The organism is Bacillus sp. JJ1122 (genome assembly GCF_036964885.1).
GTDB lineage: Bacteria > Bacillota > Bacilli > Bacillales > Cytobacillaceae > Mesobacillus.
In genome coordinates this window covers 1-57,671 of the sequence record NZ_JBALQL010000016.1, presented here as the reverse complement: position 1 = coordinate 57,671, position 57,671 = coordinate 1, and the positions used below count along the sequence as shown (strand labels likewise).

Sequence of the window (57,671 nt, the reverse complement as noted above, 5' to 3'; positions counted from 1 at the left end):
CTTCTCTTTGGATCCTTTGTCTCCGGACGCTGGCTTGCTTGTGCCTTCATCAGAGCTGCACGCAGCAAGCATGAGCGATGCAGATAAAGTCAATGCCGTAATAATCGAAACCTTTTTCTTGTGTTTCACAAAAATTCCCCCTCATTAATGGTATTTAATCAAACTTTCGTGCTCCCTCATGAACAGTGACACTGCACCTAAGACCCCTGCATTGTCACCCAGTTGGGACGTCTTCAGCTGGACTGAACTAGGAAGGTATTGGTTCACGATTTCCTGCAGCTTCGGCAGGATGAATTCCGATGATTTTAAAACACCACCTCCTAAAATGACAACCTCTGGATTTAGCAAACTAGCAGCATTTACGATACCATAGGCCAAATGCTCGATTGCTTCTTCTAACACCTTAAGCGCAAGCGGGTCGCCGGTCTTCGCCAGCTTGAAGGCCATTTCCCCAGGCAGTTCTGAGGTAATTGCCTGCTGATGCAACGGGTGATCCGGCTCCTGCTGGATGCATTTCGTCAGCCTGTCTCCAATTGACTTTCCTCCAGCAACGCTTTCAAGATAGCCATATCGATGAAAAATCGGCCGGAATTCATTTTTCATATCATTTTTGTCTGTCACCATATAGCCCATTTCACCGGCAGCGCTTGATGCGCCGCGGTATAATTGATTGTTGATGATAATCCCGCTTCCAATTCCCGTTCCGACGGCGATGAACAGGACGTTTTGGTTGTCTTTCGCATTTCCGAGCCATTGCTCTCCAAGTGCCGCGACATTGACATCATTGTCGACATGGACCGGGAATGGAATGTAACGCTGTGCTTCGGTCAGGAAAGGATAGCGGACCCAGTTCAAGCTTGGAGCTTCCATGACCATTCCGCTCTTCGTTTCTGTGATCCCTGGCACCCCTGCGCCCATGCCTAAAATCTTTCCGGAATCAAGGCCTTCCTTTTTGATCATGCATTCAATCTCTTTCGCAATCTGCTTCAGCAAACCTGTCTCAAGATGTTGGCAGGTGCTGAAACTGCTGCTCGCCGCGATGTTTCCATTCAAATCGCAGATCACCGTCTTTACCTTTGTTCCGCCTATGTCCGTTCCAATGATGTACGCTGCTTTTTCATTGAAGCACAGCTGGATCGGCCTTCTCCCGCCCTGTGAAGTCGACTCGCCAATCCCTTTTTCAAAAATCCATTTTTCCTGGATCAATTCATCGACCAACAAAGAGACTGTCGGCTTGCTAATATTCATTTTCACCGCTATTTCTGCTCTCGAGATCGGTGAATTTTCCTGAATGCATTGAAGCACTCGCTTCTTGTTGAGCGTTTTTACTTGCATGGTCGTTCCACTTACATTCATAACATCACGGCCTTAATCTTTTTGGTTAGTAAGTTTTACTAATTAACTAAAAATATATAATAATTTGTAATCGTTTACAACTACTAAGTTCAGAAAATTTAAAAACTAATTATTATTAGGTATATTGGCTGTTTTTAGTATTTATGCAGGTGTAGATATTAAATTAGTAAGTAAAATATCCAGTTAGTGCCATTTTACCACGTGGAATAGTATAAAAATACCATTTTTAATTTTCTGACAACTTATTAATTTACAATATTATCTAACTGTGATTATCTGTAACTAGGGGTTATGTCTGTCGTTAGTTAGACAGATTAACTAACCGAACAAATACATAAAGAGGAAGGAGTGCGAGATATTTTTTACTGAAAACCAAAAATGAAAGGGGTTACAAACATGCGCAAGTATTTGATTGGTTTGCTTTCTTTCCTGCTGATCGTGTCGATGGTGCCTTTAAGCGGATCAGCTGTGGAGACCCAGAAACACGATGTTGAACTTTGGAATGCCGTTAAGCCTCTTGAAACGACTGTTACCTTTTTGAATACCGGTGCCCATCCGGATGATGAACGAAGCGACTTTTTAGCTTACCTTTCCAGAGGGCTTGGCGTTACGACAGCCAGCTTGATCGCGAACCGCGGTGAAGGCGGACAGAACGAAATCGGCAATGAGCTCGGCAACGCGCTTGGGATCATCCGCTCACGTGAAATGATCGAAGCCGCAAAAATAACCGGCGTTACTGCCTATCACTTAAGCGAAACCACCTCCGACGAAATTTATGATTTTGGATTCTCCAAAAGCCCTGAAGAAACATTGGCAAAATGGGGAGAAGACGAGACATATGAACGCTTGATCCGTTTTATCCGAACGTACCAGCCGGATATCGTCATGCCTTCTTTCAAGAATGACCCATCACAGCACGGCCACCACCGCACCATGGCCATCCTCACTGAACGCGCCTTTGAAGATGCAGCAGATCCGACTATCTATCCTGAACAGTTAAAAGAAGGATTATCTGTCTGGAAAATGAAGAAGTTCTACTTCCCTGCTACATCAAAAGAGACAGCAACCACATCGATTGAAATCGGCATGTACGATCCGATTTATGAAATGAGCTACCCTCAGCTTGGCGAACAATCCCGCTATATGCACAAAAGCCAGGGAATGGGAAGTGATATCCCAGTTGCCCCTCGCCAGGCGAATCTTGAATTAGCGCACACTACCGTAGACACACATGGCAGCGATGACCTATTTGCAGGCGTACCATATGACCTTGCAGAATGGGCACAGGTACTGCCGAAGAAAGAACTGAAAGTACAATACACGAAGCTGCAGGATCAGCTTGATTCCATCGTTGCTTCCTATCCTGACCGCAATGCGGTTTTCACACAAACACAAAAGGCATTAAAGGATGTCCGCCATCTACAAAAGAAAACTGAAACCGCTAAGCTTGATAAGGAGCTAAAATTAGACCTGCTTCATAAGCTGGGACTGAAGGAACAGCAGTTGCAGACAGCAAGCTTTGTTTCTTCGAGCCTTGATGTAAAAGCAGAAGCTGCATCGAACATCCTGACAAAAGGCCAGGAGACAACTGTTACCGTCACTCTTAAGAACAATGGCAGCCAGGAATTGGAGCATACCCAGGTTTCTTTGACCGCTCCAAAAGGCTGGAAGATTACTGCGAACAAAAAGGAAAAAGCCCTCTCACCAGGTGAGACTGCCCAGCTTACTTTTAATGTAAAGGTTCCTGAAAATGCCGAATTCTATCATGCGTACAAGGAACCGGCTTTGCAGGCAGTCGTTTCTTATAAGAATAAAGGAACGGCAACGGTCCAAACTCAGAAACTGGAAGGAACCATCGCTGTCCTACCGGATGCAGCGGTCAAGCTGAATCCTGAGGATATCATCGTGAATACCGCCAATGTGCAAAAAGAAATTCCGGTAAAGGCTAAAGTCAAAAACTATTACAATGGCAAAACGAAGGCGTCCGTTTCCTTAAAAGTGCCTGCAGGCTGGAAAGTCGAGCCGCAATCAGCAGCTGTTGATTTTGCAAGCCAGCTCGAGGAAAAAGAAGTCGCCTTCACCCTTTCACCGCCAGCAAACATTCAATCAGGGGATTTCAATATTGATGCAGAAGTTTCTGTAAACGGGAAAACATTCAGCTCAACGATCCAGGAAATCAGCTACGACCATATCGGCACCTTCTATTATCAATATCCAGCACAGGTCCATGGCGTCGCCTTCGAACTATTGAAGAACGATAACTTAAAAGTCGGCTATATCGACAGCGGATTTGATATGGTAGCGGACTACCTAACAAATGCAGGGTTAAACATCACCAAGCTGACAGAAAATGATATCACGACAGGCGACTTGAGCCAATACGACACAATCGTTGTCGGCATTCGCGCCTACCTATCAAGAGCCGATTTGCTAAAAAACAATGCACGCCTGCTTAAATATGTGGAAGACGGCGGGCACTTAGTCGTCCAGTACCACAAGCCAAGCGGCGACAACTGGAACAAAGACACATCCGCACCATACCCATTAACGATCGGTAACGTCTCCATCAAATGGCGCGTAACCGATGAAAACGCCAAAGTAAACGTCCTGAAACCAGAGTCCCCTCTCTTCAACTATCCAAACAAAATCACAGACAGCGACTGGGACAACTGGGTACAGGAAAGAGGACTATACTACCCAATGGCATGGGCACCAGAATACGAAACATTCGTCAGCATGGCCGATCCCGGCGAGGCCCCATTCGATGGCGGTATTCTGATGGCAAAGTATGGTAAGGGAACATATCTTTATACGAACCTTGTATTTTATCGACAGATTCAGAGTCAGGTACCTGGTGGGTATAGGATCTTCACCAATCTAATCAGCTACGGTTCAGAAAACGAATAAATAAAAAAGTGCCTGGTTTCCACTGCATTAAGCAATGGAAGCAAGGCACTTTTTTTGAAGAAACACGGGGACCGTCACTGTTCCTCAAAGTAATAATCCTACGAAGCGTGACACCATAAACCTCCACGCTTCCCACTTATATATTTTTATCCCTGTTTTAATACATAGTCTTTATAATGATATATCTTACTGTATTTAAACAATTCATTTTCAATTTGTATATTATTTTCTGGAATATCAAAAAACCTCTTTAAAAAAGCAAATAAGTGTTCTTCTTTAATAGGTAATTTTTCTTCTAATTCAAATAATGAAAATGAGTAATTATTCAAAAGAAAATATTGTAAGTTTTCATGAAAAAGTTGCAATAATTCCTTTGCCCATACTGTATTCTTAACAATCAAGGGAGATTCACCTTCATTTAATACTAGAGCTTCTAAAACAGCCATTTTTGAATAAATTGAAGGCATAATATCTATTGAAGTGTTGTAACTTGGATCTTCTATAAAAAACTCTATAGGAGCCATAGAATCGTTGTTGAAGAATACATTGATTCCTAAGCCATTGAATCTACTATTCTTTACTTGTCTATCAGGACTTCTATATGTATGATTAATACTTGATTTTACTTCTGCTAGACCTATGACATTTAAGAATTTATCAATTATGATAAAGTCAGGAGACGGTGCCCTATTAGATGTCCCAACTTTTAAGATTCCATGTTCTTGTACATTATCAATCTGAGCCAACAATAACCTTACTAAACCTTCTCCATATCCCCCTGATATTTTCCCTTTTTTTTCTGGTAAAATTCTGCTAACCAATCTTTTGTTTGTAAAGAGTACTCCATTTTCCACAACTAGGGGATGCTGATTTAGTATATTTATATAGGGATGAACTTCTCCAGTAGCCATAATTTCATTAAGCAACCCAAAGTAATCACTTAATAGAAAAACTAAGTTATTATGTATCTCTAGATATCTACTTCTATCATAACTCGTAGCCCTTAACCTAAAGTACGTCCTGTTTGCAAGTTTATATGCATCATTAAGATAACTATTAATATCAAGATGTGTTAAGTTAGAATTTAATGAACTAAGATTCTTCTTAACCATTTGATGTAATTTGCTACCCGCTGTAAATGTTTGATGTGATATTGCTGATGCAATAGTAAAATCCATAGTTTTTGCAGGGCTGCTCAGACTAGACATATAAATCTTCTCACCTCATCTTAATTATTTCGAAAGGACGCGAAACTCGGAGACGGTTCTTCTGCTTGACAAAATAACATAGTAATATTCAATATTTTTTTGGTATCCTCCTATTCTACTTTAGTTTAGCAGTCACATATGTATTGAAAAAAATTGAAAAGAGCTCAGTTTCTAGTTCACTTTATTTCGAGTACAGAATGGGACATTAGAACCGTCTGTTTCGGATCTTTTTCTCTCTTCAAGTTTGTCAATTCCACCAGAGTTATTTAATAACTAAATGTAATAAGCCATAAGAAAAAAAAGCTTAATGACGAATCCCCGCAAAACTTCTCGTCTTTTATTTCGACTCCCGAACGTGACACTAGAACCTTCCCGGTGTCTGCGCTATTTGGAACGCAAGAACCGTCCCCATGTTCCACCCATTTCCCATTAAATACTGTTCATTTCCAACATTAACTTTTGAATAGCTTCTTGATCGTCATTTTTGATAGCTTCTTCTAGTTGCTCGTTTAATAGTTGCAGCTGGTTGTTTTGTTGTTTGTTTTGCATTTCTTGATTGAACTTTGCTTTGTCTGCTTGCAGGATGGTGTATATTTGTTGTTCTTTGGCCAGGATGGCTGCTCGTTCTGCTTCTTCCTGCTTTATTGTTGCGTCCAGTTCTTCTGCTGCTTGTTTTAATGTTTCTTTGATGATTTGTTCAGCTTGTTCCCATTCTTCTTTTGAGGACATGATTTTCACTCCTATTAGTCAATATAACTCTTTATAGGCTGAAGGCCCTCCAGCTTTACATCCTGCAATTTGTTATCCAGTCCATCTAGCGGGTTCTTGTTATAGACATTCATCATTAAATTGGATGCAAGCGTCACAAGCTGCATATTATTTTCCTGCAGTCCCTTTTCAAGTACTTTATCTGCAGAGCTATACAATCGTTCACGTTCTGCGAAACTATTTTCCATGAATTTCTCAAACTTGTCTCTCTCCAGCTCAATCTTGGCGGTGATGGCATTGAGGCAAGAAATCAGACGTTGCCTTTCGGTTTCTTCCACTTCTTTTGCCTTCAAGTAACTTGTCGCCGAATTAATCGTTTCTGTTACAACTGATGCGATATCCAATGGGCTAAAAACATTTTTTACACTCATTATGACTTCCCCTTTTCATTTGAAGTTTCCACTATATTTGTCGGACTAATTGCTCTAACTGTTTAGTCAGTTCCTGATACTGAGTCGTGATGACTGCCTCATCTTGAAGAAACTGTGTAGTAAGTGTTTTTTCCAGCATCCTGATGATTTCGATCGCTTGCTCTGCATCCTGGACGTCCGATTCATCGGTAAAATCTGAAGCTAATAATTCTTCCGTATGCTTCATTTTTTCTTTAAGAGGGCGATATAAGCGCTCAATCAGCGAACGTTCTTCATAGATGTTTTGTTCAACAAAGGCCAAGTTCGTTTTCAATACTCTTAGTCTTCCACCCTCTAATTCCAGCTTCGCCTTAATTTTCTTCGCTTCCTGCAAATAGGCATCTGCCTGTTTCACACGTGTTCTTTGCTGGATTAAATCCATGCCAATAATCCCTCCGACAAGTCCTACACCCAATGTACCGATCACCGCAGCGGCTGCAGGCATGAAGGGATTGCTATCCTCAGTATGTGAAGAATAAAAATCCTTCCTTCTTAAATGATAGTCTGTTATATATTTCTCCACCGTTGCTTCGTATTGACTTTTAATCTCTTCATACAATTTCTTTTTATAGACATAATGATCGTCAATCAACGTTTCAACACAAAGTATTTCCGTGTGGACATCATCAAACAACGCATCATACTTCCTTCGGGCCTCATACAGGATCTCTCCTGCTTCACTATTTTTTTCATAAGATGTTTTATAATCGTTGTTGCCTTTAATCACCATTTCTTTAAAGCCGTCCGTCATCAATTCGGTAAACTCTTTTCTTCCATCACTTAGGATCTGCCCTAATTCTTTTCCTGAATCGGCGAAGATTTTACCTACTTCGAAAACATTCCTAAAGAAACCCATCACACTGCCCCTTTTGGCTCAATTTTGCTTTTTCTAACTTATCTATACTCACTCCCGCCACCCCAAAGTTCACGGCCTCCAGTATGTCCCACGCTTGCATGGGTTTCCCGGTCAACTAACTGCAGGACGCCTGGCTCTTCATTGTGATGCCAAGTGTATCCTTCTGGATTATCTCCATTGGACAAAGCTTCAATGTCAGCTTCGTTCAAGCCTAGCTCTTCAGCTAATTCCGGATCTCCTTGAATATCCTCATATAACTCATAGTTTGCATATGTAAAATGGATATAATCGCTTCTCAGATACATGTCTTCCTCTATATCCACTTCATATTCACTATCGAAAACCGGGAAGGAATCCGTAACGTTTTCACCATTAGGAAGTTCAATCGTTTTGGTCTCGAATGGTATATCGTCACCTGATAAATCGGAACCTGTCTCCTCCGCATCAGCAATATCGACTCCATCTATAATATCGACAACTCCTACAGCCAATGCTCCTATGGCAACCGTTTTAGCGATGGATATGGCTCCTTTTTTAACACGGTCATGATCTCCATCGATAAAACCGCCAATGACTTCACCGCCATTATGGACCGTGTGTTTAGCAGTTTGGTAGACCCCCTTCGCAGTCCTTCCGACAGCACTTCCGATATCATTCAAGCCCTGATCACGCTGCGCGGGATTGTCATTGATGATTCCCGCAACCGTCCCAACAGCTCCATCAGCAGCTTGTCCAACTGTAGTTCCAGCGAACTCCGAGGCTTTTCTTACTCCTTTTCCGATATCCTCGATCACATCTGATCCGGTTAACTCCCCAATAACCTGGATGGGTCCTCCAACCACAATCCCAGCGGTTTTCCCTGCATATTTACCAAACGTCTTAAGAAAGCTCATGCCATGATTCCCTCCCGGATAATAAAAAAACTATGACAAAAAGCCATAGTAAGAGAATCTCTATTCTATGGAGACCTGACGATCATAGCATACCTCAGCATGCCTTAGACTCACGGCTTTGCGTCCTCCCCTTTCGAGAAGTTTGCCTTTTTCATAGTATTTGATTTGGAATTATTTACATATTAAGTATATAGGTCTTTGGAACTGGATGTAAAGGAAAAATTCAACGATTTCTTGTTAGGACTGATGTGATGCCATAACGCAGTAAACCGTCCTTTTGTATCTCATTATTCACTCTTAATGAAACGTCAGAACAGCCATCTGTATCTAAATTCCTATTTTTTCTAAAAAAATTACATAATTCGACAATATTCTTTTTCAGCAAATGGTAAATTAGTAGCACATAAGGCGAGTGAATACTAATTTAGGAGGAATGAAAAGTGTACATTGTCGATTTTGCGCGAAGGTTGTTTAGAAAGGGCAATATAGGAATTATTATTTATCTTATATTGAATACCTTGCTGGTAATAAGTTTGTTTAATGAGCTGTGGATTGGTTTGCTTATGTATGCCATATCTTTGACGCTTGCCCTTTCTCCATTTGGAGAGTGGCTGTTAAGAGTTCAACAAGGTTGTAAGCCATTATCGAGACAAGAGCATATTGAAAGATTACTCCCTCTTTTTAATGAGGTATATGCTCAAGCAAAGAAATTAGATCCTTCAATCTCCGGTAATGTGAAGTTATTCATTAGTAAGGATAACAACGCGAATGCTTTTGCTACAGGCAGAAAAACAATCTGTCTTACAAAAGGACTTTTATCTTTCAGTGATGAAGAGATTAAAGCAACCTTGGCTCATGAATTTGGTCACTTATCTAATAAGGATACTGATTTAATTCTCATTGTTTCTGTAGGTAATATGATTGTAACCGGCATGTTTGTGATTTATCGATTCTTCTTTTATATCGCTGGAATCATGATGAGTATAATAAATAGAAGCTTTGGCACCCTAGTCATTACTTTCTTTGTTGATGTCATATTAGTTGCTATGATGTGGTTATGGACAAAATTCGGAACTTTACTTGTTATGAATTCCGTAAGAAAAAATGAATATGAAGCAGATTACTTTGCTCATCAATTAGGATATAGAGATTCACTGATAAGAGTCTTAGATAAGTTTGATGAAATGGATAATTCTGAATTAAAAGGTCTATGGGCGAATCTTGTTTCAACACACCCAGATCCAGATATGAGAATCGGCAAACTTCAGCAGCATGAAGAGAAGGCAGTAAGTTGAATTAGAATATAGATAGAATATAAGGACGGTTCTCTTGTTCGATTTGGAACGTAAATGCCTAGAAAAATAGGATTTTTACTAATTTGGTTATTTACTGATCAAAAAATAATGAAACAACAAAGCCAGGTTCTCACAATATTTCATTGGAGGAACCTGGCTTTTTTTAAATTGCTATCTGCTATTCATTTATTGAATGAGACACGAAAATCGTCCCCATACTCCACTTCTTGCGTTTCAAACCGGAACACGAGAACCGTCCCCATGTTCCACTTACAATCCTACCATTTCCAAATACAAAGGAATGATAATAAGCATAATAATGACATACCTTATGTTCCAGCGTATCGAGAGTTCTAGGAGGTCCACTTTTAATAAATTGGCTAGGAGATTATTTACTGCTGTGGCTGGAGCTACTGGATTTGTGATTCCCCAGCTTGCCAAAAGGAGTACTGCGAAATATTCTGGACTGAACCCAATTAATTCAGGTTTTAGACTGGTTACACAAATGGTTACCACTACAATGGGGTGTATTCCAATTAATGCAGTAAGAAAAACAATGAAAGAAAGAAAAAATGCTGTTCCTAAATGAAAGGATCCAAATATATTTTGAATAAAGTTGATTAAGGTGTTGCTTAAGTCAGCATGGATAAAAGCGCCACTAAAAAAGCCTGCTATCAAAAACAGAACAATTTCTTTTTTCATCCGGGGAATTCCAATATACACATGCTGTTGGAATTCTTGAAAATATACGGTGCTCTTTCCTGAAAAAACACACCAAAGTAGCGGAAAGGCCAAAGAAACTAAACAGATCATCAAGACAATAGAGTATCCAGTCATAAATTCGAGAATTAAAACAGCGGCTGTTATTACGATTAGATAAGTAAACAGTTCGAATACTTTCTTTCTTGCATTAATCAGTGTCTCTTTATCCTGGTATAGTCCCTTTTCTCCTTGCTCCTCTGGAAAGCTCGCCTTTATTTGGCTGCGGTCGATCAATAAACTAACCAAAATTCCTATTATAGAAAGTCCCATTGAATAAAATACGATAGAAGACCATTTTATAGGCAGCTGGCTTAAGATAAGGGCCATTGCAGAAAAGTACGGAGACCAAAATATGGTCGTTACGAACCCCCGGTTTATCGCATTAGCTACAAGGCGTGGAGCTTTAATATTAGAAGCAGCCGTAAGTTGATTAACGATGGAAACGGACCCTATATTTAAAACGACACCCAGAATGTGAGTCAAAAAAGTGGTACCAAGATAAAAAAAGTATGGTTCGTTCATTTTTTTATTTAGAACGATTTTTAATGCTTCAACATACCCACCTGCTTTTACAGGTATCCCAAGCAATGGTACAACTAGAAAGATAGCGACAAGAGTAATATTGATCCGCAATGATTTAAGCCACTCTTGTGCCGGGACATGATGATAGGCCATTAGTGAAACAGCAGCGAGCAAAAGAAGGACACTAATGACAAGCGTGGTTCCCCTAATTCCCGGCATCACCACTACTATAACGGCCAGTGCGATAAGGCTTACCAACCTCTCTACCTCTGTAACCGGAGCCATTTGAAGGAGGATATAGCCGATGGCGAGAAAGCCAATGAGAATTCCTTGAACCTTATCCCTGCTCTTTATTGATATATGGGCTTCAGGTTGGGCAGAAACAGACGTTTGTCCTTGCACGATTACTCCTTTCCACACGCATCATCCTATTAAAGCGCGTTCCTTCATCGATATGAAATGTATTTAAATTCGTTTATACATTCTATTTAAATCCGAACTTCTTCTCTTTTAAAAATTCAGCCATATGAACCCTTCTAGGCTCTTTATATACTTCCGAAACATAATCTGTCCACGTCTGACTTCGCTTTGCTGATGTTCTATTCTCATAATATTGTTTCATCGTATTATTGTATTCCTGAATGAATCCCGGCAATTTCGCATAATCATATTCTTCTGTATGAACCACCGCATTAATTGGCAATCTAGGCTTTTGCTCATTTACTTTCTCAGGATAACCAAGACACATCCCGAATAAGGGGAAAATATGTTCTGGAATGTTTAATAGATGGCATACGTCATGTGGATTGTTTCGGATCCCGCCAATAAATACACCACCCAGTCCTAGCGACTCTGAAGCAAGAAGTACATTTTGACCAAACAATGCAGTATCGACAGTGGCAACTAAAAGAGGTTCCACTAGATTAAGGTTCATAGACTTACTTTCGAGATCATGGCTTATTTTTATTCGATTTAGATCTGCGCAAAACACCAAAAATACTGGACTATTCGCAATATGCGCCTGATTACCACACAGTTCTGCAAGACATCGCTTCTTCTCCTTTTCTCTTATTACAATGACTGAATAAGCTTGCAAGTGATTGGAAGTTGAGGCCCACTGGCTAACTTCAAAAACCCGTTTTAAAAGGTCATTAGATACATCTTTTTCAGTAAATTGTCGAACTGACCGATGTTTTTCCATAACTTCCATTAAAAAATTCATAAAAGTTGCCTCCTTATTTTCATCCTATAAATGTAAAGGAGAAAAAGCATCCGCTCTTTCTCCTTTCATGATTACTTAATGATTCCTGCAGCCTTTAAGACTTCTTTATTAAGGTCATAGTCTTTTTTCATAATCTCAGCAAAATCTTCAGGTCCTGCATAGCTTGGCTCAACCCCAAGCTTTGCGAATGTGTCGATAACCTTCTGATCTTCCAATGCCTTTTTAAAAGAATCATGCAGAACGTTTATGACATCTTTAGGTGTATCTGGCGGTGCGATCAGTCCAGTCCAAACGTCTGAAGCAACATCAACACCTTTTTCCTTTAATAAAGGAACATCTTCTAATCCCTTGGATTTAAACGATCCAGTATTCACAAGCGCGCGAATTTGACCTGACTCAATCTGAGGCATAGCTTCTACCGTTTGGATAACCGCACCTTGTACGTGGCCGCCTAACAGTGCAGCTAAGGCTGGTGCTCCTCCTTCATAAGGAACGTGTTTTAACTTAACTCCCGTTTTAGCCGAAAATGCTTCCATCGTAATATGCTGCGTTAACCCCGCACCAGTTGTTGAGTAAGTGAACTTGTCAGGATTAGCTTTAACATATTCAAACCACTCTTCGTAGGTTTTCCATGGTGCATCTTTCTGGACGACTAGAACGTTTGGTGTTGCTACTACTTGCATGATTGGTTCTACTGTATCCGGTGAGTAAGCTGTATTATCTGTATGTGGCTTAATAGTCATTGGTCCTACAGTGGTCATCCCAATTTTATAGCCATCGGGCTTGGCATTAAAAACTTCAGTTGTTCCAATAACACCCGCTCCGCCTTCTTTATTGACGACCGTTACATTGTAGCCATTCGGAAGATAATCAGAAATGACAGAGGTAAGAGCTCGAGATGCTGTATCCGTTGTTCCACCTGGCGCATAAGGAACGATGATTTCGATATCTCTTTTAGGAAAATTGGATGCAGCTTCACCATTGTTAGCAACATCGTTTTTGGAGCACCCGACTGCAAGCAAGGCCGCAAATCCGACCACGGCTAATTTCTTAAATACTAAGTTCATCAATTCTTCCCCCTTAAATAGTATCTTATTGGCAAATCAGTAAATCTTAAGCAGGAATATCTTCTTCTAAACGATCTTTGCCTTTGCTTTTTTTCCAAAGGTCCTTAACTAAAGGATAAAAAAAGCTTATCAATGCAATTCCTAAGAATATACCTGAAATTGGTCTTGTAAAAAGCACCGTAAGATCTCCGCTGGATTCGATAATTGTTCTTCGAAGATTAGACTCAATGATAGGACCAAGAATAATTCCAAGGATAAGCGGAGGCAACGGGTAATTGAATTTCTCAAGCAAGTAGCCAATAACCCCGAAAACGAGCGCCACCCATACATCAAATAGATTGTTTGACAAAGAGTAGCTGCCAATAAAACATAGAGTTACAACAATGGGAAGTAAAATATTCTTAGGGACATCGACCAGTTTACCTACAAACCGTACTGCAAATAAGCCGATTAAAAGCATAAATATATTTGCAATAATAAGAGTAATGAACAAACTATAGACTAGTGGACCGTTATTTTGAAACAATAATGGACCTGGAGTAACGCCTTGAATCATAAGCCCACCTAGAATGACGGCGGTTACCACATCACCCGGAATACCCAGAGTCAAAAGCGGGATTAACGCGCCGCCAGTTACAGCGTTGTTTGAAGTTTCACTAGCAATGACTCCTTCAGGGATGCCCGTCCCAAATTCCTTTTTTCTTTCAGGCTTAGCAAAACGCTTAGATTCGTTATAGCTTAAAAATGTAGCAATTGAGGTTCCAGTTCCCGGGATAATACCGATAAAAGTACCAATAGCAGAGGCACGAAGGAATTCTTTCCAATAAGATAACATTTCTTTTATTGAGATACGTTCACGCTGATATTTAATCTTCTCTTTAATCCCTTCTGTTGCTTTTTCCTCAATTTCCTTTATAACCTGTGAAACAGCGAAGAGACCGATTAGAGCTGGAATAAACGAAACTCCACTCGTTAAGTTCACACTCCCGAATGTAAAACGTGCAACACCACCAATAGGGTCCATCCCGACCGTTGCGATCATAAGACCTACACCCGCTACAATCATCCCTTTTACGACGTTATTTCCTGATATAGTACCGACGATACTTAAACCAAACACCGCAAGAGCAAAGAATTCCGCCGGACCAAACTTTAACCCGAATGATGCAAGCTGCGGAGCAATCAGTATCAAGACGAGACAACTGATAATGCCGCCAACGAAGGATCCGATTGTGGCATAATTAAGTGCTTTTCCTGCCTGTCCTTTCGCCGCCATGGGATAACCGTCTAGCAGAGTAGCAGCAGCTGAAGGGGTTCCCGGAGTCCGGATTAAGATCGCGGTAATGGATCCCCCATACATCCCCCCTATATATATGCCAAGAAGCATACTGATCGCGGGGACCTGCGGCAAAGTGAATGTGTAAGGAATCAATAAAGCGATTCCCATGGTTGCAGTTAAACCTGGAATTGCACTCAAAACAACTCCGAGGAAAACTCCTGCAAAGACGAGAACCAAAGTTTGGATATCAAATACTTGCGATAGTACTTGTTCCATACAACCTACCTCCCTTCATTAAATATGAACATTCAGAAGTACTTCAAAGAGCAGAAATATTGTGGCTACAGAAATAACGGATACGGAGAGCAGGAGTTTGTAGCTCTTGACTCCAAGCAATATCATAAGTGAAAAAATTAATAAGAACGTGCCAATCTTATAATCAATGTAAGAGAGACTCAGAACATATCCCGTCATTATGGCGATCATCACCAGAAATCTGCCTGCCTGAAAATCAGAGCTGCCACTTGATGTCTTCTTCGTTTTTGAAAAAAACAAGATTAAAAGCTGCAGCGCATTAAAGAAAATGATCGTGTATAAAATGATCGTCGGATAAAACCCTGGTCCTAAACCTTGTATAGAATTCGGGGTTGGTAATTGTTTCACCATATAGAGCATGAAAAAGCTTAAGATCAACATGGTTATATTAACAAGTACTTCTTTTCTCAATAAAATCACCTCCATGTTTTGTCCATTTGAACCAGTTCACAGATGATCTCCTATGTGCATTAGGATGGAACGAGATAAGCCGCTTGTCTTCCTTCCAAAACATCTAATACATTTTGTGCTGTCAGCATACCTACTTCTCGTAATGCCTCTTCTGTATATCCGGCCATATGGGGGGTCGCAATAAAGTTTGGCAGATTAAGCAAGGGTGAATCTGAAAGTGGTTCATTTTCAAAAACATCAATTGCCGCACCCCTTATTAATCCGGCCTTGAGTGTGTCATATAGCGCTTGCTCATCAATAATCCCACCACGAGCAGTATTCACAATGAAGGCACTTTCCTTCATAAGCGATAATTCTTCCTTTCCAATCATCGCCTTGGTCTCCTGGTTCAAATCTGTATGGATCGTGATAAAGTCCGATTCCTTTAATAGTTCCTGAAAGGGCACATATTTTCCTAAACCTTGCTGTTCAATCTGTTCGTCCTGGAAAAGATCATAGCAGCGGACCTTCATATTAAATCCCTGTGCACGCCTGATAACTTCCTTTCCAATCCTCCCTGTGCCAATGACACCAAGGTTTTTTTGAAATATTTCATTTCCTACAACACGTGGCCACTTCTTTTCTTTAACCTCTTGGTACGCAGATGGAATTTGACGGGCAATAGAAAGGAATAAGCCAAACACCATATCTGCGACAGCATGCCTGTTTGCCCCTGGAGCATTGGTAACGAGAATACCCTTCTTTTCTGCTTCTTTGAGATCAATATTGTCTACTCCTGCTCCATGCTTGGCAATAACCTTTAATTTCGCTGCATATTTTAATACTCCCGGAGTAATCGTTTCTACCCCTACAATTAAGGCATCTGCATCGGAAAGAGCTTTTGCGAATTTCTCTTCATTTGAAGTAATATCTTTCTGTAAAATTTCAACTTGGCAGCCTCGGGAATAGAGTAAATCGAGCGGATCCTTTGAATACAATCCAAAGGTAGGTGAAGAAGAAATCACTTTAAACAAAATGGGCACCCTCCTTGATGGGCTCTCAGCTCAAGATTTTTTCAGCTCACTTCAAAACTTTTTCAGGTATTTTAATAAAATCATTTTTTTCATAATCACTTTTATAATAGTGTTATTTAACAATGCAACTAAACCTACCCCATAAACCTTCCGCCGTTCACGTCAATTACAGCACCAGTCATATAGCGTGATTCATCAGAAGCCAGAAAAACAGCCGCATTCGCAATATCCGCTTTTTCCCCTAGCGACTTTAACGGAATCTCCGATAATGTTTGTGTCCTTTGCTCTTCTGAATTTTCCTCATAAAACAAGTGATGCATTCGTTCTCCGCTGATAATTAGTCCAGGAGCAATCACATTCACATTGATTCCAAACTCCCCGACTTCTTTGGCCAGCCTTCTCGAAAAGTTGATCACTCCTCCTTTGGCTGCAGCATAGGCTACTCCAGTTATTAAACTGGCTGTTCTTCCTCCAATCGACGACATATTAATAATTTTCCCGCCGCCGCGTTCTTTCGTGTGTTTGACAAATGCCTGGGAAGTAAGAAAAGTACCCTTTAAGTTCACATCGATCACCTTATCCCAGTGCTCTTCTTCGATTTCTTCAAGAACACGAGGGGTGTGCAGGCTTCCTCCTGCGTTATTCACCAAAACATCAATTTTGCCGAAACGATTTATAATTTGATCAAACATCCTTGTAACGTCAGCCTTTTTGGAAACATCGCCAACGACGTATGCAACTTCATAGTCCTCTTCCAATTTTAATGCTGACTCTTTCACTAGCGCTTCATTGACATCGTTCAGGATGACGATCGCCCCTTCTTTCGCTAGATGAATAGCAATCTGCAATCCTAGCCCGCCAGCCGAACCAGTTATTAAAGCTACTTTGCTATCAAGTCTTCCCATGTAATTCACCTCTTCTAAGCCGATAGAGAATAAATATTAAGCTTGATCTTATTCGCCGGCTTTCTTTTTCTGGACTATCAATGGTCATTGCCACTACCTGACACTAACTTTCTGATAGAGCTAGTTTCCCTCCATGATAGCTGCTCTTTAAACCTGTAAAAAAACAGCTCCCTCTTCCTCGAGCACATCAAAGGTTTTAACCCGAACATTATCAGGATCAAATATTGAGCATCCAGTTTTAATGTCAAATTCCCAATTATGCCATGGACACTTAAGCACTTCTCCCACTTTTTCAAGGTTGTACTCACCAGGCTCTGATGCTGTACACGTTCCGTCAAGCGATCCGTCAGAAAGAGCTGGTCCCTTATGAGGGCAAACATTTCTCAGGGCATATAATTTACCGTCCTGTGATCGAATGACAACAATGGATTTCCTTTCAACTGTAAAGGCTTTCATTTGTCCTTCTTTTAACTCATCTGATCTACAAATGGTATACTTCATAGAAAGTTCCTCCTTCCGCATATAAGTGGATAAGTTACAGCTTATATAACTCCCTGGCATTTTCGTAGAGGATTTTATGTTTCAAATCGTCTGAAATCTTCGGTGGCAATGTCCGTTTTGGGGCATCGAAGTCCCAATGCGGGTAGTCCGTTGAAAACATCAGCATTTCATCCGTTCCCATCATATCGATAATATCTAAAAAGTGCTTAGCTGATATATCATGCCATGGCTGGGTACTAAACCTCATGTTATCCCGGAAATAATCGCTAGGCATCCGTTTAACCCAAGGTGTTTCCTGTCTAAGCCCCTTATAGGCTGCATCCATTCGGTTCATCATAAATGGAACCCATTCAAAACCTCCCTCAATTAACGCAACCTTTAAATCAGGATATTTATCAAAAACTCCGTTTGTAATCAGACTGATCACTTGCGTCATATAAGCTTGTGGATGTGCTGCACGCCAGGCAACATAATACCTTAAGAATTCCCCACCCTGGAATGTAATATCTGCTGATAGATGCATGCCAATTGCAAGCCCATGGCGGCAGGCTGCTTCAAAGATTGGATGATAAAGAGGGTCACCCCATGCAAAGTTGCCTATGGACATCATTACCTGTACCATCTGAGGGTGCGGACCTACACGGTCAATTTCACGAACAGCAGCAACAGGATCAGCCGGGATGGTAATGGAGCCTAACAGACGTTTATCTTTGTTTAACCATTGTTCAATCGTATAATCGTTATAGGCAGCCGCTCTGGCTGCAGCAAACTCATACCACCCTGTTGCAACAGTGGCTTCATGGAACCAGCCGCCAAGAACGGCATGAGTAATTTCATGGTCATCCAGTAATTGCTTTTTTAATAAATCAAAGTCTGAACCTGGAGGTCTTTTATTTTCTCCAAAGGAGTCTCCTCTATATTTCGTACCGCTGCGGACTTGATGAAATGGAGTAGTCTTGATAGGCTTCCAGTTGTACTCTGTGATATAGCGCTTCCAATGATCTGACAAATAGGGTACCAAATCATCTACAGATGCTATATCATGGTGAACGTCTGTATCAATGACTTTAAACTTAGTCTCTTTTACTTCATTTTGCTGAGACAGAACTGTATCATTCATGGTCATCCTCTTCCTCCTTAATAGAAGTTTTTAATCACTCTATACCGATAGCTCCTCCACTCCGAGGTTCCTGGCTAATTCATTTAAGTTATGGAAGGTCTGCTCCTCCATTGGGACTCCCGCTTCTAAATTTTTCTTTTCCTTTAAAAATTCAATTTCACCAGGCAGATATAACTCATCCGTGCCTTCTGCCTTTTTTGAATTTTTAATATAGGCAACAAGTTGCTTGATACCGTGATGATATATTTCTAAGGGAATCAGCTTTTTGATATCAATTGTCAGCATAAAATGGGAAATCGATTGTTTCTGGTTCACATCATACATCGAAGGAATCATTTTAGAAAAATGCCCCCCGGAAAGAACACCTGTCAAAATCTCCGCCATCAGCGCCAAGCCAAAACCTTTCGGACCTCCAACAGGAGAAAGGAATCCGCCATTTATGACGTCATCAGGATTGGTGGTGGGAACACCCTTGGCATCCACTCCCCATCCTTCTGGAATTGGCATATTTTTCTCCTTTGCAAACAGGACCTTACCAAATGCAGTATTGCTCAGAGCCATATCCAATACAATTGGTTCATCTGCTGATGGAGCGGCAATCGAAATCGGATTGTTTCCAATCACCTTTTCTGCTCCCCCAATCGCAGGCATCAAAGGGGCAACATTGCTGATGACAATTCCAATTTTATCTTGCTTAGCCGCCATCAAAGAATAGTAGGCCGTGATTCCGAAATGATTGCTATTTTTCACCGCAACTAATCCAATTCCGGATTCTTCCGCCTTCTCTATCGATTTTTCCATGGCTTTATAAGCTACAACTTGACCTGCTCCATAATTCCCATCCAAAAGGGCCATTACAGGAGTCTCTTGCTCTACCGTTATATGAACCTTATTGGTGATCATCCCTTTTTGTATCCGCTCAACATAGATGGGAAGCCTTAAAAAGCCATGGCTATGTATCTCTCTTAAATCTGCTTCCAGTAAAACTTCGGTAATGATTTCTGCTTCCTCTTGAGGCACATCAACTTTCATCAACAATTGATTGGAAAAAAACCTGATTTTTTCTGGATTGATTTTCATTATGATCCCCTTTGTTAAAAGAATTTCTTTATGCTGAATGGGTCTCCTCAGTCTGAGGATTTCCCACTTTCGTTCCATCCACCACTTTGTTTGTCAATTTTCCGATCCCTTCGATTTCCAGGACTACTTCATCTTCCGGTTTTAGCGGTCCAACCCCTGATGGTGTACCCGTAATGATAATATCGCCTGGATTCAGTGTCATCACTTCAGTGACTTTCACGATAAGGGATTCAATATCGTGGATTAAGTCATCCGTATTGGAATGCTGCCGGACTTCTCCATTTACCGTTAATTTAATTTCCACATTATTTGGATTTAATTCCGTTTCAATGGCTGGACCTAGAGGCTTAAAAGTTGCAAAAGACTTGGCTCTCGTAAATTGCCCATCCTTTTTTTGGAGATTTCTATCTGAAACATCGTTGCATGCAGTGTAACCGAACACATAATCCAGGGCTTCTTCTTTTTTGACATCCTTAGCCTGTTTGCCGATCACAATCGCCAGTTCTGCTTCATAATCAATTCGATGCTCTAGATTAGGCAAGATAATTTCCTCCCCATCAGGCACGATAGCTGTTGGTGAAACCATAAACATCATTGGCTCATCAGGAATATCTTTTCCGCTTTCTTCCGCATGGAGAGCATAGTTCAATCCAATCGCGACAACCTGGCCTGGATTCACTGGAGGCAACAGCTTAACTTCCGAGAGCTGGAATTCCTCACCAGTTAACTTTGGTGACCCTTCCAAAAAATCCGAATCTAATTCTGCTACTTTTTCTCCCTCTAAAACACCAAATAAATTTTTGCCATTTTTAGAAAAGCGTACATATTTCATTATTTCTTCCTCCTTGAGTCGTATTTTCAGGTGCTATGATTTGGAATAAGACTATTGATTTTGTCATAATAGTCCCGTTGGTTGCGCCTGAGAATTTCTCTTCCGGCACGTGTTTTATGCTTAATCATGTAACTTTCTGCAAGCATAATATCTCTTTTCATTAATGCCTGGTAAATATGCTCATGCTCTTCAACAGACGCCTCAATGTGCTCGTCATTCCCTTTAAATAAGGAGGGATACCTTCTGGTGTTGGCCCATAGCTCATCAATTTTATGGATTAACAAACGATTATTACATGCAGAATAGATTTTTTTATGAAACTTAATATTTAATGCCTCATATTCGTCGTAGTCTTTTTCTCTGAATGCCATAACCGAATCATCTAAAATTTCTCTAAGTTCCTCCATATGACTTTGAGTTAATCCTTCGACTGCCAGCCTTGTTGCAAGCCCTTCCAATTCTACCCGCAGTTCAAAAATTTCCTGAATATCCTTGGATGATAGTGTACTGACAACAGCCCCAACATGTGGCTTGAACTCTATCAACTTTTCTGAATCCAATTGACTAATAGCTTCCCTAACTGGAATTTCACTGCTTTGAAACCTCACAGCAAGCCGGCTGATCACCAACTTATCTCCAAATTCATATTGGCCGCTTAGTATCTCTTCTTTTAGCGTCTGGTAGATCATTTCCTTTTTTGTGCGATACATAGATAATCGACAGCCTCTCTTTATCAGAAAATTCAAATCATATATGATATATTATATATGGTATATCATATATGATTTTCAGTCAAGAATGAATATTTTGAAAATAATACTTATTTTTAGCTCTTTTATCGTAACTGATTTATAGGGAACTATTGGGAGATATGGTGACTGAGAATCATTTTTAGCATATCATCAGGGTTTTTATTGATTATTCGGTTCAATCATTCTGATTTTAACTACATGTCGTTCTGCAGTGACGAGTGCTCATTTTCCTAACAGGAATTGCACTCCCGATCCTTCATAAAAAAGAACATAATGATACAAAATTCGATGGTTCCTACTTCCACTCTTAATCTATGAGTTTAAGCCAATTCATTAAGAAAGTTGGGAGATAAGATGCTTCCTAGCTCAGACAATAATTTTCGTCTTCTAATGTAATTTTACACAAACAAAAAGCCCACCTTTCTTTAGATTTATAGAAAGGATAGGCTCTTTACCATACAACGATATTTATTTGCTTAACTTGATGGATATGGGATAGCTCCCTTCCTATGGATCCTTGGATATCACCCCTTAACCCCCATTACATTCACGCTAGGCTATTTTTCTTCAATTGTTGCTCTCTCCAAGGTAAAAGTTTTGAATTAACCCATTCTTCGCCTCGACATTCAATATTTCTGCGGTCAGCTTCCACAAGAGCAGGATTTGTAAAACTTGAACTGGTTATCAATTCAGCTAACATGCAACCATGGTTCTTCTTTGCAGAATCAAGTTCCCGTATGAGCTTAACGTCTATTTGTTTACCTTTTATATAATGTTTAATTTGGACTGCAACTTCAGTATTATGATGACGATTGAAGATGATCAAATCTACTCCCCCATCAGCACCTTCTGATGTTTTACGGGGTTTATACCCCTTTGCTTTGTAGTAAAGATAGCATAGTTCTTCAAATTCTCTCCAAGAAATATCCTCTAATGGTAAAGTCATTATATTCTTTTCCGATCTTAGAATTTTGGAGGTGTCTGCTAAATTAGTCGGATTATTTTTAAGAGGTGGTTTTTTTATACTTTTATTGTTTTTTGATTTTTTTGGTAACCCCGTGTACATGTTTTTATACTTGTTCTCTTTTCTCCTCATGTCTGGAACAAAAGAAGATGTAATTGCACCCATAACTACTGCAAATAGCACTAGTCCAATTAGATAATAAATGCTAGTTATTTTAAATTGAAATATTACCCAGAGACCAATCAATAAAATTGGCCCTGCTACAATCGTATAAAGGTCATTTTGTCTTTGTTTTCTACTTGGTTTTGCCAAATACTTCTCCTCCTAAGTTGTCAACTAACTATAGATAATTCTACCATATTTTTGAAAACCAACTTTTTCTTTATCGATTATTTCTTTTAACTTATATTCAACCTTTTACCTACTTAAAAAATAATCCACAAAAACTATAAATACTTAGGCGTAAATATAGTGGTCATGCCCATATCTTAGGTATGGTTGAAATTCCTACAAAAAGTTACAATTAAAATAGATTAAACAAATAGGGAGAAGATCATGCTATTATTCCTAAACTTTTTAAAGAAGAAAAAGAACGAGGAACCAAAACAAGCAAGTACAACCTCATCAAAACTAAAAAGAACGAATGAACAGGTTGCTACAAGAAAAGGCGAAATAGGAGAATTTAAGATCGATATACAATTAGATCAGTTACCAAAGGATTGTCGTTACTTAAGCGATCTCCTCGTGAAAAATCCAAAAGCAAAGTCCGGGTATTCACAAATTGACCATGTAGTTTTAACTTCATATGGTATTTTTGTCATTGAAACTAAAAACTATCAAGGGACTATATATGGCGCAAAAGATCGAAAAACATGGTTGGTTAATGGAAAGTTTAAAATGATGAACCCTTTTGTGCAGAACTACGGTCATATCAGAGCACTAACATCATTTATCGATAACAAGTATCATGATTTATTTTTTTCCCTGGTATCTTTTACGAAACGTTGCACATTTAAAGTGGACTTGGATTACCGAAAAATAGCATCTAACGAAATGATAGTGTATGACATGGAGTTGTCAGAATTTATCCATCGAAAGGTCTCCGTCTTAAAAATTCAACACAAGGAGCCTCTCCTAAACGAAAATGACATCTCAACAATTTTTCATGCCTTTTCCAGGGCAAATATTACTGACCCAAAAGTTAGAGAAAAACATAATCTTGCATTAAAAACAAATATATCAGAGGAAAAAACCAGCTCTAGTTCTTCGTGTACTGTTTGCAATAAACCTGTTTCAGAAAAAGTAAAAAAGTATTGTTTATCAAACAATAAATTCAACGGTGAAATCTATTGTTATGAACATCAGAAGACTGCTCCAAAATAGCATTATCTAAAATTGCAAATTAGATAATTANNATTAATAATTCCAAATGAAAAGAATTTTTTAAAATTTTCAGCACTAATAGATTTCAAAGTTTATTAAATATATTCCTCATTAACTTTATCTCTAAAGCTTTGAATAACCTATCCATTCTGCGTTTTCAGCCATAAGCCTCTTAGAAAGAATACGAGCTATCTTCGTAATATTTAACTTAAATATACACATACGGAAGATTTCATCTCTCTTATCAAATAACTGCATAAAAAATACATTCTCTATTAACTAAAAATTTGTTAAGATAGTGAATAGTGCAAAAAACCTTTTTATTAGGAAGGAACAAGGATATGAGATCAGATAAAAAGAAAAAAAAGCCTACATGGCTTAAAGTGATAGGAATAGTGATTCTCCTATTAGTCATTGGTGTAGGAGCTTATGCATTTACGGTATATAACTCTCTAACTAGTGCTGTGGATACGATGCACCAGCCGATTGAACGTGGTAAATCGGAGAAGCGTCAAGACCCTGTTACTTTGGATAAGAAGCAGCCATTTTCCGTATTGATGATGGGTGTAGATAAACGTAAAGGTGACAGCGGCCGTTCTGACACATTAATCGTGCTTACTGTTAACCCTAATACAAAAACAACGAAAATGCTGAGCATTCCACGTGATACTAGGACTGAGATTATTGGCAAAGGGAAAGAAGACAAAATCAACCATGCCTATGCTTTTGGCGGTGTCGAAATGGCAATGGCTACGGTTGAAAATTTCCTGGATATTCCGATAGACTATTATATGCAAATCAATATGGAAAGCTTTCAGGATATTGTCAACGCTGTAGGTGGAGTCACTGTGAATAATGACCTTGATTTCACGTATGAGGGAGTCCACTTTCCAAAAGGAGAACTTGTTTTAAATGGGGAAAAGGCTCTAAAATATTCACGAATGCGCTATGAAGATCCACGCGGTGACTTCGGAAGACAATCACGTCAGCGCCAGATCATTCAAGCAGTTATTAAAGAAGGTGCAAGCTTCTCGTCTCTAACAAAATTCGATGATATTTTTAAAGCTTTAGGACAGAATGTCAAAACAAATATGACATTTGATGAAATGGTCGATATCCAGAAGAATTATAAGGACGCTGGCAAAAGCATTCAGCAAATGGAAGTCAGCGGAAGTGGCACGAAGATCGATGGAATCTACTATTATATGGTCCCTGATGAAGAGAAACAAAAGTTACAACAAGCTTTAAAAGAACACCTGGAGTTAAAATAAATTCTGTTCTTTAGCCAATCCTGTTCTATACTAGGATTGGCTTTTTTGTAGTTTAATGTCGAAAACGGTAAGTTTTACCTATAGCACTATCATTCTGAAAATTTATATAATATTGAAGAGCAAAATTACTGAAAAGTAATGACGCAAAGCTAAAGGGGCCTCTGTCCAAACCGACAAAGCCTGCCAGCTGCCATCAAAATAGATAAAGGAGATCATTTGATGACGACACATTATCAATGGTTAACACCTGAAGCCAAACAAAGGAAAAAGAAAAGAAATAAGGTCATTTTATATACCTCTTTCCTTCTACTCTCTATCCTATTAAGCGCATTCATAACAATACTTGCAAATCAAATCTAATTTCATAAATTGAAGGCACCATCCTTATTGGGTGGTGCCTTCAATTTATATTACTTATCTTCACCATAACACTGTTGCCAATCGTCTCTAAGAATGGATGATATTCTGTCTCCACCTTCATGCTTGATACCGTATTATCATCAGGGTGTATCTGAAGGGAAAAGCCTTGGACTGCATCGAGAATCTTAGATAATATCGGAAAACGGTCTCCCTCAATATTGCCGCTTTCTTGCGTGGTAAATACGGAAGAAGGCAAAACAAAAAGGCAAGAGTACGGTACAATACCAAACTCTTGCCCAGCCGGCTGCCAACTTTTTGGACTCAGTTTTAGTCCCCATTCTTCCACTTTATAGTTATTGAATAGTCTCCAACAATTTATAAGCTTCATCTTTCGTTTTCACGTTCAGTAATTGTTCCCTGAATTGATCATCCATGAGTTTGCGCGATAGCATTTGAAGGATTTTCAAGTGCGCGTCTCCTGCTGCTTTTTCTGGTACTGCGATCATGAAGATCAGTTTTGCATCGGTTCCATCTAAGCTGTTCCAGTCGACTCCATTCCGCTTAATCCCAAATGCGACAGCAGGACGAGTGACAGTATTTGATTTTCCGTGAGGAATCGCGATATTCATGCCAAGTCCAGTTGAACTTTCTCCTTCACGCTTTAAAATCGCTTGTTTATAGTCTTCCTTAGAGCTTAAAACTCCGCTTGCATCAAACTTGGCAATCATTTCATCGATCACATCGTCACGAGTGTTGCCTGTTAAGTCCGTTTCAATTAAGTCCAAATCCATGATGTCAGTAAGCTGGCGAATTTCTGTTTTCGCAGCTGCTTCCACTTTTACAGGTTCAGCGGCTTTTTCAGGTTCGGCAGTCTTTTCATTCGCAGGCACATGAGCTGCAGAAACAGTGCCAACACCAGCCGCAACAGGACCGGCATCCACATTTTTCTTCAATGCTGTTACCATAAGTGCCGTCACAATCACACCCGCGATCACGGCAACAAAGAACATTACAACGTTATCAACAGCTCCGAGGACAGCAACGATCGGACCACCATGCGCTACTCGATCGCCCACTCCAGAAAGCATGGCAACAACCGAGCCAACCATTGAACCTACAACTATACTTGGAATAACACGAAGGGGATCCTGTGCTGCAAAAGGAATCGCTCCCTCTGTAATTCCGAACAATCCCATCGTGAATGAAGCTTTTCCTGCATCTCTTTCTGTTTGTGTGAATTTGCGTTTGTTGATGAAAGTAGCTAGTCCAAGACCAATTGGCGGGATACAGATGGCAACCGCAATCGGTCCCATGATTCCATAGTTTCCTTCCGCAATCATGGCTGAACCGAATAAGAAAGCAACCTTGTTGAAAGGACCGCCCATATCCACTGCAATCATCGCTCCAAGGATCATCGCTAACACAATCGAGCTTCCGCCCTGCATTCCAGCAAGCCACGCCGTTAATCCTTCAAACACACCTGCAACTGGCTTCCCAATGACAAAAATGAATAAAAGACCAACAATCAAACTTGATAAAATCGGGATAAAGATGATCGGCATGACTGGCTGAACTGCTTTTGGCACTTTAATTTTCTTTATACCAAGAGCAACATAACCTGCAAGGAAACCGGCGATAATCCCGCCGATAAATCCAGCACCAGCGTCACTGCCATAGAAACTTCCGTTTGCCGCAATATAACCGCCGATCATACCCGGAACCAAACCTGGTCGGTCAGCAATACTTACCGCAATGAATCCTGCCAAAATCGGCACCATGAACATGAACGCTGTACCGCCAAGGCTTTCAACCTGCTTCCAGATCGAACCGTCTGGAATCTTGATTCCACCAGGCGTTTGCTCGCCACCAAGTGTCAGTGCGATCGCAATCAGCAATCCCCCAACAACAATGAACGGAACCATATAGGATACACCATTCATCAAGTGTTTGTAGATCGGATTTTCTTTTTTACGACTTGGCTTAGCTTCATTTCCTGAAGCTAAATCTGCCTTATAGATTGGTGCATCCCCGCTCTGGATTCGTTTAATCAATTCTTCCGGCTTGCGGATCCCATCCTGGACACCTGTTACGATGACTCTTTTTCCGGCAAAACGTTCTTTCGCAACCTCTTTATCAGCGGCGATGATAATTCCATCTGCTTCCGCAATATCCTGGTCCGTTAATGCATTCTCTACCCCAATCGAACCCTGGGTTTCTACTTTTATATCAACACCAAGCGCTGCGCCCGCCTTTTGAAGATTTTCAGCGGCCATATACGTATGCGCAATACCAACTGGGCAAGCTGTTACAGCTAATATTTTCCCCATACTATTTCCTCCTAGTGATCATGTTGTATTTGCTTACTCTTATAATAACGCTTACATAACAAGCCAATCTTTTAAGTTTTTACCGTAAGCTGTGGTAAAAATGACTTAATAAAAATAGCAGTGCATTCTACTAAAATGCACTGCAAAGCTCATTTCCTCTCTAATAGCGCTATAAACTCCATGTAATCCCTTGACCCTGTTAACGCGTGAACGACAAGCGGTGTCTCGCTTAAAGAAGATATCCGCCCAATAATCCCGCGGACGTTTCCCTGATCCTGTTTGGCTATCGCCAGCATAAAGATGAGCGTGACCCTTTCATTTCCCCATTCAATTGGATCTTCCATGATTGCAACAGCAAGCGCCGATTTTTCGACCATAGCAGGATTGCCATGCGGAATCGCAATCCCTCCGCCAACCGCCGTAGATGAACTCCGCTCTCGGTTAACCGCACTGTGGATGAATCCCTGGCTGACATATCCTTTTGAAAAAAGAGCATTCGCAAGCATCTCGACTACCTCATAGCGATGTTCTTTTTTTACATTAAAGAACACAAGCTCCTCCGATAAAAACGGGGTAAAGACTTCCTTCTCATTACGTTCTATCTGTTTCTGCGCCAGACCTGTGACAAATTGGCTAAGCTTTCCCTTATCCTCTTGTCCAAACAGCGGTGAAATCACGATGTGTACCGTTGGTATTTTTTCGAGGGGAATCGTTGAGATAATAAAATCAGCTGAATGCTCTTCCAAGTATCCGTTTAATTCCGCCCGTTCAATGCACGCTAAAATGTCTATATCCTGATACTGCTGCTCAATTTTCGCTTCTAATAAATTCGACATGCCAATTCCCATATGGCAAACAATGATGGCCTTTTTCTTCTGATCCCTCTTCTTCTCCAGCCTTTCAATGGATGCCTGGAAATGAAGAACAATATAGGCTGCCTCATCCTCGGGAATCTCGATTAAGCATGATTCTCTTACGGCATCAATGGCTAGCATGACCATATTGAACATATAAGGGTACATCTTCTTAATATTCGAGAGCAGCGGATTGGTAATAGGAAATCCAAACTTGATGCGATTGGTGACGGAGTGCATATGCACCGCAAGTCCATTGGCCAGCACCCCATCCTTCCCAAAGGGCATCAAAGTGAGCTTGTCCATCTTTTCAATAATGGATTGCACAAGGTTCGCAGTCTCCTCATCCATATTCATAGCCTGCTGCTTGCCCACGTCCACCCGCTTGCTGCTGACAAGATGCCATGTAAAATAAACCCGCTCTTCTTCAGGAAATGTCATGCTGAAAACGCCTTCCAGCGAAGCAAACAGGAATTTTGCATACTGATATTCCTTTCTCCGGGACGCCTCTTGCCTTTCGGAAGGTTGTACAAAAATTGCGGCATTCTGCCTGGTCCGCTTGACCATAACCAGTGCATGTACAAGCAAGCTATTTGCGGCTTCTTCTGTGTAGGCGATGGAGAAGGTTTGCTGCATCTCTTGAATCGCTTTCTGAACCACCATGATTTCATATGGTAAAAATAAATCCAACACCGCTTTTTTATCATATTGTGCAGAAGGATTGAGCTCGGACAAGTGTGCCAGAGCACTGCGTTTCTTTAATTCCTGCCCTTGAATCTCATTACCAACTCTTGGCTTCGAAACAATCTCCAGTTCATAACGCTCCAGCCATTCTGATATCGTTTCAATATCCTTTTTGATCGCAGCTTTAGGGACATAATACAAATCAGCAAAATGCTGTAAGGTCATAGGCTTTTGACTCGTTAAAAGCTGAAAAGCCATTTCAAACAGCCGTTCTTCGCTCGATTTAGATTCACCCGAAAGCAGAGCTTGCAAAACCTTGGACCGATCTTCCTCCCTGCCTTCAATCGAAATCCCCTGCCCAGGCTTACGAATAACTCTAATCTCCGGATAATCGCAAATAAACTCTTCAATCCGATCCAAATCATTCCTCACCGTTTTCTCAGCACAATCCAACTGCTCAGCTAAAACCTTTATATTCATAACCTCGTCATGAACGAGCAATACTCTCAACAACTCTTTTTGTCTATTATTCATACCATACACCTGCTCAGTAAATACATATAGGTAAGTGTACCCGTAATAAGAATGCTAATCAAATAAGTGGGCACGGGTGAACATGGGGACGCCCAACCTGCCTAAGAAAACGAAAAAAGAAGCAAAGGGTACGTCCCCCTGCTTCCTCTCTATCTCATCAGTCGCATTATTTGGCTGGCTGTGATTTCGAGCTGTTTGGTGGTGATGTCTGGCTGCATGGCTTTTTCCAGGGTTCTGCATTCTGTCTGGATGGAGAATACAGCATCGAGATACTCGTTGATTTTCACTAATTCTGTATCGATTCTTCCGGCAATGCCAATGACTTTTTTGTTGTGGAGTTTGGCGTACTTGGCTATTGTCACCGGTACCTTGCCCATCAACGATTGCTGGTCGAGGCTTCCTTCACCGGTGAATACAATGTCAGCAGCTTTGATCTTTTCTTTAAGTCCGGTTATGTCCATTACGATTTCAGCGCCAGACTTCATGGTTGCATGGAGGCAGGCGGCCATTGCGCCGCCAAGCCCGCCAGCTGCACCAGCACCTAGGATATCCTGGACATCCATACCTGTTTCCTTCGAGAATACTTCACACAAACGCTTAAGAGCTATATCCAGCTCCAAGATTTGGGCGTCATTCGCCCCTTTTTGCCTTGCAAAAATATGAGCGGCTCCACCTGGCCCATAAAACGGGTTCAACACATCGCTGGCTATCGTGAACGAGCATTCTTTCAGCTCTTTCATTGCTTGTTTGGACGACATGGAGTCTACCTGCATAAGAGGGTTTCCCTCATTGCTGATCAAATGCCCTTTTTTATCATAAAACTGCCAGCCAAGTGCCTGAAGCATCCCTGTGCCGCCATCATTTGTCGCACTTCCTCCTAAAGACAGGATAAAATGGCGATACCCCTGTTCAATGGCATCCTTGATTTGCTCGCCGACACCAAAAGTGTTAGTCCTCATCGGATTTCTTTGCTGAGCGTGAATCAGGGTAAGACCACAGCTCGCAGCACTTTCGATAAAAACATGGTCCACACCTTTAAATGGAAAGACGACATATTCAGCTAAGACGTTTTCCATTAAGGGACCGTGAACACTTACTTTCCTCTTCGTGCCGCCTCTGGAGTGCATAAGCGCTTCTACTGTTCCTTCCCCGCCATCTGCCATGGGGCAGACTTCAACTGCAGCATCCGGACAGGCATCCAACACGCCTTTTTTTATGGCTTCACCTGCCTCTATAGAAGATAACGATCCTTTGAACGAATCCACCGCAATGACTGCTTTCATAACAACACCACCTTCACCTTATTTGGTCACCCATACAAATTCATACGGTTGTAAAGTGATGTCACTATCGATTTTTTCACCAGTTAACAAATTTGTCCCCTTAACATCAGCGGCAAGTTTTGCTGGTTTTGCTTTGACATTGACTGCAAAGAATATTTCTTCACCTGTTTCTTTATTGAAGCGCTTCATGGCAAAGAAATCAGACCCAAGATCGAATACTTCCTGTTCTGCGAACGGTGAGAAAGCAGACTCTGCCTGGCGGATTTCAATCATTTTCTTCAATCCGCCAAAAATGGCTTTTCTTCGCGGGCTTTCCGTAAGTTCACGGGAAATCGTGTCAAAGTCAAATTTTTCTCTGTTAATCCGGCGATTGATCCCGGATTCCTCCACTCCTCGCTGGTCATTCTGCGACCCAAGCAGGGAATGGTAATAAATCGCAGGGACGCCTACGAAGGAAAGGAGAATGGAATGAGCAGCAAGCATTTTCTGTACCTTCAGTTCCTCTGTTACGTCTTCTCCTTTATTAACGAGAGCATCACTGTAGTTGATATTCAATTCATATACCGATTGACTGCCATCGGGATTGTTTTTATAAGAAACACGGCCGCCATTTTCGACTACCTTGTTCACTAGCAATTGCTTCTCTTCTTCTGTAAGAATACCCTCAGTCGGGCGCATGCCGATTCCATCGTGGCTGGCAAGGAAGTTGAAGTAGGTTGCATTTTCCGAAACCTTGCCAATCGTCTTCGCCCAGTCCGTCAATTTGCCTGAATCATGGGTCGTCAATGTGTAAAGGACAAGCGGCGGCAATGAAAACTGATAAACCATTTGCGCTTCGTTTGTACCATCGCCAAAATAGCTGATGTTTTCTTGATGTGGCACATTTGTCTCCGTGATAATTTGCGTTCCTGGCTTAAAGTGGTCAAGCAGCGTGCGCCACATCTGGATGATCGCATGTGTCTGCGGCAAATGCATGGAGCTTGTACCCGACTCCTTCCACAGGAAGCCGATGGCATCAAGACGGATGCTTGTTCCTCCCTTGAATGCATACGTAAGCAGGATATCAGTCATCTCGATTAATAGCGGCAAATAAGCAATATTCACGTCGACCTGGTCTTCGCTAAAAGTAGTCCAAGCCGTTTTGATCCCGTTCTTCCCTTGGTATTCATGGAATAGCGGTGATGTCCGCGGTCTCACCACCTGGCTCGCATCAAATTCAGGGTCAAACGGAATAAAATAGTTCTTATATTCAGGATGATCCTGCAGATACTGCTGGAACCATTCACTTGATTTTGAAATATGGTTGGCAACAAAATCGAACATCAGACGATAATCCTTTGATAGGTCCGCGATATTGCTCCAATCGCCAAGCTCCGGATGGATTTCCCGGTAGTCCGTTACCGAGAATCCATCATCAGAAGTATAAGGGAACATTGGCAGCAGATGCACATCGGTTACAATCCCTTTAATATACTCCTGTAAAAAACGGTGGAGCGTCTCAAGTGTAGGCGTTCCCTCTTCATAAATGCTGTCGCCATACGTAATCAAGTAGACATTCTTTTCGGAAATAGCAGCATTTTGGGGCCATTCAACACCAGACCACTTGTCCACGAGTCTGCCTGCCATCTCGATATAGCTATCCGAATACTTTTCGCCGTAAATAAATTTCAGCTGGTCTTCCATTATTCCAAGAAGAGTCTTATTCATGGTTTATTCCACCCTTCATCAGCTTGAGAGTAATATATCCTTTAGGAGGGATGACGATGGATTCCATATCTAATTCTTCTCCCTCTTTTTCATAAAGATCGGTTTCCACTGCTCTTGTAAAATAACTGCTTGTTACGGCAAACGATTCTTTGTCTCCTGAAGGATTATACAGTCTTACAAGTAGGTTTCCGTCTTCATAAGCCTTCTTGCAGGCACTGACAAAAACTCGCTCATTATCAATTTCGAACAATGAATAGGATGCAAGTGCCTTTTCAACCGGCTGCGGAAGTTCGAATCTTTCCAGTCTTTCTTCAAATGTGTTGTAGGCTTGCAGTTGGTAGGACGCGTATCGGCCACGATATTGGTCAACTTCAGCAAACAACTTTCCAGCTTCAAACGGTTCATCCACGAAGACAATTCCATAATGGAACTCCATTTTCTGCAGCATCTGTGCGTCAGGTGTCAGCACGACTTTATTATTGATGCCTGATGCACGTCCTGGACGCCATGCAAGATTATCTCGGCCTAATAGTCCAACGCTTCTGAATAGAGTCAGAGCGAATGTCCCTGATTTCTTGATGACTTCGTACTCTTTAATGCCCTTCGTAATGACTGCAAAAGTACCCTCGCCGTCAGCTACAGCCGCAAAGTTCTCAAGAGGATAATAAGGAACTGGAGCTTCCGCAAATCCTTTCTCCTTCCAATCTGAAAGATAAGCGTTCACCGTTGGTCTTTCTAACACACTGAAAGCCTGGTCGCCATATGAGGATTCTGGACTTTCCACAGGAGTATCCAGAAGCACCCGGACACGGTGGTCGCAAATTCTGTTATCGATTTCGTGAACAATCCTGAGTGTTTTCTCTCCTTTGCGCAGCTCCAATTTAGTCAGGATCTGTAACAGCATTGTTTCCGTCCCGCTCTGCCTCTCATCCAGATTCCCTAGAACGTGCGCTTCATGCATCACAGTCATGATTTCAGCCTGATCCGCCTTCTCTACACTGATCAATACAGCCTCATCCAGGATGCGCTTCACATCACCATCAAGTGGTGAAAAATCATATGAATCCCCAGCGTCTGCCATGTTTTCAAACTTCATAAAGTCTGCCAATGCTTTCCCGGACTTTTTGTTGCTCAGTTCAAGCTTGCCATCTTCCAGACGGACCAAATACAAGTCGTTTTCAATATAGGCATCTGAGCTAGCAGTCATTTCTGCACCGCCCTGCCTGCCTTCTTCTATTAATAATGCTTTATATCCCATCGCAGGAATTTTATCAGCATGAATCAATACGACATTGCGGTAGTATCCTGGCTGTTCAACTTCCTTTTCACCCTCAGCAGTGACGACAATGATTTTGCCGCCGCTGATATATTCCTGGCTTGTCAGGTCGAATGAAAGCTCTATACCATCTAAATCGGTAACAGCGAACTCCTTTTCTTTTGTAAAAAGAACACTTTCGACCATTCCTGAATAAGGCTTAGGCAATGTATTAAAAACGATATTCAAATTGTTTTTCTCAAGCTGATTGCTGATTGCCCGTGTCAGCTGTTTCTTCAGAATGTTGAGAAGGCCATCGGCAATCCGGTCTACCTTGGTGAGACGATGCATAATATCTGCGTTCGTATCATCAGAATTGCAGCCGCCAATACTATCATGTGCATGGACGTCGAATAGCTGCTTCCACATTTGATCCAGCCATTTTTCCGGATAGTTCAATCCGAGAGAAACTCCGATCATCGCCATTGGTTCAAGTATGTGGATGATCTTTTCCTCTACCTGGTCATTCAACTGCTTAATATCATAGCGCTGGGAGCGGATCGTATTATGAATACGCGATTTCTGAGGCGCAATCAGCTCACCTTCAATCACATTTTTAAAGTTCCCATTTTCCCAGGCAGCTTTCATGAAGCTTTCATAATCTGAAAGCACATATTCATGAACCGGATCCTTCTCATTCAGTTTCGCAATCGTTTCGGGAAAATGCTCCCTGACCAGCACCTGATCTCCCCCTGCTGGTAAAAGCAGATGGTCGCTGTTTTCATTTAAGTCAGCAAGCTTTCCAAGCATCGGCTGCAGGCGTTCCTCGTAGTACGCCTCATCAGCTGCAAGGAATTTTCCTGGACCGTAGCCAAAATAAAGATTATTTGCTTTAACCGTTTTTCCATCTGGCGACTTCCAGATAAAATTCAAGTCTCCAGCTAGCTGGTCTGTATAAATTCCTCTTTGCAAAATACTGCTGTCGATTCCAAATCCGGAGAAAATCGATGGAAGATATGCATTTTGCCCAAAGATATCTGGCAAATACCCTACTTCCATGCTATGCCCGAATTCTCTGGCAATACGGGTGCCATACAAAAGGTTCCGGATAGTCGATTCCTTATTGACCAGCAATGTATCGGTCTGTGTATACCACGGCCCGATGAACAGCCTTTTCGCCGAAACCAACTTTTTAATCCGGTCCTTTTCCTCAGGATTGATTTTCAAATATTCTTCAATCACAGATACCTGCGCGTCAAAAACGTAGCCATGATAGTCTTGATCATTTTCAAGGATGGTCATCAGGTGATCGAGATTCTCCGCAAGCAAAACATTTGAATCTTCTATTGTAAAATACCACTCCCGATCCCAGTGGGAATGCGGGACAACGTATACGAATTTTTCTTTATTCATCTGCCAGGCCCTCCATTACAGAATTGTTGTTTATCTAAGATGTAGGATTCTTTGTGTTTGAAAAAATAGAGCAAGGTGCCTGTTCTAAACAGACACCTTTTTCTATTTTTACTTGGCTGCTTCTTGTCGCTTAATAATCGCAAAGCGAATGAAGATGTTGCTCAGAGCGATGAATAGCACACCAGCAAGCAAGCCGATGAAATATGCCCAGAAGTTTTCAACTAACGGCCAGCCCCAGACTGCAGGCAGCGGATACCATTGGACAGCCCCAAGTGCGACCGCTGTGACAGACCCGATAATTGCTCCAATAATGTTCAAGGGAATCGTAATCAACGGGTTGCGGAGCATAAACGGAATTGCCCCTTCACTGATCGCAATGAAGCCTAGCAATAAAGATGTATTTCCAGTTACACGAAGGTTTTCATCAAAAACCCTGCGTCCGACAACGTATTTATCGATAATAGTTGCTAAACCTAAGCCAATTGGCGGAATGACAATCGCCAATACCCTCGCAGTCAGAGGGAAAATCTGATCGGCAGCAAGACCGATTGCAATCGCTCCGGCTGCTTTATTAATAGGACCACCAAGGTCAAAGGCAGTAGCTGCAGCAATGACAGCTGACAGGAACAATGTGCCAGAGCCTTGTGCGGATTCAATGTAATTTCTGATTGCTTCATTTAAAGCCCCGAAAACCGGATCTACAAAGTAAAAGTTCAGGAAGAAAATCGTAAGAACGCTTAGTGCAGGAATGATCAGCATTGGCTTCATTGCCTGCAGATTTTTGTGCAGCTTTATTTTCTCATTCAAAAATCTTGAAACATAACCTGCTACAAGACCAAGGATCAGTGCACCAAGGAAGCCAGAAGGAATTCCGCCCTCTACTCCCCAAAATGTATAATGAAGGCCTGCAGCAAAAGAACCACCAATTAAACCAGAAACAAGGCCTGGCCTTCCTGCCAGTGAATATGCCACGAACGCTCCGAAGATTGGGTACATGAATTTAAAGATTAATCCACCGAATTTATCAAGGTGATGAAGGATCACTAGTAATTCGTTCGCATGTCCAATATATTTAGAATCGTTAATTTCTCCTGCCAGTCCGAATGGCATTGCACCTAGCTTCGCAATACCGATCATGAGACCAGCTGCCACGATAACAGGAATCATGTAAGAAATACCTGTTAGAATCGCCTGGGACATTTCCGCCCAAATTCCTTTATCACCAGAATCCATGGTGGCATCTCCATCTTCACCAGAAGCCTTGACAACTCCATCAGGATTATTCAAAGCACGATTGATCATTTCCTTTGCGCTCTTCAATGGCTCGGCAACCTTCGTTTGCACATAAGGCTTGCCATTAAAGCGTTCCATTCCTTTAGGAGAGATATCCGTGGCAAAAATGACGGCATCTGCCTCTTTAATCAGCGCTTTCGTGTGCTTGTCCTCTAGACCGTTAGCGCCTTGCTTTTCGGTAAGAACGCGGACACCCATCTCACGGCCTGCTTTTTCTAACGCTTCAGCAGCCATATATGTGTGGGCAATTCCGGCAGCACATGCTGTAATCGCAACAATGGTTTTTGTGTATTCTTGTGTCTCAACTTTTTTATTGTCTACCTGGTCAATCGCAGCGATGAACTCCTCTGCATTTTTAGCGTTCATCAGTCGCTGATGGTAGCTTGAATCCATCAAGCGAGTACTCAATTCTGATAGAAGGCTTAAGTGAGTAGAACCAGCTTCTGCTCCTGGGATTGCAAGCAAGAACACAAGCTCTACCTGATTATTAGGATCGATGCTTTCCCAGTCTTTTAATTTCTTTGTCAATCTTGCCACCGCAAAAGCTGCTTTTTTTACAGCGGTTGATTTACCATGGGGGATTGCCAGTCCGGCTTCAAAGCCCGTCGGCGAAATCTGCTCCCTCTCCATTACGGCATGATAATATTCTTCTTTTGAGCTAAGGTATCCGTTCTCATCAAGTGCATCAACTAGATTACGGATGACTTGTTCTTTTGTGTCCCACTCTACATCTAAAAAGAGCAGACCTTTTTCAGTCATGTCTTTTAAATTCATCTCGTTTCACTCCACTCTTTTAAAAGATTTATATTTAAGCGCTTTCTAAAATGGTTGAAAGCCTTTTCTAAAATCGCTTACAATACATTTTTAACATGAATACCACGCCGGTGTTTGTACAATCAGCGTACAATTGTACAACATTGAAGAATTCTTGAACTCGAGGATTTTATAAATTGCCTTGGCGCTATGGTATAATCAGTGAAATAACGTTATACAAGGAGCAGACAATGGGATATATCATTGAACATTTTTCCCATGCGATACCATCGCTAACCCATGCGGAAAAGCATGTACTTTACTATATTGAATCGAATTTGGAAAAAGCGAAGCAGCTGTCGCTGACTGCGATGGCTGAGGAAAATAATGTAAGTACCACGACCATTGTAAGGATGTGCCATAAGCTTGGACTGGAAGGGTTCACGGAGTTGAAGTTCTTTTTGAAGGGGATTGAAAATGAACAATTGCCAGGAGAAAAAAATCCGCTGGACCGGTATAGAAACGATATCAGTAATACCTTGGCATCCATTCAGCTCGAGGAAATTGAAAAAATAGCAAATGTGATTACCCATTCAAGTCGGGTGATCATCGTGGCCGTAGGACTCTCAAAAATGATGGGTGAATATTTCAGCAAACTGTTCATGCAAGTCAACAAGACGACGATTTACGTTTACGAATCGCACATCATTGACATCCTAACCAACATGCTTGAACTAAAGGACATGGTCATCTTCATCTCATCAAGCGGCGAAACGAAGACCCTTACCAAAATTGCTGAAAAAGTGAAATACAAAACAACACAGACCCTGGCCATCACCAATGCACCAGACAGCACACTCGCAAACTTGACCGAATACACCATAAGCGCCAGCGTCCAAAGAATCACATTCGCCGGATATGACCTCACCGCCAGATCAACACTCGTCATGCTCATTGACCTATTATTTGAAGTCTATCTGAAGAACAAATGAAACATGGGTGAAACACGGGTGAACATGGGGACGGTTCTCATGTTTACGCGAAAATAAAAAAGCAGTAGCTTGTTTCCTTGTTAGGAACATGGCTGCTGCTTTTGTTTTTTGGCAGGTCATTCTCTCGGCTTTAGACTTTCGAAGGCCTGCCTTTCAACTACACTATTTATTAATCAAACGTTTGATTGAATTTTTTTCTGATGGGATTATAAATGAGAAACAATCAATTCAGCATTCCCACTGAGCTCAAACTCCCCAAATCCAGAAGGAAGAAGGAAATGATCACCTTTTTTGAATTCATACTTTTCTTCACCTTTGGTTAGGGAACCAGACCCTGAAATAACACTAACAAGCTCAAATGAATGATTCTGTTCAAGCTTCGCACTGCCTTCCAGCTCCCACTTGTGAACCGTGAAGTAGTTGCTTTCTACGAATGTAGTGACTTTCATATCACCTGTTGTTCCGACGACCGGCTGAATCTCCGGCTTTACGGCAGGGACGGTCGTAACAGCAATTGACTGCTCAATGTGCAGCTCGCGCAGATTCCCTTCATTATCTCTGCGGTCATAATCATACACCCTGTAGGTTGTATCTGAATTCTGCTGAGTTTCAAGGATGACGATCCCCGCACCAATTGCGTGGACGGTACCGCTTGGGACAAAGAAGAAGTCGCCTGGCTGAACAGGGACTTTCGTCAAGAGCTCGTCCCATTTTCCTTCATGGATCATCGCTGCCAACTCTTCTCTTGTTTGAGCAGTATGGCCGTAAATGATTTCTGCACCTTCTTCACAATCGATGATATACCAGCATTCTGTCTTACCCAGGTCGCCTTCATGCTTGAGACCGTATTCGTCATCAGGGTGTACCTGGACAGACAAATCTTGGGCAGCATCAAGAATCTTAGTCAATAGAGGAAAGCGGTCTCCCTCAATATTGCCGAAAATTCGGCGCTGTTTTTCCCATAGTTCACCCAGTGATAATCCCTTAAACTCACCGTTCTTCACAATACTTTGGCCGTTGCTATGTGCAGCAAAAGCCCAGCACTCACCTGTTTGTGTGGAAGGAAGCTCATAACCAAAGGATTTCAGCTGCTCCCCGCCCCAAATACGTTCCTTAAAAACTGGTCCAAAAAATAATGGCTGTAATGACATGTAGTTAAACCTCCAACGTTTCATTAAAACTTCTATAATAGTAACATGAAGAAAAGTTTTAAGTAAAACTCTCCCTATTAATTCTCCCTTTTCCTTAGTCAGACTTTGCGAGCAGTGAAACATGAGAACCGTCCCTGTGTTCACGATTCCGACTGAAACACGAGAACCGTCCCCATGTTCACACCCATATTTCAATGCAATGCTTCTTTGGCCAAAAGCAGTGAGCCAATGATACCTGCGTTATCTCCCAGTCCCGGACTAACTATATAATCAGAGAGCTCTGGTAAAGTCACATAGTCATTTAAAAACTCCGGAAAATACTTGTAAATCGAAGTAAACACCTGCTTTTGATTCATGACTCCGCCGCCCAGTATGATTTTCTTTGGTGAGAGGATCAGGATATATTGCATGAGTGCTTGGGCGATGTAATAGGCTTCCATTTCCCAGACTTCCTCACGCGATACCAGTTCAACACCCTTCGCTCCCCAGCGTTCTTCAATGGCCGGGCCTGCTGCCAGGCCTTCTAGGCAGTCCTGGTGGTATGGGCATTTTCCTGCATACTGATCCTCTGGGTGTCTCCGCACCAGAATATGGCCCATTTCCGGATGGGAAAGTCCTTGAAGCAGCTTACCTTGAACCACTGCCCCTGCGCCAATTCCTGTCCCAACCGTAATATAAAGGCAGCTGTCCAGTCCCTTTGCCGCACCAAAGGTTGCTTCACCTAATGCGGCTGCATTGACATCGGTGTTGAATCCTACCGGAACAGCTAATGCCTCTTTTATCGCCTGAACGAAGGGGTAGTCCTTCCAACCTGGTTTCGGTGTCGAGGTGATATTGCCGTATGTGGCACTATCCAGGTTCACATCAATTGGTCCAAATGATCCAATCCCAATCGCTTCAATTGAATACTTCTTGAAAAAGGCAATAACCTGCGGAATCGTTTCAGATGGGACAGTAGTCGGGATCTGGATTCTCTCCACGATTTTCCCCGTTTCATCTCCCACGGCACAGACAAACTTAGTTCCGCCTGCTTCAATTGCTCCCAGCATCAAAATTCCTCCAAACCAGAAAATATATTAATTCGTTGTTCCCGCCTTCATGTTTCCGTTCGGCTTTTTCCAAATGAAATACAGAGTGGGAATCATGATTACATACACAATCGGAAAAATACTGAACGAAATAGGCAGCAATGCTTCTAGGTCAAAATACTTCCTCATCGTTAAAAATAATACAACACCGATAATCCTGCCAACTCCTAATGGAATTTCACGGATAATGATGTAATCGAGTCTTTTTTCCTTATAATCTGGATCTCTTTCGATCGACTCGTAAATCATCGCGTTCATCGAAGTACTGATCATATTCATGGCGATTGGGGACAGAATGCCGAAGATCACCAGTGAAATAAAGATAGGATAAGCTGAGATCAGCACTGAACTCAATAATATTGTAACTGAACCTATCGCAAAAACGGTAATCCGGTCCTTCGCTTTTGAAAACTTCGCGAGAATATAGAAGGCCACGATTGACATGATTTGCGCACCGGTATTATACAATCCGAGGTTCAGTTCGCCGCCGGCCACTTTGAAGGTCATCATCGTGATTAAAAAAGTGGTAAATGCGCCGGATACGATTCCATCAGCAAACATGATCGAGTACATCTTTTTCCACTCAGGTGACGGATTCTTGATGACGTCCCAGAAATGACTTTTTGTCGTAACCGGGTTCCCTTTTACACGAAGGGAAACGATAAAGGCAATGAACAAAAATACACAAGTTGCCATGAAGACAACGTAATAGCCAATCATCCCCGCAAAACTCGAGATCAAAAGACCGGAAAGAAGCGGTGCAATCACTCCACCAATCGTAAATAAGATTCCCTGGATGTATAAAAACTGATCGCGCTTATCATTCGTCGTCAAATCGAGCACGGCCATATGCATGCCAACATAATACAGACTCATCGCCAGTCCATTGGAGATTCCGAGCAGCATGATATGCTCATCCAATGTGTCATGGAAGAAAAGCATGATTAAATAAGTAATCAGGTAAAACACAAACCCAAGGCGCATGGTGATCATCGGGCTCGTTTTCCTGGCCAGCCATGCACAAAGCCCGAAACTGATAATGATCGCAACAGACCAATACATGCTGTAATAAGCTAAAAGGGAATACGTTTTATCGAGCTTCCAGAGAAACACGCTTTGGAAAACACCAGACAAGGACGTACCAAACGCAAAAAGCGCATTCATCAGCAGATAAAACTTCAATTCCGTAGAAAAAGATCTAAATATAGAAAGCATCTATTATCTCCCTTTAAAAACGAGGGCGTTCACACCCTCGAACTTGTTAAATCTGAAACACAGGGACGGTTCTCATGTTCACACCCATCTCCAAAATGAAACGCGAGAACCGTCCCCATGTTCACTTTCTTCTAGTAAACTATGACACCCTTTGAAACACCGAGCTTCGGATATTCAGCCATGGCGGCTGGTAGGTCTTGAAGTTTAAATCGGTGTGAAATAAGGGTTTGAACGTCTATGACTTTGTTTCCGATTAGGGCGATTGCTTCTTCGTGTGTGTATGGATTTACAAATGAACCTTTCACGGTCAGTTCTTTTGAAAAAATCTCAAAAGGAGATACGGATATGACGGTTTCTGGTGCGGCGACGCCAAATAATAATACTTGTCCGCCTTTTCCAGCGGCTTTAAAAGCGAATTCCATGCTTTCTGGTCTGCCGACGCATTCGATGACAACATCTGCCTCCAGCTCCATTTCATCCATCGGGTTAATCACTTCATCTGCACCAAGCCTAAAGAGTGTTTCCTTTTTGCTCTCTGCAGGCTCGCTCACAATAATAGATTCAACATTCTGCTGCTTCACCAATTGCAAAAACAGCTGGCCAATGAAGCCTCCGCCGATGATGAGCACCTTACTTAACGGTGACAATTGAATTTTTCTAAACCCATGAAGGACACATCCTAAAGGCTCTACTAAAGCCGCTTCTTCAAAAGTCATCGTGTCCGGTATCTTATAGCAGTTTGCTGCCGGAACCACGCAATACTCACCCATACCGCCATCTCGCGTCACACCAACCGCTTGAAGGTTTTCACATAAATGAGCCCGGTTGCTGCGGCAATATTTACATGTTCCGCAATACATGTTCGGATCGATTGAAACCCGGTCCCCTGCCCGCAAATTCGTTACTTCTGCACCTGCTTCAACCACTTCCCCAGCCAGTTCATGTCCAAGAATAATCGGCGGATTCACTTCGGCTGAACCAGGATGGCCGTGGTAAATATGCTGGTCCGTGCCGCAAATGCCACAGCTCTCCACTTTTACAAGAACTTCCCGAGGAGACGGGGATGGTTTTTGCCAATTCAGAACTTCCAGGTTTTTCACACCTTGCAATACAGCTGCTTTCATCATCATCACACCTCGGTTTTCTTCGTTTGCACGCTATTAATCGCTTTAACTCTCAAAGTCTCCCACGGAATGTCTTTCCCTTCCGCCTGGCTTACTTTCATCGTTTTCGTCACATTAGGCTGCAGGTCAAAAAAGTTATCCTCAAGCACAAGCTGTTCGATATCCATTTCAATCGTCACCATCCGTGCCAGAGTATCACTTGATAGAGTAATCTCATTATCTTCCTTACTAAATGCAACCGTTAGCTCAGCATCTGGCAGCTTTACATCCTTTTGATCACGGAAATAATACGTATTTTCATAGGTTTTATCATGTAATGAACGGAGAACGATCACTGCCTCTTCCGGCTTTAATCCACCTAAAGTCTTCTCCTCTATAATCGCGTCTAATTCAAAAACTGAATTAGCTTCAACAGATACATTCCATTTTTTCGAAAAAGCTTTTTCACCCTGAAAATCATATACAGCAAGCTCGATTTCATCCTCATATCCTTCTAATCTGTCATTCACAATCCAAACCTTCAGGTCAGCACCAGGATTATGATCAATCGTTAATAAGATAGGATGATAGAATTTTTTCGCATAGTGGTAGGAAGCTTTCGGCAGCAGGTAATAGTCGATGACAGACCAGCTCGTTCCAGGCCAGCAATCGTTCAACTGCCAGAACAGCGCCCCGCTCGTTTTCGGTTTATTGCGGCGGTAATGCTCAATGCCGTATTTCAACCCTTCAGCCTGCGTCAGCATCGAATAGGCAATATATTCATCCAGATCGTTTGGCACCCCGGTGTACCCTTCCATCAGTAAAATCCCTTTAGGATGATGGATGTCTTTATTCCGGTAGGCCATTTCTTCACTGCCCCAGAAAAATTGATCCTCGGGGATGTTCCGTTCTAGTGTATAGCGGTTAGAAGACGCATGCATGCCGAACTCGCTGGCAAATGCCGTATCATCATTTTTAAAATTTTTAAAAGAAAGGCCTTCAACGCTGTAATTCACAGTCTGCGGCTCACCAAAGGTCCGCGGCTCGATATTGCCGTGCCATACCTGCCAGTTATGCGAGTCACCCTGCTCCCTTGAGTTATGGTCATTCCCTCCGAATGGCGAGCTAGGCCAGAACAGTCGGGTTGGATCGAGTTCGTCCAGGATTTCAGGCATCAGTTCATGGTAGATTTTTTCGCCGTAAAAAGGATCGGTAATTTCACCTGAAGAAAACAACGCTTCATACAGCCAGTCGTTCTCATTATTCCCACACCATAATGCCACCGATGGATGATTGCGCAGGGTTTTGACGACCTGAATGATTTCATTCCGAACATTGGCCATGAAGTTTTTATTGTAATCAGGGTAAAGTGCGCAAGAAAACATGAAATCCTGCCAGACTAAAATCCCGAGCCGGTTGCACTCGTCATAAAAAACATCTCGTTCGTAGATGCCGCCGCCCCAAACACGCAGCATGTTCATGTTCGCGTCCTTTGACAGCTTGATTAAGTGCTTGTACCTGGAATCCGGAACTGACGCGATGAAGCTATCAATCGGAATCCAATTCGCCCCCTTCGCAAAAACCTTCTCGCCATTAAGCACAAAGGTAAAGCAAGGATTCCCTTCCTCATCGACGCGAAGCACTTCAATCGTCCTAATTCCAAAATCCTCGTGCTTTTCATCGATTTGCTGACCATCAGCATATAATTCAACATTCAATAGGTAGAGGTGAGGCGTCCCAAGGTCATGTGTCCACCATAGCTTCGGATTTTCAACTTCGACCGTAACCACAGCCTTTTTCCCCTGAACCTCTGCGCTGCCAGTGAATTTCTCTTCACCAATCGACAGCTCTACCTGAACTTGATAGTCTTTTCCTCTTCTAAAAGAATCCACTTCAACCTCGACATCAACATAGGCTTTGTCTGCCGAAATAGAGGTCGTCTTCGCAAATACTGATTCAATACATGCATACGTCCGTTTCTTAAGATGAACGTCCTTCCAGATACCCGCTGCGACAAGCCGCGGTCCCCAGTCCCAGCCCCAATGGCTTTGATTTTTCCTCGTCCAGATCCGCTCCTTGCTGAATCCTGACCAGTAATATTGAACCTTCTCCTTCACGTGCACATCGATCGGGTCGAATTTTACAGCAAGAACATTCTTGCCCTTTTTCACTTCCCTTGTCACTTCAAAGCTATGGCTGATAAACATATTATCCGTTGAACCGAGCTCGACTCCATTCAGGTAGACTGTCGCAAACGTATCGAGCCCTTCAAACAGCAGTTCATAACGATCATCTTTACTGTCTGTTCCATAAAATTCAAAGGTGGTGCGGTACCACCAGACCTTCTCCTCTACCCACTGGCATTTCAAATCATTATGACCATAGAACGGATCCTCGATCAGCTTCCGCTCAATCAGGGTCGAATGGACATCACCCGGAACCGCAGTCGTCATCCAAAAATAATCAATATATTCAGGTGAGGCCACCTCTAGATCACGTGCAGCCCCGACATCGAAATGCTTAATCTTCCAGTTTTCATTCAGCTTCATAGAAACAGAACCTTTCCTTTAAAAATCTATAAAACTCCCACTATGATAAAAGGCCAAAATCATCACGCGATTTTGGCACTAATATTGAAATTATTTAATATAAGTCAATGAATCCAGGATGTCCTGCAGGCTTAGCTCAGCACATGCCATTGAAGTATCGGCAACTCCGTAGTACATTTTTACAACATCGCCTTCAACGACTGCGCCGCATGAGAAGACAACATTTCCGAAGAAGCCTTCTACTTCATAGTCTGCTTCTGGCTCAAGGATCGGCTTGTCAGAGCGAGCGATAACCTTTGTTGGGTCTTCGAGGTCAAGCAATACGGCACCCATGCAATAACGGTGATCCGTTGTTGCACCATGGTAAAGCTCCAGCCAGCCTTTTTCCGTCCTGAACGGAACAGCTCCGCCACCCATGCGGGCACTATCCCACATGCCCTCGCGCAGGCCTAGTAAGTATTTGTGATTTCCCCAGTGCAATAGGTTAGTAGATTCAGCAATCCACATCTCAGGTTCGCCAACACTTCTCGGTACAGGACGGTGAAGAGCATAGTATTTTCCGTTAATTTTCTCAGGGAAGATTAAGACGTCTTTGTTTTCTGGCGCAAAAATCATACCGTGATGCTCAGTTGTGACAAAATCCTTTGTTGAAACCATGGATTCGCCAACACCCACTGGTGATACGGCACTGAAGTAAATATAGTAAGTATCATCTATCTTTGTAATCCTTGGATCTTCAATTCCGAATGTCTCAAGCTCATTTGAAGGGTAAACAAATGGCTTTTCATCAATCGTAAAGTTATGGCCATCCTTACTGCGTGCAATCCTCAAATACGATAATGAAGTCAGATAAGCGAAACGGTTCGTCTCTCCTGCTTTTTGGATCGTCCGTGGATCGGAGAAATTGTAAGCAGGATCGTTCAAATTAAATTCCAGAATCTCAAGCTCATTTGTTTCCGGATTATAAACAGGTGATTTCACAATCTCAGGGTTATCACTGATCGGACGCTCTGCAACACGCAGCAGCATGATGATTTCATCGTTAAAAGTCGTAATCCCCGCATTAAAAGCACCAATTACTTCAAAGTCGTCGCGATGCGGTTTTACATCCATTGGTGTCACTACCGGATTCTCTTCATATCTATATACAATCATGTTGTAATCCCCTCAATTCAGTCAGTTTTTTTGCTCGTATCGTAAAAATGGATCGGCAATCGTAATTTTTTGTGCTTCGGCATCACTGATTCCTGCATAGATATCTGCTGTGCCATCCGCTTTTCGGACAATTCCACCGCTGAATACAACGTCAGCCAGGTCAGGCCGCTTTGAAGCACCAGGCAGGAAATTGCTTCTCATTGCAATCAGCTCCATATCTGAAAAATCTCCTGTTTCCGGATCAACCGCGAACACCATCGGATAATAATGGCGGTCTCCGGCTTCATCGAACGAAGCTACGTGGCCAAGTACACCAACCAAACCATTTGCAAGCAGATGCGGCTCGTTCGCCCCGCCCCACTCTTCATCAATGAACTGATCTTCAAATAGAGGAGCCTCATTGATGACATCGAGCGTCAATTCTTCCAATGAAGAAATGCGTGCCCAGCCAATTTTTCCTCTGCCGCCCTTTTCACCCTGAGGTCTTGTCAGCACACCGATACTGCCATCAGCCAGCTCAACAAGGCGAAGATCCTTCATGCCATCTGGACCTTTAGCAAATTCCACTAAACTTGCAATGTTCTTTCCTTTATAAAAAACCGTACGCCATCCTAATGCATTTTCGATAGTCGGATGCGGGAAAATCTGTACGCCGCCGAGTACTAACTCACCAGCAATCCTTGTGTAAAAAGGATCCTGTAATTCAAACACAGGCGCACCTTCTCGAGGAACCCATTCGCCGTTTCTTTCGATGAAGAAATACACGCTGGAATGCTCGCTGTCACGTGATTCCACGCGGCCGGCAATGACCTGCTCACCTTCATCTTCAAAAGGCGCTGAAATATTATAGACATCCTTATCACCGACACCAGTGAATACGATTTTTTCCGGATTTTCCGGCTGAGCTTTCGAAGAGAACTCCTCCACAAGCTGTTCGCAAGTTTTTACATTACCTTTCGTTAAGACCGTCATTCCCAGCATCCTCCTTTAAAATAATGACTTCATTTGCTGCTATTTTGAGTCCATCACTGCTTTCAAGCGTATTTCGCTTGTTCGAAAGCAGCAGGTTCATATTTTTCAATTCTAGTTCAAGCAATTTCTCTTCATCAGAAAAGTTCAGAGCAACAAAGGTCCGTTCCAACTCATTGCTTCTCATATAAAAAATCATTCCATCCTGATAACGCAAGAATTCATATTCTCCTGTTTGGAAGGAAGTATGTTCTTTACGCAGCTTCAACAATCTTTTATAGAAGGAAAGCATCGAAGCAGGATTGCCTTCCTGGTTTTCAACATTTGTAATACTGGCATCCTCAGGCACCGTAATCCAAGGCTCCACTTCGGAGAAACCTGCATGAGAACCGAAATTCCACTGCATCGGAGTACGTGATTTGTCGCGGCATCGTTCGTTACCGGCAGCCAGCGCTTCCTCCTCGGATTTGCCAGCCTTCAACGCTTCTTCATAGGCGAGGCGTCCCTGGACATCCATCATCATCAAAATGTCATCGGTCACCCAATCCTTCATGCCGAGCTCATCACCCTGGTAAAGGAACGGCACACCCTTCGCTGTAAGCATTAGCGCCGCAACAAGCTTCGCGCGCCACTCGTCACCGCCAAACCGTGATATATGGCGTGACATATCGTGGCTTGAGAAGAACAGTGTAGCAATTTGCTCAGAATCATACGCCTTCTCTGTTTCGACTAATTGCTCGTGAATCTTTTCTGCATCAAACTCAGCAATACTTCCAATGTTAAAGTTAAAGGATACATCCAGCTTGTTCAGCCCCGAGTATTGTTTTAAAATCTCGATATCCTCAGAACCAACCTCACCGACAAGGAATTTATCATGATATTGGTGAACCACTTCGGCGATTTCCTCGATCACCGTTAAAATCCCTTCCTGATCCTTGTCATACAAATGGATTTGTTCATTTTTTTCATGATCATATGGGTTATCGATAAAGGTATCGTTGATTGTCAGGAAATTGATGACATCAAGCCTGAAGCCATCCACACCCTTTTCCAGCCAAAACCTCATCACATCATACATGGCATTTTTGACTTCGGGGTTGGCCCAGTTCAAGTCCACCTGTTCCTTCGCAAAAGCATGGTAATAATATTGGCCTGTTGCCTCATCGAATTCCCATGCACTTCCGCTGAAAAAGGATTCCCAGTTATTCGGTTCGTCTCTCCATATATACCAATCACGCTTTGGGTGATCCTTGGATGACCTGGATTCCTTGAACCATTGATGCTCTGAAGAAGTGTGGTTCAAAACGATATCGACAATCACCTTGATATCAAGCTTGTGAGCCTCAGCGATAAAAGCTTCAAAGTCCTCCATCGTCCCATAAGCTGGATCTATTGAATAATAATCAGAAATGTCATAGCCGTTATCAACTTTAGGAGATGGATAAAAGGGAGTGAGCCACAGCCCATCTACTCCAAGCTCCTTGAGATAATCGAGCTTGGAGGTGATTCCCGCGAAATCCCCAAGCCCATCTCCGTTTCCATCCTTGAAACTAGGCATATATATTTCATAGAAAGCTGATTGCTTCCACCATTTAACCATGTGCCAGAACTCCAATCTCTGGTTACTTAAGTGTGAATTGCATACCTTCCTGGAACTTCTTCGCGAAAAGCAAGAAGATGATGATGATCGGCAATGTCAATAACACGGATGCTGCATACATCGGTCCTGGGTAGCCGCCATACGGGCCGAACATTTGTGATAAGAGTACGTTTAGCGTGAGCATGTTATCGCTCTTCGCGACAAGCATATCCCATAGCAACTCTGTCCATCTTTCCATGAACAAGAACAAGAAGATGACAGTAGTGATCGATTTTGACATTGGCAGGACAATCTTGAACATGATTTGCATCTCGCTTGCTCCGTCCAGCTTTGCCGCTTCAATGAACGTATCCGGGATCGCCTTGAAGAAGTTCGTGTACATGAAGACTGCCCATAAGCTCATCGCTTTCGGCAGGATCATTCCCCAGTAAGAGTCGTACATTCCTACCTTTTGGATAACAAGGAATGTAGGTATCAGCAGGATGATAGCCGGGAAGAACATCTGGAACAAGATCACGTTGTTGATCGTGTCTCTTCCTTTAAATTGAATTTTAGCTAATGCATAAGAAACCATTACAGCTGAGACCATCATCAAGATGGTCGAACCAGCTGATACTAAAAAGCTGTTAAAGAAGGCGTTAATCCATGGACGCGGGATGACAGATTCCCCGCCGCCAAGCAGCCATTCCCATGACTTCAACGAGTATTCAGTCGGGAAGAACTTCTTATCGACCTGACTCCAATCAGCAAAGGAATTCAACACCATGTAGATATATGGATAAATCATGATCAGCAATAGGACAATCGCAAACAGGTAACGAAAAACCAATCCTTTTTTCTTAGGTCCAACCATTTCGTTTCCCCCACAGTTCCAAGAGTTTTCGAATGATGTAAATCGCAACAAACGTTACAATCGATGCGATGATGGCAATAGCAGAAGCGTAGCCGGCTTGCAGGTTGGAGAATGCTTTTGTGAAAATCTCCATCTGCCATGTATTCGTGGCAAAATTCGGTCCGCCGCCAGTTAATTGATAAACCTCTGTGAAAATACCAAACGTAACACCAATCGATAAAATCAATACAGTAAACAACGCAGGATAAAGGAGTGGAAATGTAATCTTCCAAAAACGCTGCCATGGCGTTACTCCATCAATCATCGCTGCTTCATAGACATCTTTACTGATGCTTTCAAATCCTGAAGTTAGAATCAGCGCATAATATCCAGTGAATTTCCAGGCGATGATCAACGCTACTACGAAGAGTGCAGCAAACGGTGATCCAAGCCAGTTAATATCAATGCCAAATCCTCGCAGGAATTCATTCAGGGGACTGTTGTAGGACAAAATCCCTTTCACGATCAGCGAGGAAACAACGCCTGACGCCAGATAAGGAAGGAAGAATCCGATTAAAAACAATCCTTTAAATCTCGGCAGCCCTTGAACGATCAATGCGACAATGATAGAAAAAGCAATGACCAATGGAACAAACACGGCCATAAATTTAAAGGTTACAAAAAAGGCACTCTGCACACCCTGGCTTTTCAAGGCCTCGGAGTAATTTTCCATTCCGACAAAATTATACGTCGGCGATATTAAATTCCAGTCCGTCACAGATAGAAACAGTGACCAGACGAGCGGTATCAGAAAGAAAATAATTGCGTATAAAAGATAAGGACTGGCAAAAAGCCAGCCCAACCATCCTTGGTTCTTTCTCATTATTTGAGAGCCCCCTCAATGGCCTCTTGCATATCCTTCCATGCAGTTTTCGGATCTTTCTCTCCTTTTACAACTGGATTGAAGGCATGCTGGCCAATAAATGTCTGAATATCATTGTATTTAGAGTTATCCATTGGCGGGATTGCATTCGGAACGGCAGCAGCGTATGGCTGTAATGCCGGGTTGTTTTCAAAGAACGCTTTGAAAGTGTCGTTCGTTGTTAAATCATCACGTGCCGGTGGCAAGCTTGTCTTTTCAAGCCATTTCAAGTCATTTTCAGGATTTGAATAGACCCATTTAATGAATTCGCTCGCAGCCTTTTGCTGTTCTTTCGTTGCTGAAGCATACACGACAAGACCTTTTGTATCTGCGAATGTTTTAACGTTTTCTGTATCCATTCCGTCTGGAACAGGAGGCAATGCTAATGTGTAAGTCTCATTCAATTTCATTTCCGGGAATTTTTCAGCCCAATAAGAAATTGTCCATGGACCAATATCCGTAAAGATTCCCAATCCGCTTTCAAATGGATCTTTTGACTGTCTAGTCATTAAAGCGTCTGCTTTTTGCAGCTCTTCTACAAATCCAAGAACTTGCTCTCCGGCTTTCTTATCGCCAGTGAATTCAGTTCCTTCTACAAATTTATTGCCATCAGATGCTGCGTTATAAAGCATGAAGAAGTCGAACCATCTTTTCCAAGCTGTAGGATCAGCAAGGTCTGGTTTAGCCCATACATATTTGTCTGGGTGCTTTTCTTTTAATTTCTTCGCTACTTCCAGCATTTCGCTGTATGTTTTAGGCGGTTCGTTATAGCCAAGTTCCTTCAAGACGTCCAATCTCCAGCCAAACAACATCGCATTTGAGTAGATTGGCAATACGTATTGGTGGCCGTCAGCAAACTCCCAGCCCTTCATTGTATCTTCCATATTTCTGCTTTTCTTAATTTCATCCCAGCCCTCTAGCTCATCGAGTGGTAAAAGCGCTTTACTTTCAGACAGCTGAGCTGCGAAACCACGGTTGATGTTCTCTGACATCGTTGGTGCACTGCCGCCAGCAATCGCTGATTGGATGCCAGCTTCAGATGTCGGACTTTCCTTCATCGGGCTTACGTTCACCTTGATATCCGGATTTTCTTTTGTGAACTCTTCCGCTACTTCCTTCCAATACACTTGCTGTGTTGGGTTTGGAGCTGCCCAGAATTCAATTGTTGTTACGCCGTCTTTCGTGCTTCCATTGCTTTTATCTCCATTGTTACAAGCTGCAAGACCAGAAACAGTCAGTGAAGCAGCAAGCACTAACGAAGCCACTTTTTTGATTTTCATCCGATATTCCCCCAATTATTAGTATGATTTCCTAACTTTATGTTTTCAGTAATCTTACCTGAAAAAATGAGAAAACTATTAGTCTAGCTTTTTGAAGGTGACGTTTTTGATAGCGCTATCATAACCTTACAAAAAAAAGTATAATCAATAGTATCTGGGTCACGTTTATTGCTGATTTATCCTTTACCCTCATTTCTAAAGATTTTTTAAAATCATTACAAATAAATAAGTAATTAATAAATAATGTGTTTAGTAACTTTACAATTACATTATTGCACCTTACTAGTTATATGTCAAACGTAAATTATATATAAATTTTAATTGAATAAAATGTTAACTTCGATACATAGCTGTTGATCTCCGCTCCAGGCGCTTGCTTTCCTGGGGGCGTTCGCCGAGCCTCCTCGTCGCTGCGCTCCTGCGGGGTCTCGCCTGAACCACTAATCCCCTAGGAGTCAAGCGCCTTCCGCTCCGATCAACAGGCTTACTAACACGATTGGTAATTCAACAAGATTATAAGTTACATAATTACAATGATAATTTAATTGCTAAAAACATTTTGTAACGTTACAATGTAATTACAAATTAAATTACTAACATTTACTTTCATTAAGGAGAAGTTTTATATATGAAGAAAAAAGTGACTATGCAGGATATTGCGGATCGGTTGAGTATTTCTAAGAATTCTGTTTCGCAGGCTTTGACGGGGAAGCCGGGGGTTAGTGAGGAAACGCGGCTGATGGTTCAAAGAGCTGCGGATGAGTTGGGGTATTCTTATACTAATAATAGAAGCAGTCAAAAGTACGATGAGAAGAAGGGTATCAATATTGCCCTTATTGCTTCTGATTATGCTTTTTCGCTTAAAAGCTTTTTCGGGGAGATTTACCTTAGCGTGGAAAAGGAAATGAGGGCACGGGGCTGGAATTTATTAATTGAGTCGATTGACAAGGAATCGAAGGATAAGTTAATCCTCCCCTCTCTGCTGTCAAATCATCAAATAGATGGGATTTTAATTCTATCTCATATTAGCACTGACTATATTTCGAAGATTATCGATACTGGAATCCCGACTGTGCTAATTGACCATCACTCACCATACCTGCAGGCGGATGCGATCTTGACGAACAATCGCTTTGGCGCTTATAAGGCTGTTGAGCACCTGATCCAATTAGGACATCAAGACATTGCATTCGTTGGAGATATTGAGGTTTCCCCAAGCTACCAGGAGAGATTGGAAGGCTATATGCTTGCCCTGAGAAAACATGGGATAGAACCAAATGAAGCTCTATTATTTACTGACGCAGAAGAAAAACAGGAAGAAATAAACGGGTTTGTCGATGAATTGCCCTATATGCCGACTGCATGGTTTTGTGTAAACGATGGACACGGATTCCTTGTCCAGTCAGTAATGCAGCAAAAAGGATATAAGGTTCCTGAAGACATATCGATCTGCAGTTTTGACAACGGACAACTGTCCCAAATCGCTACTCCAAAAATCACTACCGTAAATATCGATTTAAACTACTATGGAAAAAAAGCAGTCGAACAGTTGAACTGGAGGATTAATCATAAGGATGAACCTATCCATGAAATCCTGCTGCCAACTACATTGATTGTTCGAGAATCAACCGCTGCTAATACAGTCAAATCAAAATAATTTTCATGGAAGCAAGGGGACGGTTCTCTTGCTTCCTTTTGCTTTAGGTAATTATAAGGTTTTTACTTGGATATTACATAGTTGTGCACGGATTGATTGCCCTGCACAAGCTCATAACTAAATCAGGCCTCCCAGAATGTTAACTAAGGGGAACATTTAGACACTTATTGCTGACATACTTTAATTATTCTAATAAGCAATAATAAAGCAATGGCAACTTTACCGAAAACTTATTCTTTCACCTCAATACTAAGTTCAGTAACAAGACTCTCATTCCCCTTAATAATGACAAGCTCTTCCTTACGGTTCAATTCATCCGTCTTAGCCATCCACGGCTCTACACAAACGAAGTCATTTCCACTTTCCGTCCATAACACGATGTATTTAAACTGCTCTCCATAGCTTAACTTAATCCTCTTCTTCTCTGCTGGATCACCAAATGAAATAGAGGAATCATTTGAATTTATGAAGACGACTGATTCTTTTAGGTTCGTTAAGTCAACCCTACCGGTGAACTGTTTTATTTGATCGTCATTGTAGTCATAGTATTTCGTTGCATCTGTTTCGTACCCAAGATTCTTTTCGCTTGTTTTGAAATAGGGATGAAAACCTGCATAAATCGGCATTGGCGAATCGCCCAGATTGTTATATTCCTGCTTAATCATAAGTTTTCCACCCTCTAGTACATATGTAAAAATAACAGTAAAGTCAAAAGGGTATGAGAGTTTCGTCTGTTCATTGCTGGTGATCCTTATCGATAGAAAAGCCCTGTTATCCGCCTCCTGACCAATAACTTCCCATGAAGCATTACGCGCAAAGCCATGGTTGGACATGGCATACGTCTTCCCTTCCCACTCATACGTTCCATTGGCCAGTTGGCCTGAAATCGGGAAGAGAATCGGAATGCCGCCTCTTACATTTTTTTCTTCGTTATAAAACGTTTCTTCATTTAAGTACAGCAACTCTTCACCTTTTACTCCGTATGAATATATAATGCCTCCACGTTCCGGGGCAATCTTGACCCATGAATTAGTCAAAGAATCTATTAGTTCGTATACTCTATAGTTTTGATCGATTGACTCTTGAACTTTATACATCATTCCACTCCTCTAGATAATATTCAACGTTGCTTCCAGAAGCCAGGAAATCAACATTTCTATATAATAGATTATAACCTAATAAAGATTGAAGAACTAAAATAGCCCTACGAATTCAAAAAGCCCTTAAAATAAATAAAAAGCAGCCAATAGGCTGCTTTCACTTTTGTTTACATCTCAAGATGACGGTCACCAATTTTTGCGGCATACATAAGGCTCATGAAAAATAAAACAGTTAATGAACCTACGATTAGGCCTGCGAAAAATGTTAACATAGCTTTCCCTCCAAGGGTTATTTCATAATTCGCCGGAAGGTCTTCATATTCGGTAGCTGGCTGGCATAGCCCTAAGGCTTTAGCCCCTATAGTTTTGCGCCACCATCTTTCAATGGTTTTGCCCTTTCGTACGAACTATGTTTCTAACTTGAGTATATCTAATATTAATATATTGTCAATTAAAAAATAGGTAAAGATAACCAATAAAAGAGTTTCCCAATTCAATTACTTTGGTCCTAATTATATTAGTTGGAAAAAGCGAAAATATAAGATATTAAATTAGAAATGGTAACCAAAATGACTAAGATTATGACATTAACTCTCTTAATGTGTGAATAATTTTAACTTTTATTAATCAACAGACATACATTTTGTCTACCTATGTCAGACTACTCCGATTTTTGAGGATTAAATTTCCAATATAATTAGAGGTTATATTTTCAGAGATGGGGAATAAACTATATAAGTTTCTCAAAATTACGGGGATGTGATGGTATGAACCGGGAAGGTAATTTTGGAGTAGGCTTTTCTTGGGGAATTTCACTTAGTATACCACTTTGGATTTCTCTATTCGGTTGGATAAAGTTATTGATAAAATTTTTATAGCTATGCAAACTTGTTTAAAAAAATATGACCTTATAATACTATAGCCTGTCCTGAAATAGGACAGGCTAATTCTTTAATTATGATAGTATTTCCTGTACCTTATTCATTACAGATTCCTTTAAGCTATCTAACTTATCTTTACTTTCCTCAAGTGTGGCAGCTTTTACCCCAAAGTAAAATTTAGCTTTTGGCTCTGTACCTGATGGACGAAGGCAGAACCATGAACCGTCAGCCAAGTGATATTTAAGAACATTTGATTTAGGCAAATCGATACCATTTTCTGTATTATCTTTAAGGTTTACTTTTATACTCAATGAATAGTCTTCAACAGTTGTTACCCCAATCGCAGCCATTTCGTTGATCTTTTCTTCACGGAAACGATTCATAAGCATTGCGATTTTCTCTGCTCCATCTTTTCCTTTTAAAGTTATGGTTTCTAGTCCTTCCTGGTAAAAACCGTCCTTTCAAAGATTTCGAGTAACCACTGATATAAGGTTTCTTCTAAGGAAAATATACATTTCCAGCCTAATCTATTAAAATCTTCCGTGAAGAAACAACAAGACAGGTTGGATTTCCTACACAACGGTCTGTATATAAGATATTCGCTTTCTTTCCTGTTTCCTTTTCACATGTTGCAATGACTTTCTTCACCGAAAAACCCTTACCGTTCCCTAAGTTGTATATTTCATTTGTTTTTGTGCCATTTAACAAATCTGAGGCCAACACTGAAAATGTTTTCACAAAGTTCTAAGGAATGCTGAAGAATAATAGGAATCAAATGCGATTCAGGATTATGATCCTCACCGATTTCCCCCGTAACATGAGCACCCGGCTGCATTAAAGTAGCGAAAAACATCATACGACAGACCAATTGCTTTGTGAAGCTCCTTTCGAATATGCTCAATCATCAATTTAGAACCACCATATGGATTAATAGGATTTGTAGGCGTATCCTCACTAATCATCTGGATTCTCTCTTGACTCCACCCACTAAACTATTAGCTGCAAAATGCATAACTGCATCAATATCGTAGGTAGAAAATACTTGCTCTAAATCTGAAGCATTCCCAATATCTCTCTGCTTATACATCGCTCTACTATCCACGCTTTCACGATGGCAAGTAGATAAAGTTATCAAGCACAACTACTTTTTGTCCCTTATCATTCACATACTGTATGGCTCCCAATATAGCCTGCTCCACTAACGACTAAAATCATGTAAACCCCATTTTCATTATAAAAATACAATAGGAAATTAATATTAAAAAACTTAGAGTTCTTTTATTAAAATCTATTCCAATATAATTATAAAAGCAGTATTTCTCTTTTATTCAAAAATAAATACCCAAGATAGCAAAATAGAAATGTGATTCCTATACAAAGACGTACTATAAATAAATCAAAATTTAAATAAATGAGTATATTACTTACAACAATACTGATTATAGAAACTATTAAATAGATAGATGGGAAATCCTTATGTCTTAATAAAGCTCTTGTTACAAAATAATGCATCAAAAACATAATAAAATATGCAATTAACGTAGCAATCGTCGCTCCGACATAACCAAATTTTGGTATTAACGTGAAATTTAATATTATATTAATGACTGCTGCCACTATTG

Annotated in this window: 46 protein-coding genes, 3 pseudogenes and 3 riboswitches (1 of these 52 running past the window's edge); of the genes and pseudogenes, 6 read left to right on the top strand and 43 right to left on the bottom strand. The window is 41.6% G+C overall.

Annotation, left to right across the window (positions count from 1 at the left end):
- Together V7201_RS10165 and V7201_RS10160 are read right to left on the bottom strand one after the other, a co-directional pair.
- On the bottom strand, window positions 1-129 hold the start of the coding sequence (locus V7201_RS10165; protein ID WP_335376639.1) for an extracellular solute-binding protein. It extends 963 nt beyond the left edge of the window; 129 of the gene's 1,092 nt are visible here — the first part of the coding sequence; the start codon lies at window positions 127-129; its stop codon lies beyond the left edge, outside the window.
- A 15-nt stretch (window positions 130-144) separates the two neighbouring features.
- Window positions 145-1,335 carry an ROK family transcriptional regulator gene (locus V7201_RS10160; RefSeq protein WP_335376638.1) on the bottom strand — a complete coding sequence of 397 codons (1,191 nt, stop codon included), beginning with the start codon at window positions 1,333-1,335 and terminating at the stop codon, window positions 145-147.
- Between the two features lie 417 nt (window positions 1,336-1,752).
- Between V7201_RS10160 and V7201_RS10155 the strand changes: the two genes are divergently transcribed.
- The gene (locus V7201_RS10155; protein WP_335376637.1) at window positions 1,753-4,263 is read left to right on the top strand and encodes an NEW3 domain-containing protein; all 2,511 of its coding nucleotides are present in this window, start codon (window positions 1,753-1,755) and stop codon (window positions 4,261-4,263) included.
- A gap of 146 nt (window positions 4,264-4,409) precedes the next feature.
- Here V7201_RS10155 and V7201_RS10150 read toward each other — a convergent pair whose 3' ends face one another.
- From V7201_RS10150 to V7201_RS10130, 5 genes are all read right to left on the bottom strand, one after another.
- Complete coding sequence (locus V7201_RS10150; protein ID WP_335376636.1) at window positions 4,410-5,471, bottom strand: hypothetical protein; 1,062 nt, start codon at window positions 5,469-5,471, stop codon at window positions 4,410-4,412.
- A 429-nt stretch (window positions 5,472-5,900) separates the two neighbouring features.
- Window positions 5,901-6,200 (bottom strand): hypothetical protein, encoded by a 300-nt coding sequence (locus V7201_RS10145; RefSeq protein ID WP_335376635.1) that lies wholly within the window; start codon window positions 6,198-6,200, stop codon window positions 5,901-5,903.
- Window positions 6,201-6,214: 14 nt separating this feature from the next.
- A complete protein-coding gene (locus V7201_RS10140) occupies window positions 6,215-6,610 on the bottom strand; it encodes a hypothetical protein (RefSeq protein WP_335376634.1) in 396 nt (131 codons plus the stop codon).
- Window positions 6,611-6,641: 31 nt separating this feature from the next.
- Window positions 6,642-7,505 (bottom strand): hypothetical protein, encoded by an 864-nt coding sequence (locus tag V7201_RS10135; protein WP_335376633.1) that lies wholly within the window; start codon window positions 7,503-7,505, stop codon window positions 6,642-6,644.
- A gap of 38 nt (window positions 7,506-7,543) precedes the next feature.
- Window positions 7,544-8,398 (bottom strand): HNH endonuclease, encoded by an 855-nt coding sequence (locus V7201_RS10130; RefSeq protein ID WP_335376632.1) that lies wholly within the window; start codon window positions 8,396-8,398, stop codon window positions 7,544-7,546.
- 66 nt (window positions 8,399-8,464) lie between these two features.
- Window positions 8,465-8,555, bottom strand: a riboswitch (cyclic di-GMP riboswitch).
- Window positions 8,556-8,838: 283 nt separating this feature from the next.
- Here V7201_RS10130 and V7201_RS10125 point away from each other — a divergent pair.
- Window positions 8,839-9,693, top strand: coding sequence for a zinc metalloprotease HtpX (locus V7201_RS10125; RefSeq protein WP_335376631.1), 855 nt, complete (start codon window positions 8,839-8,841; stop codon window positions 9,691-9,693).
- A gap of 270 nt (window positions 9,694-9,963) precedes the next feature.
- Here the strand turns inward: V7201_RS10125 and V7201_RS10120 are convergent, their stop codons facing one another.
- From V7201_RS10120 to V7201_RS10060, 13 genes are all read right to left on the bottom strand, one after another.
- Window positions 9,964-11,379: a hypothetical protein gene (locus tag V7201_RS10120; RefSeq protein WP_335376630.1), complete on the bottom strand. Its 1,416-nt coding sequence runs from the start codon at window positions 11,377-11,379 to the stop codon at window positions 9,964-9,966.
- Between the two features lie 82 nt (window positions 11,380-11,461).
- Window positions 11,462-12,199, bottom strand: a complete 738-nt coding sequence (gene nfsA / locus V7201_RS10115) for an oxygen-insensitive NADPH nitroreductase (protein WP_335376629.1) — start codon at window positions 12,197-12,199, stop codon at window positions 11,462-11,464.
- 71 nt (window positions 12,200-12,270) lie between these two features.
- A complete protein-coding gene (locus V7201_RS10110) occupies window positions 12,271-13,266 on the bottom strand; it encodes a Bug family tripartite tricarboxylate transporter substrate binding protein (RefSeq protein ID WP_335376628.1) in 996 nt (331 codons plus the stop codon).
- 46 nt (window positions 13,267-13,312) lie between these two features.
- A complete protein-coding gene (locus tag V7201_RS10105) occupies window positions 13,313-14,821 on the bottom strand; it encodes a tripartite tricarboxylate transporter permease (protein WP_335376627.1) in 1,509 nt (502 codons plus the stop codon).
- 18 nt (window positions 14,822-14,839) lie between these two features.
- The gene (locus V7201_RS10100) at window positions 14,840-15,271 is read right to left on the bottom strand and encodes a tripartite tricarboxylate transporter TctB family protein (protein ID WP_335376626.1); all 432 of its coding nucleotides are present in this window, start codon (window positions 15,269-15,271) and stop codon (window positions 14,840-14,842) included.
- Between the two features lie 59 nt (window positions 15,272-15,330).
- Window positions 15,331-16,275 carry a phosphoglycerate dehydrogenase gene (locus V7201_RS10095; RefSeq protein ID WP_335376656.1) on the bottom strand — a complete coding sequence of 315 codons (945 nt, stop codon included), beginning with the start codon at window positions 16,273-16,275 and terminating at the stop codon, window positions 15,331-15,333.
- Between the two features lie 143 nt (window positions 16,276-16,418).
- Window positions 16,419-17,189, bottom strand: coding sequence for an SDR family NAD(P)-dependent oxidoreductase (locus V7201_RS10090; protein WP_335376625.1), 771 nt, complete (start codon window positions 17,187-17,189; stop codon window positions 16,419-16,421).
- A 147-nt stretch (window positions 17,190-17,336) separates the two neighbouring features.
- Window positions 17,337-17,690, bottom strand: coding sequence for a Rieske (2Fe-2S) protein (locus V7201_RS10085; protein ID WP_335376624.1), 354 nt, complete (start codon window positions 17,688-17,690; stop codon window positions 17,337-17,339).
- A 34-nt stretch (window positions 17,691-17,724) separates the two neighbouring features.
- Entirely contained in the window at window positions 17,725-18,816 is a 1,092-nt protein-coding gene (locus tag V7201_RS10080; protein ID WP_335376623.1) for an amidohydrolase family protein, read from the bottom strand.
- 33 nt (window positions 18,817-18,849) lie between these two features.
- Complete coding sequence (locus V7201_RS10075; protein ID WP_335376622.1) at window positions 18,850-19,890, bottom strand: Ldh family oxidoreductase; 1,041 nt, start codon at window positions 19,888-19,890, stop codon at window positions 18,850-18,852.
- A gap of 28 nt (window positions 19,891-19,918) precedes the next feature.
- Window positions 19,919-20,722 (bottom strand): fumarylacetoacetate hydrolase family protein, encoded by an 804-nt coding sequence (locus V7201_RS10070; RefSeq protein ID WP_335376621.1) that lies wholly within the window; start codon window positions 20,720-20,722, stop codon window positions 19,919-19,921.
- A gap of 26 nt (window positions 20,723-20,748) precedes the next feature.
- Window positions 20,749-21,432 (bottom strand): GntR family transcriptional regulator, encoded by a 684-nt coding sequence (locus V7201_RS10065; RefSeq protein WP_335376620.1) that lies wholly within the window; start codon window positions 21,430-21,432, stop codon window positions 20,749-20,751.
- A gap of 589 nt (window positions 21,433-22,021) precedes the next feature.
- Window positions 22,022-22,750 (bottom strand): restriction endonuclease, encoded by a 729-nt coding sequence (locus tag V7201_RS10060; RefSeq protein ID WP_335376619.1) that lies wholly within the window; start codon window positions 22,748-22,750, stop codon window positions 22,022-22,024.
- Between the two features lie 243 nt (window positions 22,751-22,993).
- Here V7201_RS10060 and V7201_RS10055 point away from each other — a divergent pair, with 243 nt between their 5' ends.
- Both V7201_RS10055 and tagU read left to right on the top strand, forming a co-directional pair.
- Window positions 22,994-23,821: a nuclease-related domain-containing protein gene (locus V7201_RS10055; protein WP_335376618.1), complete on the top strand. Its 828-nt coding sequence runs from the start codon at window positions 22,994-22,996 to the stop codon at window positions 23,819-23,821.
- Window positions 23,822-24,162: 341 nt separating this feature from the next.
- Window positions 24,163-25,092 carry a polyisoprenyl-teichoic acid--peptidoglycan teichoic acid transferase TagU gene (gene tagU, locus V7201_RS10050; protein WP_335376617.1) on the top strand — a complete coding sequence of 310 codons (930 nt, stop codon included), beginning with the start codon at window positions 24,163-24,165 and terminating at the stop codon, window positions 25,090-25,092.
- Window positions 25,093-25,200: 108 nt separating this feature from the next.
- A riboswitch (cyclic di-GMP riboswitch) is annotated at window positions 25,201-25,287 on the top strand.
- A gap of 298 nt (window positions 25,288-25,585) precedes the next feature.
- On the opposite strand, the pseudogene V7201_RS10045 reads toward tagU, so the two are convergent.
- The 7 genes and pseudogenes from V7201_RS10045 to V7201_RS10015 all read right to left on the bottom strand — a co-directional run.
- A pseudogene (locus V7201_RS10045) lies at window positions 25,586-25,675 on the bottom strand (type I phosphomannose isomerase catalytic subunit); the annotation flags it as partial.
- A gap of 130 nt (window positions 25,676-25,805) precedes the next feature.
- Window positions 25,806-27,779: a PTS fructose transporter subunit IIABC gene (locus V7201_RS10040; RefSeq protein ID WP_335376616.1), complete on the bottom strand. Its 1,974-nt coding sequence runs from the start codon at window positions 27,777-27,779 to the stop codon at window positions 25,806-25,808.
- A gap of 149 nt (window positions 27,780-27,928) precedes the next feature.
- On the bottom strand, window positions 27,929-29,851 hold the full coding sequence (locus tag V7201_RS10035; RefSeq protein ID WP_335376615.1) for a BglG family transcription antiterminator: 1,923 nt from the start codon (window positions 29,849-29,851) through the stop codon (window positions 27,929-27,931).
- A 149-nt stretch (window positions 29,852-30,000) separates the two neighbouring features.
- Window positions 30,001-31,134 carry a glycerate kinase family protein gene (locus V7201_RS10030; protein ID WP_335376614.1) on the bottom strand — a complete coding sequence of 378 codons (1,134 nt, stop codon included), beginning with the start codon at window positions 31,132-31,134 and terminating at the stop codon, window positions 30,001-30,003.
- An 18-nt stretch (window positions 31,135-31,152) separates the two neighbouring features.
- The gene (locus V7201_RS10025) at window positions 31,153-32,841 is read right to left on the bottom strand and encodes a sugar phosphorylase (RefSeq protein ID WP_335376613.1); all 1,689 of its coding nucleotides are present in this window, start codon (window positions 32,839-32,841) and stop codon (window positions 31,153-31,155) included.
- On the bottom strand, window positions 32,834-35,509 hold the full coding sequence (locus V7201_RS10020) for a glycosyl hydrolase-related protein (protein WP_335376612.1): 2,676 nt from the start codon (window positions 35,507-35,509) through the stop codon (window positions 32,834-32,836). Before V7201_RS10020 ends, V7201_RS10025 begins: the two co-directional genes overlap by 8 nt.
- Window positions 35,510-35,617: 108 nt before the next feature.
- A complete protein-coding gene (locus V7201_RS10015; RefSeq protein WP_335376611.1) occupies window positions 35,618-37,576 on the bottom strand; it encodes a fructose-specific PTS transporter subunit EIIC in 1,959 nt (652 codons plus the stop codon).
- 230 nt (window positions 37,577-37,806) lie between these two features.
- Between V7201_RS10015 and V7201_RS10010 the strand changes: the two genes are divergently transcribed.
- On the top strand, window positions 37,807-38,547 hold the full coding sequence (locus tag V7201_RS10010; protein WP_335376610.1) for a MurR/RpiR family transcriptional regulator: 741 nt from the start codon (window positions 37,807-37,809) through the stop codon (window positions 38,545-38,547).
- Window positions 38,548-38,753: 206 nt separating this feature from the next.
- Here the strand turns inward: V7201_RS10010 and manA are convergent, their stop codons facing one another.
- The 11 genes from manA to V7201_RS09955 all read right to left on the bottom strand — a co-directional run bounded on the left by manA (window position 38,754) and on the right by V7201_RS09955 (window position 52,411).
- The gene (manA, locus tag V7201_RS10005) at window positions 38,754-39,698 is read right to left on the bottom strand and encodes a mannose-6-phosphate isomerase, class I (protein ID WP_335376609.1); all 945 of its coding nucleotides are present in this window, start codon (window positions 39,696-39,698) and stop codon (window positions 38,754-38,756) included.
- Between the two features lie 191 nt (window positions 39,699-39,889).
- Window positions 39,890-40,747 carry an ROK family protein gene (locus tag V7201_RS10000; RefSeq protein ID WP_335376608.1) on the bottom strand — a complete coding sequence of 286 codons (858 nt, stop codon included), beginning with the start codon at window positions 40,745-40,747 and terminating at the stop codon, window positions 39,890-39,892.
- Between the two features lie 27 nt (window positions 40,748-40,774).
- A complete protein-coding gene (locus V7201_RS09995; RefSeq protein ID WP_335376607.1) occupies window positions 40,775-42,001 on the bottom strand; it encodes an MFS transporter in 1,227 nt (408 codons plus the stop codon).
- Between the two features lie 131 nt (window positions 42,002-42,132).
- Window positions 42,133-43,131, bottom strand: coding sequence for a zinc-dependent alcohol dehydrogenase family protein (locus tag V7201_RS09990; RefSeq protein WP_335376606.1), 999 nt, complete (start codon window positions 43,129-43,131; stop codon window positions 42,133-42,135).
- Window positions 43,131-45,653: a beta-mannosidase gene (locus tag V7201_RS09985; RefSeq protein ID WP_335376605.1), complete on the bottom strand. Its 2,523-nt coding sequence runs from the start codon at window positions 45,651-45,653 to the stop codon at window positions 43,131-43,133. The genes V7201_RS09990 and V7201_RS09985 overlap by 1 nt, the downstream gene beginning before the upstream one ends.
- A 90-nt stretch (window positions 45,654-45,743) precedes the next feature.
- Entirely contained in the window at window positions 45,744-46,808 is a 1,065-nt protein-coding gene (locus V7201_RS09980; RefSeq protein WP_335376604.1) for a BtaManbiosPhlase, read from the bottom strand.
- A gap of 21 nt (window positions 46,809-46,829) precedes the next feature.
- Window positions 46,830-47,780, bottom strand: coding sequence for an MTP-1 family protein (locus tag V7201_RS09975; protein ID WP_335376603.1), 951 nt, complete (start codon window positions 47,778-47,780; stop codon window positions 46,830-46,832).
- On the bottom strand, window positions 47,758-49,377 hold the full coding sequence (locus V7201_RS09970) for an alpha-glucosidase (RefSeq protein WP_335376602.1): 1,620 nt from the start codon (window positions 49,375-49,377) through the stop codon (window positions 47,758-47,760). The genes V7201_RS09975 and V7201_RS09970 overlap by 23 nt, the downstream gene beginning before the upstream one ends.
- A gap of 22 nt (window positions 49,378-49,399) precedes the next feature.
- On the bottom strand, window positions 49,400-50,230 hold the full coding sequence (locus V7201_RS09965; RefSeq protein ID WP_335376601.1) for a carbohydrate ABC transporter permease: 831 nt from the start codon (window positions 50,228-50,230) through the stop codon (window positions 49,400-49,402).
- Window positions 50,217-51,092: a carbohydrate ABC transporter permease gene (locus V7201_RS09960; protein WP_335376600.1), complete on the bottom strand. Its 876-nt coding sequence runs from the start codon at window positions 51,090-51,092 to the stop codon at window positions 50,217-50,219. Before V7201_RS09960 ends, V7201_RS09965 begins: the two co-directional genes overlap by 14 nt.
- The gene (locus V7201_RS09955) at window positions 51,092-52,411 is read right to left on the bottom strand and encodes an ABC transporter substrate-binding protein (protein WP_335376599.1); all 1,320 of its coding nucleotides are present in this window, start codon (window positions 52,409-52,411) and stop codon (window positions 51,092-51,094) included. The genes V7201_RS09960 and V7201_RS09955 overlap by 1 nt, the downstream gene beginning before the upstream one ends.
- 628 nt (window positions 52,412-53,039) lie before the next feature.
- Here V7201_RS09955 and V7201_RS09950 point away from each other — a divergent pair.
- A complete protein-coding gene (locus V7201_RS09950; protein WP_335376598.1) occupies window positions 53,040-54,068 on the top strand; it encodes a LacI family DNA-binding transcriptional regulator in 1,029 nt (342 codons plus the stop codon).
- Between the two features lie 230 nt (window positions 54,069-54,298).
- Here V7201_RS09950 and V7201_RS09945 read toward each other — a convergent pair whose 3' ends face one another.
- From V7201_RS09945 to V7201_RS09925, 5 genes and pseudogenes are all read right to left on the bottom strand, one after another.
- Complete coding sequence (locus tag V7201_RS09945) at window positions 54,299-55,168, bottom strand: aldose epimerase (protein WP_335376597.1); 870 nt, start codon at window positions 55,166-55,168, stop codon at window positions 54,299-54,301.
- Between the two features lie 167 nt (window positions 55,169-55,335).
- The gene (locus V7201_RS09940; protein WP_335376596.1) at window positions 55,336-55,440 is read right to left on the bottom strand and encodes a DUF3789 domain-containing protein; all 105 of its coding nucleotides are present in this window, start codon (window positions 55,438-55,440) and stop codon (window positions 55,336-55,338) included.
- A 48-nt stretch (window positions 55,441-55,488) separates the two neighbouring features.
- Window positions 55,489-55,573: riboswitch (cyclic di-GMP riboswitch) on the bottom strand.
- Between the two features lie 550 nt (window positions 55,574-56,123).
- A complete protein-coding gene (locus V7201_RS09935) occupies window positions 56,124-56,438 on the bottom strand; it encodes a hypothetical protein (RefSeq protein WP_335376595.1) in 315 nt (104 codons plus the stop codon).
- Window positions 56,439-56,482: 44 nt separating this feature from the next.
- Window positions 56,483-57,264, bottom strand: a pseudogene (locus V7201_RS09930) (NAD-dependent epimerase/dehydratase family protein).
- Window positions 57,265-57,351: 87 nt separating this feature from the next.
- Window positions 57,352-57,671, bottom strand: a pseudogene (locus tag V7201_RS09925) (polysaccharide biosynthesis C-terminal domain-containing protein); the annotation flags it as partial.

Bases quoted from the DNA above. Each gene is read 5' to 3' on its own strand.
- V7201_RS10160 (WP_335376638.1), bottom strand. From the start codon at position 1,335: ATGCAAGTAAAAACGCTCAACAAGAAGCGAGTGCTTCAATGCATTCAG.
- V7201_RS10155 (WP_335376637.1), top strand. From the start codon at position 1,753: ATGCGCAAGTATTTGATTGGTTTGCTTTCTTTCCTGCTGATCGTGTCG.
- V7201_RS10150 (WP_335376636.1), bottom strand. From the start codon at position 5,471: ATGTCTAGTCTGAGCAGCCCTGCAAAAACTATGGATTTTACTATTGCA.
- V7201_RS10145 (WP_335376635.1), bottom strand. From the start codon at position 6,200: ATGTCCTCAAAAGAAGAATGGGAACAAGCTGAACAAATCATCAAAGAA.
- V7201_RS10140 (WP_335376634.1), bottom strand. From the start codon at position 6,610: ATGAGTGTAAAAAATGTTTTTAGCCCATTGGATATCGCATCAGTTGTA.
- V7201_RS10135 (WP_335376633.1), bottom strand. From the start codon at position 7,505: ATGGGTTTCTTTAGGAATGTTTTCGAAGTAGGTAAAATCTTCGCCGAT.
- V7201_RS10130 (WP_335376632.1), bottom strand. From the start codon at position 8,398: ATGAGCTTTCTTAAGACGTTTGGTAAATATGCAGGGAAAACCGCTGGG.
- nfsA (WP_335376629.1), bottom strand. From the start codon at position 12,199: ATGAATTTTTTAATGGAAGTTATGGAAAAACATCGGTCAGTTCGACAA.
- V7201_RS10110 (WP_335376628.1), bottom strand. From the start codon at position 13,266: ATGAACTTAGTATTTAAGAAATTAGCCGTGGTCGGATTTGCGGCCTTG.
- V7201_RS10105 (WP_335376627.1), bottom strand. From the start codon at position 14,821: ATGGAACAAGTACTATCGCAAGTATTTGATATCCAAACTTTGGTTCTC.
- V7201_RS10090 (WP_335376625.1), bottom strand. From the start codon at position 17,189: ATGGGAAGACTTGATAGCAAAGTAGCTTTAATAACTGGTTCGGCTGGC.
- V7201_RS10085 (WP_335376624.1), bottom strand. From the start codon at position 17,690: ATGAAGTATACCATTTGTAGATCAGATGAGTTAAAAGAAGGACAAATG.
- V7201_RS10080 (WP_335376623.1), bottom strand. From the start codon at position 18,816: ATGACCATGAATGATACAGTTCTGTCTCAGCAAAATGAAGTAAAAGAG.
- V7201_RS10075 (WP_335376622.1), bottom strand. From the start codon at position 19,890: ATGAAAATCAATCCAGAAAAAATCAGGTTTTTTTCCAATCAATTGTTG.
- V7201_RS10070 (WP_335376621.1), bottom strand. From the start codon at position 20,722: ATGAAATATGTACGCTTTTCTAAAAATGGCAAAAATTTATTTGGTGTT.
- V7201_RS10065 (WP_335376620.1), bottom strand. From the start codon at position 21,432: ATGTATCGCACAAAAAAGGAAATGATCTACCAGACGCTAAAAGAAGAG.
- V7201_RS10055 (WP_335376618.1), top strand. From the start codon at position 22,994: ATGCTATTATTCCTAAACTTTTTAAAGAAGAAAAAGAACGAGGAACCA.
- tagU (WP_335376617.1), top strand. From the start codon at position 24,163: ATGAGATCAGATAAAAAGAAAAAAAAGCCTACATGGCTTAAAGTGATA.
- V7201_RS10040 (WP_335376616.1), bottom strand. From the start codon at position 27,779: ATGGGGAAAATATTAGCTGTAACAGCTTGCCCAGTTGGTATTGCGCAT.
- V7201_RS10035 (WP_335376615.1), bottom strand. From the start codon at position 29,851: ATGAATAATAGACAAAAAGAGTTGTTGAGAGTATTGCTCGTTCATGAC.
- V7201_RS10030 (WP_335376614.1), bottom strand. From the start codon at position 31,134: ATGAAAGCAGTCATTGCGGTGGATTCGTTCAAAGGATCGTTATCTTCT.
- V7201_RS10025 (WP_335376613.1), bottom strand. From the start codon at position 32,841: ATGAATAAGACTCTTCTTGGAATAATGGAAGACCAGCTGAAATTTATT.
- V7201_RS10020 (WP_335376612.1), bottom strand. From the start codon at position 35,509: ATGAATAAAGAAAAATTCGTATACGTTGTCCCGCATTCCCACTGGGAT.
- V7201_RS10015 (WP_335376611.1), bottom strand. From the start codon at position 37,576: ATGAATTTAAAAGACATGACTGAAAAAGGTCTGCTCTTTTTAGATGTA.
- V7201_RS10010 (WP_335376610.1), top strand. From the start codon at position 37,807: ATGGGATATATCATTGAACATTTTTCCCATGCGATACCATCGCTAACC.
- manA (WP_335376609.1), bottom strand. From the start codon at position 39,698: ATGTCATTACAGCCATTATTTTTTGGACCAGTTTTTAAGGAACGTATT.
- V7201_RS10000 (WP_335376608.1), bottom strand. From the start codon at position 40,747: ATGCTGGGAGCAATTGAAGCAGGCGGAACTAAGTTTGTCTGTGCCGTG.
- V7201_RS09995 (WP_335376607.1), bottom strand. From the start codon at position 42,001: ATGCTTTCTATATTTAGATCTTTTTCTACGGAATTGAAGTTTTATCTG.
- V7201_RS09990 (WP_335376606.1), bottom strand. From the start codon at position 43,131: ATGATGATGAAAGCAGCTGTATTGCAAGGTGTGAAAAACCTGGAAGTT.
- V7201_RS09985 (WP_335376605.1), bottom strand. From the start codon at position 45,653: ATGAAGCTGAATGAAAACTGGAAGATTAAGCATTTCGATGTCGGGGCT.
- V7201_RS09980 (WP_335376604.1), bottom strand. From the start codon at position 46,808: ATGATTGTATATAGATATGAAGAGAATCCGGTAGTGACACCAATGGAT.
- V7201_RS09975 (WP_335376603.1), bottom strand. From the start codon at position 47,780: ATGACGGTCTTAACGAAAGGTAATGTAAAAACTTGCGAACAGCTTGTG.
- V7201_RS09970 (WP_335376602.1), bottom strand. From the start codon at position 49,377: ATGGTTAAATGGTGGAAGCAATCAGCTTTCTATGAAATATATATGCCT.
- V7201_RS09965 (WP_335376601.1), bottom strand. From the start codon at position 50,230: ATGGTTGGACCTAAGAAAAAAGGATTGGTTTTTCGTTACCTGTTTGCG.
- V7201_RS09960 (WP_335376600.1), bottom strand. From the start codon at position 51,092: ATGAGAAAGAACCAAGGATGGTTGGGCTGGCTTTTTGCCAGTCCTTAT.
- V7201_RS09955 (WP_335376599.1), bottom strand. From the start codon at position 52,411: ATGAAAATCAAAAAAGTGGCTTCGTTAGTGCTTGCTGCTTCACTGACT.
- V7201_RS09950 (WP_335376598.1), top strand. From the start codon at position 53,040: ATGAAGAAAAAAGTGACTATGCAGGATATTGCGGATCGGTTGAGTATT.
- V7201_RS09945 (WP_335376597.1), bottom strand. From the start codon at position 55,168: ATGATGTATAAAGTTCAAGAGTCAATCGATCAAAACTATAGAGTATAC.
- V7201_RS09940 (WP_335376596.1), bottom strand. From the start codon at position 55,440: ATGTTAACATTTTTCGCAGGCCTAATCGTAGGTTCATTAACTGTTTTA.
- V7201_RS09935 (WP_335376595.1), bottom strand. From the start codon at position 56,438: ATGCTTATGAATCGTTTCCGTGAAGAAAAGATCAACGAAATGGCTGCG.